Annotated in this window: 50 protein-coding genes, 3 pseudogenes and 1 riboswitch (1 of these 54 cut by a window edge); of the genes and pseudogenes, 23 read left to right on the plus strand and 30 right to left on the minus strand. The window is 72.8% G+C overall.

Annotated features, from left to right (window positions below):
- Window positions 1-107: 107 nt before the first annotated feature.
- The 4 genes from fxsA to ACFYYB_RS23665 all read right to left on the minus strand — a co-directional run bounded on the left by fxsA (window position 108) and on the right by ACFYYB_RS23665 (window position 4,149).
- Complete coding sequence (gene fxsA, locus ACFYYB_RS23650; RefSeq protein ID WP_389437277.1) at window positions 108-701, minus strand: FxsA family membrane protein; 594 nt, start codon at window positions 699-701, stop codon at window positions 108-110.
- Between the two features lie 92 nt (window positions 702-793).
- Entirely contained in the window at window positions 794-1,576 is a 783-nt protein-coding gene (locus ACFYYB_RS23655) for a polyprenol monophosphomannose synthase (RefSeq protein ID WP_389437278.1), read from the minus strand.
- Between the two features lie 337 nt (window positions 1,577-1,913).
- Window positions 1,914-3,563: an amidohydrolase gene (locus ACFYYB_RS23660; protein WP_389437279.1), complete on the minus strand. Its 1,650-nt coding sequence runs from the start codon at window positions 3,561-3,563 to the stop codon at window positions 1,914-1,916.
- A 145-nt stretch (window positions 3,564-3,708) separates the two neighbouring features.
- On the minus strand, window positions 3,709-4,149 hold the full coding sequence (locus tag ACFYYB_RS23665; protein WP_327309536.1) for an Lrp/AsnC family transcriptional regulator: 441 nt from the start codon (window positions 4,147-4,149) through the stop codon (window positions 3,709-3,711).
- 218 nt (window positions 4,150-4,367) lie between these two features.
- On the opposite strand from ACFYYB_RS23665, the gene ACFYYB_RS23670 reads away from it, so the two are divergent.
- Entirely contained in the window at window positions 4,368-4,814 is a 447-nt protein-coding gene (locus tag ACFYYB_RS23670; RefSeq protein ID WP_389437280.1) for a hypothetical protein, read from the plus strand.
- A 27-nt stretch (window positions 4,815-4,841) separates the two neighbouring features.
- Here the strand turns inward: ACFYYB_RS23670 and ACFYYB_RS23675 are convergent, their stop codons facing one another.
- The 4 genes and pseudogenes from ACFYYB_RS23675 to ACFYYB_RS23690 all read right to left on the minus strand — a co-directional run.
- Window positions 4,842-5,945, minus strand: a complete 1,104-nt coding sequence (locus ACFYYB_RS23675) for a phosphotransferase family protein (RefSeq protein WP_389437281.1) — start codon at window positions 5,943-5,945, stop codon at window positions 4,842-4,844.
- An 86-nt stretch (window positions 5,946-6,031) separates the two neighbouring features.
- On the minus strand, window positions 6,032-7,165 hold the full coding sequence (locus tag ACFYYB_RS23680) for a hypothetical protein (RefSeq protein WP_389437282.1): 1,134 nt from the start codon (window positions 7,163-7,165) through the stop codon (window positions 6,032-6,034).
- Between the two features lie 190 nt (window positions 7,166-7,355).
- Window positions 7,356-7,784, minus strand: a pseudogene (locus ACFYYB_RS23685) (TetR/AcrR family transcriptional regulator C-terminal domain-containing protein); the annotation flags it as partial.
- Window positions 7,785-8,069: 285 nt separating this feature from the next.
- Window positions 8,070-8,288, minus strand: a pseudogene (locus ACFYYB_RS23690) (TetR/AcrR family transcriptional regulator); the annotation flags it as partial.
- Window positions 8,289-8,437: 149 nt separating this feature from the next.
- Between ACFYYB_RS23690 and ACFYYB_RS23695 the strand changes: the two are divergent.
- Both ACFYYB_RS23695 and ACFYYB_RS23700 read left to right on the plus strand, forming a co-directional pair.
- The gene (locus ACFYYB_RS23695) at window positions 8,438-10,165 is read left to right on the plus strand and encodes a CocE/NonD family hydrolase (RefSeq protein WP_389437283.1); all 1,728 of its coding nucleotides are present in this window, start codon (window positions 8,438-8,440) and stop codon (window positions 10,163-10,165) included.
- A 141-nt stretch (window positions 10,166-10,306) separates the two neighbouring features.
- Complete coding sequence (locus tag ACFYYB_RS23700) at window positions 10,307-11,176, plus strand: GyrI-like domain-containing protein (protein WP_389437284.1); 870 nt, start codon at window positions 10,307-10,309, stop codon at window positions 11,174-11,176.
- A gap of 358 nt (window positions 11,177-11,534) precedes the next feature.
- On the opposite strand, the gene ACFYYB_RS23705 is transcribed toward ACFYYB_RS23700, so the two are convergent.
- The 3 genes and pseudogenes from ACFYYB_RS23705 to ACFYYB_RS23715 form a co-directional block, all read right to left on the minus strand.
- Window positions 11,535-11,867 (minus strand): GNAT family N-acetyltransferase, encoded by a 333-nt coding sequence (locus ACFYYB_RS23705; RefSeq protein ID WP_389437877.1) that lies wholly within the window; start codon window positions 11,865-11,867, stop codon window positions 11,535-11,537.
- 62 nt (window positions 11,868-11,929) lie between these two features.
- Window positions 11,930-13,099: an acyl-CoA dehydrogenase family protein gene (locus ACFYYB_RS23710; RefSeq protein ID WP_389437285.1), complete on the minus strand. Its 1,170-nt coding sequence runs from the start codon at window positions 13,097-13,099 to the stop codon at window positions 11,930-11,932.
- Between the two features lie 488 nt (window positions 13,100-13,587).
- Window positions 13,588-14,109, minus strand: a pseudogene (locus ACFYYB_RS23715) (TetR/AcrR family transcriptional regulator); the annotation flags it as partial.
- A gap of 188 nt (window positions 14,110-14,297) precedes the next feature.
- Here ACFYYB_RS23715 and ACFYYB_RS23720 point away from each other — a divergent pair.
- From ACFYYB_RS23720 to ACFYYB_RS23730, 3 genes are read left to right on the plus strand one after another with little or no spacing between them, the layout of a single operon-like run.
- The gene (locus ACFYYB_RS23720) at window positions 14,298-14,846 is read left to right on the plus strand and encodes a DUF6230 family protein (RefSeq protein ID WP_389437879.1); all 549 of its coding nucleotides are present in this window, start codon (window positions 14,298-14,300) and stop codon (window positions 14,844-14,846) included.
- Window positions 14,837-15,799, plus strand: coding sequence for a DUF6114 domain-containing protein (locus ACFYYB_RS23725; RefSeq protein WP_389437286.1), 963 nt, complete (start codon window positions 14,837-14,839; stop codon window positions 15,797-15,799). Before ACFYYB_RS23720 ends, ACFYYB_RS23725 begins: the two co-directional genes overlap by 10 nt.
- Window positions 15,796-16,752 (plus strand): hypothetical protein, encoded by a 957-nt coding sequence (locus ACFYYB_RS23730; protein WP_389437287.1) that lies wholly within the window; start codon window positions 15,796-15,798, stop codon window positions 16,750-16,752. The genes ACFYYB_RS23725 and ACFYYB_RS23730 overlap by 4 nt, the downstream gene beginning before the upstream one ends.
- Here the strand turns inward: ACFYYB_RS23730 and ACFYYB_RS23735 are convergent.
- The 3 genes from ACFYYB_RS23735 to ACFYYB_RS23745 form a co-directional block, all read right to left on the minus strand.
- The gene (locus ACFYYB_RS23735) at window positions 16,727-16,885 is read right to left on the minus strand and encodes an SCO1431 family membrane protein (protein WP_243341628.1); all 159 of its coding nucleotides are present in this window, start codon (window positions 16,883-16,885) and stop codon (window positions 16,727-16,729) included. The genes ACFYYB_RS23730 and ACFYYB_RS23735 overlap by 26 nt on opposite strands.
- Window positions 16,886-17,008: 123 nt before the next feature.
- Window positions 17,009-17,434 (minus strand): SPW repeat protein, encoded by a 426-nt coding sequence (locus ACFYYB_RS23740; protein WP_382969758.1) that lies wholly within the window; start codon window positions 17,432-17,434, stop codon window positions 17,009-17,011.
- A gap of 84 nt (window positions 17,435-17,518) precedes the next feature.
- On the minus strand, window positions 17,519-18,931 hold the full coding sequence (locus ACFYYB_RS23745) for a peptidase C39 family protein (protein WP_389437288.1): 1,413 nt from the start codon (window positions 18,929-18,931) through the stop codon (window positions 17,519-17,521).
- A gap of 208 nt (window positions 18,932-19,139) precedes the next feature.
- Between ACFYYB_RS23745 and ACFYYB_RS23750 the strand changes: the two genes are divergently transcribed.
- The 3 genes from ACFYYB_RS23750 to ACFYYB_RS23760 all read left to right on the plus strand — a co-directional run bounded on the left by ACFYYB_RS23750 (window position 19,140) and on the right by ACFYYB_RS23760 (window position 23,442).
- Window positions 19,140-20,402 (plus strand): serine hydrolase domain-containing protein, encoded by a 1,263-nt coding sequence (locus ACFYYB_RS23750; RefSeq protein WP_389437289.1) that lies wholly within the window; start codon window positions 19,140-19,142, stop codon window positions 20,400-20,402.
- Between the two features lie 33 nt (window positions 20,403-20,435).
- Window positions 20,436-21,089 carry a uridine kinase gene (locus tag ACFYYB_RS23755; protein WP_389437290.1) on the plus strand — a complete coding sequence of 218 codons (654 nt, stop codon included), beginning with the start codon at window positions 20,436-20,438 and terminating at the stop codon, window positions 21,087-21,089.
- Window positions 21,090-21,489: 400 nt separating this feature from the next.
- Complete coding sequence (locus tag ACFYYB_RS23760) at window positions 21,490-23,442, plus strand: AAA family ATPase (protein ID WP_389437291.1); 1,953 nt, start codon at window positions 21,490-21,492, stop codon at window positions 23,440-23,442.
- Window positions 23,443-23,525: 83 nt separating this feature from the next.
- On the opposite strand, the gene ACFYYB_RS23765 is transcribed toward ACFYYB_RS23760, so the two are convergent.
- The 10 genes from ACFYYB_RS23765 to ribD all read right to left on the minus strand — a co-directional run bounded on the left by ACFYYB_RS23765 (window position 23,526) and on the right by ribD (window position 32,326).
- Complete coding sequence (locus ACFYYB_RS23765; protein ID WP_389437292.1) at window positions 23,526-24,605, minus strand: hemolysin family protein; 1,080 nt, start codon at window positions 24,603-24,605, stop codon at window positions 23,526-23,528.
- Window positions 24,602-26,026: a hemolysin family protein gene (locus ACFYYB_RS23770; RefSeq protein ID WP_389437293.1), complete on the minus strand. Its 1,425-nt coding sequence runs from the start codon at window positions 26,024-26,026 to the stop codon at window positions 24,602-24,604. The genes ACFYYB_RS23765 and ACFYYB_RS23770 overlap by 4 nt, the downstream gene beginning before the upstream one ends.
- A 203-nt stretch (window positions 26,027-26,229) precedes the next feature.
- Complete coding sequence (locus ACFYYB_RS23775) at window positions 26,230-26,694, minus strand: PH domain-containing protein (protein WP_389437294.1); 465 nt, start codon at window positions 26,692-26,694, stop codon at window positions 26,230-26,232.
- Window positions 26,695-26,752: 58 nt separating this feature from the next.
- Window positions 26,753-27,601, minus strand: coding sequence for an ATP phosphoribosyltransferase (hisG, locus tag ACFYYB_RS23780; RefSeq protein WP_389437295.1), 849 nt, complete (start codon window positions 27,599-27,601; stop codon window positions 26,753-26,755).
- 121 nt (window positions 27,602-27,722) lie between these two features.
- Entirely contained in the window at window positions 27,723-28,001 is a 279-nt protein-coding gene (locus tag ACFYYB_RS23785) for a phosphoribosyl-ATP diphosphatase (protein WP_327251701.1), read from the minus strand.
- Between the two features lie 32 nt (window positions 28,002-28,033).
- Entirely contained in the window at window positions 28,034-28,522 is a 489-nt protein-coding gene (gene ribH / locus ACFYYB_RS23790) for a 6,7-dimethyl-8-ribityllumazine synthase (protein ID WP_150520523.1), read from the minus strand.
- Between the two features lie 56 nt (window positions 28,523-28,578).
- Window positions 28,579-29,886, minus strand: a complete 1,308-nt coding sequence (locus ACFYYB_RS23795) for a bifunctional 3,4-dihydroxy-2-butanone-4-phosphate synthase/GTP cyclohydrolase II (RefSeq protein WP_389437296.1) — start codon at window positions 29,884-29,886, stop codon at window positions 28,579-28,581.
- Window positions 29,883-30,539 (minus strand): nicotinamide riboside transporter PnuC, encoded by a 657-nt coding sequence (locus ACFYYB_RS23800; RefSeq protein ID WP_389437297.1) that lies wholly within the window; start codon window positions 30,537-30,539, stop codon window positions 29,883-29,885. The genes ACFYYB_RS23795 and ACFYYB_RS23800 overlap by 4 nt, the downstream gene beginning before the upstream one ends.
- A complete protein-coding gene (locus ACFYYB_RS23805) occupies window positions 30,536-31,159 on the minus strand; it encodes a riboflavin synthase (protein WP_389437298.1) in 624 nt (207 codons plus the stop codon). Before ACFYYB_RS23805 ends, ACFYYB_RS23800 begins: the two co-directional genes overlap by 4 nt.
- Window positions 31,160-32,326: a bifunctional diaminohydroxyphosphoribosylaminopyrimidine deaminase/5-amino-6-(5-phosphoribosylamino)uracil reductase RibD gene (gene ribD / locus ACFYYB_RS23810; RefSeq protein WP_389437299.1), complete on the minus strand. Its 1,167-nt coding sequence runs from the start codon at window positions 32,324-32,326 to the stop codon at window positions 31,160-31,162.
- Between the two features lie 151 nt (window positions 32,327-32,477).
- Window positions 32,478-32,608, minus strand: a riboswitch (FMN riboswitch).
- Between the two features lie 343 nt (window positions 32,609-32,951).
- On the opposite strand from ribD, the gene ACFYYB_RS23815 reads away from it, so the two are divergent.
- Window positions 32,952-35,333, plus strand: a complete 2,382-nt coding sequence (locus ACFYYB_RS23815) for a chitinase C-terminal domain-containing protein (protein WP_389437300.1) — start codon at window positions 32,952-32,954, stop codon at window positions 35,331-35,333.
- Window positions 35,334-35,481: 148 nt separating this feature from the next.
- On the opposite strand, the gene ACFYYB_RS23820 is transcribed toward ACFYYB_RS23815, so the two are convergent.
- Window positions 35,482-36,660, minus strand: coding sequence for an ROK family transcriptional regulator (locus ACFYYB_RS23820; RefSeq protein WP_389437301.1), 1,179 nt, complete (start codon window positions 36,658-36,660; stop codon window positions 35,482-35,484).
- Between the two features lie 54 nt (window positions 36,661-36,714).
- Between ACFYYB_RS23820 and ACFYYB_RS23825 the strand changes: the two genes are divergently transcribed.
- The 3 genes from ACFYYB_RS23825 to ACFYYB_RS23835 all read left to right on the plus strand — a co-directional run bounded on the left by ACFYYB_RS23825 (window position 36,715) and on the right by ACFYYB_RS23835 (window position 40,153).
- Window positions 36,715-37,932 carry an MFS transporter gene (locus ACFYYB_RS23825; RefSeq protein ID WP_389437302.1) on the plus strand — a complete coding sequence of 406 codons (1,218 nt, stop codon included), beginning with the start codon at window positions 36,715-36,717 and terminating at the stop codon, window positions 37,930-37,932.
- An 81-nt stretch (window positions 37,933-38,013) separates the two neighbouring features.
- Window positions 38,014-39,426: a uracil-xanthine permease family protein gene (locus ACFYYB_RS23830; protein ID WP_389437303.1), complete on the plus strand. Its 1,413-nt coding sequence runs from the start codon at window positions 38,014-38,016 to the stop codon at window positions 39,424-39,426.
- A gap of 76 nt (window positions 39,427-39,502) precedes the next feature.
- A complete protein-coding gene (locus ACFYYB_RS23835; protein WP_327307781.1) occupies window positions 39,503-40,153 on the plus strand; it encodes a DUF5995 family protein in 651 nt (216 codons plus the stop codon).
- A gap of 337 nt (window positions 40,154-40,490) precedes the next feature.
- On the opposite strand, the gene ACFYYB_RS23840 is transcribed toward ACFYYB_RS23835, so the two are convergent.
- The 3 genes from ACFYYB_RS23840 to ACFYYB_RS23850 form a co-directional block, all read right to left on the minus strand.
- Window positions 40,491-42,188, minus strand: coding sequence for an NAD(P)/FAD-dependent oxidoreductase (locus tag ACFYYB_RS23840; protein ID WP_327307780.1), 1,698 nt, complete (start codon window positions 42,186-42,188; stop codon window positions 40,491-40,493).
- A 76-nt stretch (window positions 42,189-42,264) separates the two neighbouring features.
- On the minus strand, window positions 42,265-43,065 hold the full coding sequence (locus ACFYYB_RS23845; RefSeq protein WP_389437304.1) for a carbon-nitrogen hydrolase family protein: 801 nt from the start codon (window positions 43,063-43,065) through the stop codon (window positions 42,265-42,267).
- A 177-nt stretch (window positions 43,066-43,242) separates the two neighbouring features.
- Entirely contained in the window at window positions 43,243-43,650 is a 408-nt protein-coding gene (locus ACFYYB_RS23850; RefSeq protein ID WP_389437305.1) for a hypothetical protein, read from the minus strand.
- 361 nt (window positions 43,651-44,011) lie between these two features.
- On the opposite strand from ACFYYB_RS23850, the gene ACFYYB_RS23855 reads away from it, so the two are divergent.
- The 6 genes from ACFYYB_RS23855 (at window position 44,012) to ACFYYB_RS23880 (ending at window position 49,399) form a co-directional block, all read left to right on the plus strand.
- Complete coding sequence (locus tag ACFYYB_RS23855) at window positions 44,012-44,719, plus strand: GNAT family N-acetyltransferase (RefSeq protein ID WP_389437306.1); 708 nt, start codon at window positions 44,012-44,014, stop codon at window positions 44,717-44,719.
- A gap of 93 nt (window positions 44,720-44,812) precedes the next feature.
- Complete coding sequence (locus tag ACFYYB_RS23860; RefSeq protein ID WP_389437307.1) at window positions 44,813-44,923, plus strand: putative leader peptide; 111 nt, start codon at window positions 44,813-44,815, stop codon at window positions 44,921-44,923.
- 61 nt (window positions 44,924-44,984) lie between these two features.
- Window positions 44,985-46,169, plus strand: a complete 1,185-nt coding sequence (locus tag ACFYYB_RS23865) for an LLM class flavin-dependent oxidoreductase (RefSeq protein WP_389437308.1) — start codon at window positions 44,985-44,987, stop codon at window positions 46,167-46,169.
- A gap of 26 nt (window positions 46,170-46,195) precedes the next feature.
- On the plus strand, window positions 46,196-47,563 hold the full coding sequence (locus ACFYYB_RS23870; RefSeq protein ID WP_389437309.1) for an NtaA/DmoA family FMN-dependent monooxygenase: 1,368 nt from the start codon (window positions 46,196-46,198) through the stop codon (window positions 47,561-47,563).
- Between the two features lie 72 nt (window positions 47,564-47,635).
- A complete protein-coding gene (locus ACFYYB_RS23875) occupies window positions 47,636-48,781 on the plus strand; it encodes an LLM class flavin-dependent oxidoreductase (protein ID WP_389437310.1) in 1,146 nt (381 codons plus the stop codon).
- A gap of 177 nt (window positions 48,782-48,958) precedes the next feature.
- Window positions 48,959-49,399, plus strand: a complete 441-nt coding sequence (locus ACFYYB_RS23880; RefSeq protein ID WP_389437311.1) for a WhiB family transcriptional regulator — start codon at window positions 48,959-48,961, stop codon at window positions 49,397-49,399.
- On the opposite strand, the gene ACFYYB_RS23885 is transcribed toward ACFYYB_RS23880, so the two are convergent.
- Window positions 49,377-49,832: an Lrp/AsnC family transcriptional regulator gene (locus ACFYYB_RS23885; RefSeq protein ID WP_243334460.1), complete on the minus strand. Its 456-nt coding sequence runs from the start codon at window positions 49,830-49,832 to the stop codon at window positions 49,377-49,379. The genes ACFYYB_RS23880 and ACFYYB_RS23885 overlap by 23 nt on opposite strands.
- A gap of 10 nt (window positions 49,833-49,842) precedes the next feature.
- On the minus strand, window positions 49,843-51,312 hold the full coding sequence (locus tag ACFYYB_RS23890) for an amino acid transporter (RefSeq protein ID WP_389437312.1): 1,470 nt from the start codon (window positions 51,310-51,312) through the stop codon (window positions 49,843-49,845).
- A gap of 308 nt (window positions 51,313-51,620) precedes the next feature.
- Between ACFYYB_RS23890 and ACFYYB_RS23895 the strand changes: the two genes are divergently transcribed.
- From ACFYYB_RS23895 to ACFYYB_RS23910, 4 genes are all read left to right on the plus strand, one after another.
- Window positions 51,621-52,745, plus strand: a complete 1,125-nt coding sequence (locus ACFYYB_RS23895; protein ID WP_389437313.1) for an LLM class flavin-dependent oxidoreductase — start codon at window positions 51,621-51,623, stop codon at window positions 52,743-52,745.
- A complete protein-coding gene (locus tag ACFYYB_RS23900; RefSeq protein WP_389437314.1) occupies window positions 52,742-53,587 on the plus strand; it encodes an SDR family NAD(P)-dependent oxidoreductase in 846 nt (281 codons plus the stop codon). The genes ACFYYB_RS23895 and ACFYYB_RS23900 overlap by 4 nt, the downstream gene beginning before the upstream one ends.
- The gene (locus ACFYYB_RS23905) at window positions 53,584-54,648 is read left to right on the plus strand and encodes a GDSL-type esterase/lipase family protein (RefSeq protein WP_389437315.1); all 1,065 of its coding nucleotides are present in this window, start codon (window positions 53,584-53,586) and stop codon (window positions 54,646-54,648) included. The genes ACFYYB_RS23900 and ACFYYB_RS23905 overlap by 4 nt, the downstream gene beginning before the upstream one ends.
- A 139-nt stretch (window positions 54,649-54,787) precedes the next feature.
- On the plus strand, window positions 54,788-54,993 hold the start of the coding sequence (locus ACFYYB_RS23910; protein WP_389437881.1) for an SCO0930 family lipoprotein. It continues 742 nt past the right edge of the window; the window shows 206 of its 948 coding nt (coding positions 1-206); its start codon is at window positions 54,788-54,790; its stop codon lies off the right edge, out of view.

Consider the following 54,993-nt stretch of genomic DNA (forward strand, 5'->3'; position numbering starts at 1 on the left):
CCAAGGCCGCGTCACAGCCGCACCCCCCCGCGGCGCTTTAACACCGCCCGACGGGGGGGGCCCCCCCCCGGGGTGTGGGGGGGGCCCCTCCGCTTCGTGCTGTCGTCTCAGGGGGTCAGCGGCGGCCGGTTGCCCTGGTCGGGCCGCTGCGGGGCGTCCTCGCGGATGACCTCGCCGTGGATGACCTCGCCCGGGACGACCTTGCCGTCCGGGTAATGGATCCGGGCCTGCTGGAAGGCGTCGCCGAAGGAACCGGCCGGCGCGGAGGCCATCTTCCGCTCGAGGGAGACGGCGGCCCTGCGGCCGATCCAGGCGCGGACCGGCGGGAGCAGGAGCAGCAGACCGGCCGCGTCGGAGATCAGGCCCGGCATCATCAGGAGCAGACCGGCCAGCATGGTCAGGCCGTTGCCCGTGCCGGGCTTGCCCGGCTGCGGCGCAGTCGGCTGACGGCCCTCCTGGGCCTGCTGGAAGGTCTCCGTCAGGTTCTTGAAGGCGCGTCGCCCGGCCCGCTTGATGACCACCGCACCCAGCACCAGGCCGCCCGCGAGCAGCAGGGCGACACCGCCGGCGCCGACTGCTCCGGCGACCTGGCCGAGCAGCCAGATCTCCAGGACCAGCCAGGCCGCGATGGCCAGGGGGAGGTACGTACGGGCGGGCGAACGCCGCCGGGGGGCCGTAGAGGTCGGAACTCCGGTCGTCATATCCCCAGTGTGCCTGGGGCGGCGTAAAGACGTCCTCAGCCGGAGGTACCGGACATCCCCTAGGGGTGGCGCGCACCACCCCCGGAGCGGGCCTACTTGCCCCGGGGCTTGCCCGTCAGCTTGTCCGAGAGCTTGCCGGCGTGCTCCTTGAGGCCCCACTGGGTGACCCTCCAGAGGGCCTCCACCACGATGTCCTTGCTCATCTTGCTGTCGCCGAACTCGCGCTCGACGAAGGTGATGGGCACCTCGACGACGCGGAAGCCCTTCTGCACGGCCCGCCGGGCCAGGTCGACCTGGAAGCAGTAGCCCGCCGAGGCCACGTCGGCCAGGCCCAGGCCCTCGAGGGTCTCCCGGCGGAAGGCGCGGTAGCCGCCGGTCACGTCGCGGATCGGGACGCCCAGCATCAGCCGGGAGTACGTGGACCCGCCCCGGGAGAGGAACTCGCGGCTCTTGGGCCAGTTGACCACCCGGCCGCCCGGCACCCAGCGCGAGCCCAGCACCAGGTCGGCGCCCTCCAGGGCGGTGAGCAGCCGGGGCAGCTCCTCGGGCTGGTGGGAGCCGTCGGCGTCCATCTCGATGATGACGCCGTAGCCGTTCTCCAGGCCCCAGGTGAAGCCGGCCAGGTAGGCGGCCCCGAGGCCCTCCTTGCCCTTGCGGTGCAGGACGTGGACCTGGTCGTCCGACGCCGCCAGCTCGTCGGCGAGCTTTCCGGTGCCGTCGGGACTGTTGTCGTCCGCGACCAGGACGTGCGCCGCGGGCACAGCCGCGCGGACGCGGCCGACGATCAGCCCGATGTTCTCCGCCTCGTTATAGGTCGGAATGATCACCAAGGCCGTGCCGAGCGGTCCGTAGCTTCGCTGTCCGCCGTCGCTCACTGATTCCCCTTTTGCGTTCTCGTACATCCAGTACGTCGTGTCGCAGAGGATGATTTTAGAACAGCGATCGGGGCCCGCGGTCCTTCGGGCCGGACCGGCTCCCGCTGGCTGCGGGCCGCCTGACCGTTGTCTACTGGACCGCGGGGCCCCGATCTGAGGCCACCGGCCCCCAATTCTCTTGCGGAGCAGGGGGGACACCCTTGCGGCGAAACCTTCCCTCGCCCCCGAGGCGCGGGCGCGGCTGAGCGATCGGCTCCGTCCGGTTCGGACGTCCGGTGGTGGACCCGGCCGAACCTATCCGGGTCCGGCCGCCCTCGCCGAACCACGGCCACCCTCATCACCCCTGTGGCCGTACGAATACCTCCCGGCCGCCGACCACGGTCGCCAGGCAGACCGGCAGCTCCCCGCCGGGGGTCAGGTCCGGCAGTCCGGGGGTCCCGGAGCGGGGGTCCGTGGACCAGCGGGCGACCCGGTCGTCGGGGGCCTGGACGACCAGTTCGGCCGTGTCCCACACCGCGTAGTCGGCCGGGGCGCCGGGGACGAGGATGCCCGCGTCGTCGCGGCCCAGGGCCCGCCAGCCGCCGCGCGTGTGGGCGGCGAAGGCCGCCCGTGCGGAGATGCGGTGGGCCGGAGTGCGGTGGAAGGCGGCCGCCCGGACGGTGCCCCAGGGATCGAGCGGGGTGACCGGGGCGTCGGAGCCGAAGGCCAGCGGGACTCCGGCCTTGAGCATGGCCGCGTACGGGTTGAGGGTGCGGGCGCGCTCGGCTCCGAGCCGGTCGGCGTACATGCCCTGCTCACCGCCCCACAGCGCGTCGAAGGCGGGCTGCACGGAGGCCGTGAGGCCGAGCTCCGCGAAGGCGGCGATGGTGGCCGGGGTCATCATCTCGGCGTGCTCGACGCGGTGCCGGGCGGCGCGGACGCGGTCCAGGCCGACCTTGTCGGCGGCTGCCCGGACCCCGGTGACCACCGCGGTGATCGCGGCGTCCCCGATGGCGTGGAAGCCCGCCTGGAGGCCCGCCTCGGTGCAGGCGGCGACGTGCTCGGCGACGGCCCGCGCGTCGAGGTAGTCCGTGCCGGTGTGCTCCGCGTCGGCGTACGGGGCGTGCAGGCAGGCGGTGTGCGAGCCGAGGGCCCCGTCGACGAAGAGGTCGCCGGCCGCCCCTACGGCGCCGAGTTCCTTGACGAGGGCGAGGTCCCGGTCGGCCCAGTAGCCGAAGACCCGCGGGCCCGGGTGGGTCCGCGCGAGCTCCAGGAGGGCGGTGAAGTCCTCCGGGGAGGAGATCTCCGGTCCGCCGCACTCGTGGACGGAGCCGATGCCGAGGGACGCGGCCCGGTCGAGGGCGGCCCGCTGGGCCTCGGCGCGCTGGGCCGGGGTGAGGGCCCCGAGCGCGGCGCGGCGTACGGCGTGGTGGGCGTCACGGGTCAGCGGTTCGTCGGCGGCCCCGCGGACCTCGGGCACGAGCCCGAGCATGGCCGTGGTGACCACGGCGGAGTGCGCGTCGATGCGGCTGAGGTAGAGCGGGCGGCCCCCGGTGGCCTCGTCGAGCTCCCGCCTGCGCGGTGTGCGGCGCTCGGGCCAGCGGGCGGCGTCCCAGCCGTGGCCGAGGAGCACCCGGTCGCCGGGGCGGGCCTCGGCGTACGCGCGCACGCGCTGGAGGGCTTCGGCGAGGGAGGCGGCCGTGGACAGGTCCAGGCCGGTCAGGGCGAGGCCCGCGGAGGTGGTGTGCACGTGGGCGTCGGTGAAGGCGGGGGTGACGAGCGCCCCGCCGAGGTCGACGACCTCGTCCACGCCCTGCGCGAAGGCGTCGGCGGCGCCCTCGGAGCCGACCCAGGCGATGTGGCCGCGCTCGACGACCATCGCGGTGGCGAAGGGATCGGCGGGGCTGTGGACCTCTCCGCCGCGGAGGAGGACCGTGCGGGGGCCTCCGGCGGTGGGGGTGGGGTCTCCGGCGGCTGTGGCGGAGTCGGCGGTGGTGCGGTCTGTCATGCCGACAGTCTGGCGGGTGCGGTTCGCCTCGCGGAACACGGGCCCTGGGTGGGGGCCCTGCGGGGCGAGGTCCCCCTGCCCGCCCTTCTGCCGTTCCCCGGGGGCCGGCCCCCGGACCCCCGCTCCTCGAACGCCGAAGGGGCCGCTACACCCGGGGCGGGCGGGCCTCGTACGGGGTGGAGAGGACCACCGTGGTGCGGGTGGAGACGTGGGCCAGGGCGCGCAGGCGGCTCAGGAGGTCTTCGAGCTCCAGGGGGGTGGCCACGCGGACCTTGAGGATGTAGTTCTCGTCGCCCGCGACGCTGTGGCAGGCCTCGATCTCGGGAACCCCGGACAGCCGGTCCGCGATGTCGTCGGGTGCGCTCGGGTCGAAGGGCTTGACCGAGATGAAGGCCGTGAGGGGAAGACCGACGGCCTCGGGGTCGACGACCGCCGCGTAACCGCGGATGACCCCGCGCTGCTCCAGCCGGCGTACTCGCTGATGGACCGCCGACGTGGACAGTCCGGTGGCCTTGCCCAGGTCCGTGTAGCTCATCCGCCCGTCGCGTACGAGCAGATCCACGATCTGGCGGTCCAGCTCCTCCATTGCGCTCATAGCCGCACAACTTACGGCCCCGAACCCTTCAGGCCCAGCCGTGTCCACGGATTGAGGTGGCACCTGCGGCGGGCATGTGACCAAGGCCACAGGGGTAAGCGGGCGTACGGCGGCCGGATGTGGTTACTCGTGCCGCGCGACGGGAAGTGCTTGGGGTGGCCGTGGCCGAAGAACCTGCCCGCCCGGCCCACCCAAGGGGGAGTACATCCATGCTGAACACCAAGCGCGCCGGTCGCACCGAACCGGAGCCCCTGGAAATCGTCGAGGGCGGATACGCCGACGACGACGACTACCTCGAATACGGCGAGAGCTTCGAGATCCACCACGCGACCTGCCCCGACTGCGGCCAGCCGATCGCCCTCGTCGCGGACGAGGAGTTCCTGCCGGAGCACGCCCTCTGCCTGAGCCCGTGGAACCCCTTCGGGCTCACGGTGTGCGCGGGCACCGGGCGGCCCGCCTCCGACGCGCTGCCCACCCTCGGCTTCGGCGACGGCGAGGTCACGGAGCTGGAGCCCGTCGTCCACCTTGCGCTGCCGCAGGGGCTGGACTGGCGGACGCAGCCCTTCTCGCACGTCGGCGGCCCCGGCTCGCGGCCCGTGCGGATGCCGGCGCCCGCGGTGATGCCGCAGATGCGCCAGCACGCGCAGGCCGCCTGAGCACGGGCCGAGCGGGTACCGGGGCGCCTACCAGTACGTTCCCTGCACCATGGCGGTGAGGCTGGCATGGTGCAGGATCAGGCTGTCGGGATCGGCCGGGATCTCCACCTCTCCGAAGTGCGCCTGCCGGTAGGCGATGCGCAGCATCACGATCCCGTGCCGCAGGGCGGCGTAGAGCGTGTGGAACTCCATGTCCCGCGGCGTGTGCCCGGTGAGTTCGGCGTACCGGCGTTCGATGTCCTCGCGGCGCAGGAACTCCGGCAGGCCCGGCTGGCCGAAACCGACCGTCAGGTCCTGGAAGAACCGGTGCAGGTAGACGGTCCAGCCGAGGTCCACCTCGCGCGGGGCGCAGGCCGCCATCTCCCAGTCGAGGACGGCCACGGGTTCGAAGCCGTCGGCCTCGAAGATGACGTTGCCGATGCGCGCGTCGCCCCAGTTGAGGACGGCCGGGCCGCCCTCGTCGGCCGGCCACAGCTCTTCCAGGCGGGCGAACGCCCGCTCAAGGAGCGGTGATCGGGACTTTCCCTCAACCACCCAGTCGTAGTAGGCGCGTTGGGACTCGACGTGGCGGCGCAACGGGCTGCCGTCGCCCTCCGGGAGGAGGAACGTCGCCTCCTCGGCCGGGAACTGGTCGTGCAGCCGGGCGAGCAGCGCGACGCTCGCCTCCTGGAGCGCGGCACGCTGCGCGTCGGTCGCGGCGTGCAGCCAGTTCCCCTCGTAGGTGTAGGGCATCACGTCGGGCGGTACGCGCCCTTCGGCGCGGGCCATCACGAAGAACGGGGCTCCGAGCGGGCCGGGGTCCTCTTCCAGCCACTGCACGCGCGGGACCGGCAGGTCGGTGTGGGCGGCGACCAGGCTCATGACCCGGTGCTGGCGGGGCATGTCGTACGTCGGGAAGACGGTGTAGGCGGCCGGGTCGGCGGCGAGGCGCAGCGCGCAGGCGTGGATCGGGGCGTCCGGGTGCTCTATGTCGAAGAGCAGGGTCTCGCTGGACATGCCGTTGGAGCCGGGGACGGAGATGTTGGTGACCTTGGCGCCGGGCAGCTCGGTGTCGAGCCAGGCGGCGAGGCGCCGGCCCAGCTCCTCGGGTTCGCGGGTGGAGGTACGGGGGCGCGGTGCCGGTCCTGCCATGGGAAACCCCTTCTCTGGATTGGCCGTTGAGGCGTGCGGCTTGAGGTGCGCGGTGCGCGGTGCGAGGTGTGCGGTTCCGGGCCGGGCTACGGGGCGACCGAGCTGTAGTCGGCGAAGCCGCTGGGGTCGTGGCGGCCGAAGCTGCCGTGCTCGAAGATGCCGTAGCCGGTGCGGCCTTCGAGGGTGAAGCGGGCCGAGTGGTCGGTGACTCCGAAGGCGGCCATGGGATGGGCGGCGGGGTCGGAGAGGTCGTAGGTGCGGCGGTCGGTCCAGGCGCGGCCCTGCCAGGTGCCGTGCTGCCAGTCGGAGGCGGGCGGGTAGCCGGCGCCGACGGCGAGCGGGGAGGAGTTCAGGATCTCCACTCCGAGTTCGAGGGGTTTGCGGCCGGCCGGGTCGGTGAGGTGGACGACGGCGCTCTCGGGGTGGCGGCTGCCGGGGCGGTAGCGGATGTCGGTGTGCGGCCAGCCGAGCTGGACGTCGTGGCGGCCGCTGCTCTCGGGGAAGACCTGGACGGCCTCGCTGAGGGCCCGGTGGCCGTCGGCGTCCTCCTGCGCGATGACCATCAGGAAGCGGTCCTCGAACCGGACGGGGATCCAGAGCCAGTGGAACCCTTCGGGGCGGTGCTCCTCGGCGGCGCGGCCGCCCTCCTCGCCGGGGATGGGGCGCACGCCCCAGCTCCGGTCGCGGGTGCCGGTCCAGTCGGCGTCGAGGGTGAACTCCTCCCCCTTGGCGCGGATGGTGCCGGCGACGCTGCCGGCCTGGACGAAGCGGCGGCCTTCGAGGATGAGGCGGTCGCCCCGGCGCTGGGTGTGGTGCGGCTCCCACACGGCGGGGAACTCCGCGGTCCAGGTGATCTCGTACGAGAGCCCGTCGGGGTCCTCGGGGTCGGCGGCGCAGGAGAGACTGATCCGCCGGAGGGGTTCGTCGACGGTGATGCGGAGCGGGCCGACGGAGAGGTTCATGCGGTCGTCGGTGAGGGCGTCGGAGGCGCGGACCGCGAGGAGTTCGTCGCCGACCCGGAGGGTGGCGTAGGCGTCTATGACCCCGGCGTTGGGGTAGACCCCGAGGCCGAGGATCAGGACGGCGCGACCCGCGTGGTCGAAGACGTGGAAGATGCAGCGGTCGTAGGCGTTGCGGTCTCCGGTGACGAGGTGCTTCATCGACAACGGGGCCTGGTGGATGGGGTATTCGTCGAGCGGTACGGGCCGGTCGGCGGGCATGGCGAACCTCCGTGGACGGGTGCGGGGGGTGACACCTGGGCGGAAATGACGGTACGTCAGATCACGGGCCGGAGAACAGGGTTGTGGCACGAACTGGCAGGGAGACACATCGTGCGGGGACCCGGCGGGGCCGGGCCGAGGACACCCCTCCCGCTCCGGGAACGCCGGGGCCCGCCGCGGCGGAGCGGAATCAGTCGGTGTTCAGGCCGTCGATCAGGCGGTTCAGGAAGCGGGCGAAGGTGGCTTCCGGCGCGAGGGGGCGTCCGGGGGCGGCGAGGGCCTCGGCGAGTTCCGGGTGCCGGCCGTCCGCGGCGACGGCGCCGAGGTAGCGGGCTTCGGCCGCGAGCCGGTCGGGGGACCGCAGGGCCGCGGCCCCCGCGATCTCATGGGCGACGTGCCCGGCCACGAATGCGGTGAGCTGGGCGAACACCTCCAGCTTCGCCGCACCGTCCAGTCCGGTGGGCCGCAGGGCGGCGAGCGCGCGTTCCAGGAAGGCCAGGGTGTTGGGGCCGGGCACGCGGCGGCCGGTCAGGGCGGCGGGCAGCCAGGGGTGGCGCAGCATGTGGGCGCGCTGGAGGTGCGCGATGGCCTTCAGCTCCATGCGCCAGTCGCCGGCGGGCCCGGCCCCGGGCGGCGCGACCCCGGGCAGCGCATCCCCGGCCGGCCCGTCTCCCGTCGGCACATCCCCGGCTGGCGCGTCCCCGGCCGAGCTGCCCCCGGTCGGCGCGTCCCTGGGCGGCGCACCCCCGGCCGGCCCGTCTCCCGTCGGCGCATCTCCGGCCGAGCTGCCCCCGGCCGGCGCGTCCCCGGGCGGCGCATCACCGGTCGACCTGCCCCCGGTCGACCTGCCCCCGGTCGGCCCGTCTCCGGTCGGCGCGTCCCCGGCGAGGAAATCCCCGGTCAGCAGTTCGGCGGTGACGTGGTCAACCATCAGCTCCAGCAGCGTCTCCTTGTCGGGGGCGTAGCTGTAGAGCGACATGGCGCCCGCGCCGACCTCGGCCGCGACCCTGCGGATGGTGACCGCTTCGAGGCCCTCCGCGTCCGCCAAGGCGACGGCCGCCGCCGTGATCACCTCTCGGCTGAAGGAGGGCTTGCGGCCCCTGCGGGGCTTCGCGGAGCCCAGCCAGAGCTGCTCGGGGTCGACGCCCGGCGTGCCGGTCTCTCCTGTACGGGGCACTGCCCGCACCCCCTCCCTTGATCGAGCCGGCCCTTACGGTCCCATCCAAGCATGGGCTATTCTCGTACAGTGTACGGATAGCGAGGAGGGGAACCATGACAACTCAGACGCACGGTCCTGTGACGAGGACGGCCTGGACACCGCCTTCCGGGAAGCCGCCGCTGGCCTCACGGCTCATGAGGGCGACCTGGAAGGGCCTGCCGGCCAGGCGGCACGCCGTCGGGTGGGAGCCGGGGCTGGCGGTGCCGGCCGCCGATGGCAGCCCGCTGATCACGGACCACTACTTCCCCCGCGCCGAGGGCGACTTCCCCACCCTCCTGGTCCGCTCTCCGTACGGCAGGGGCCTGCCGTGGTCCCCCATGTACGGCGTGCTCTTCGCCGAGCAGGGTTTCCACGTGGTGCTGCAGAGCTGTCGCGGTACCGGTGGTTCCGGCGGCGAGTTCGACCTGTGGCGCAACGAGGCGGCCGACGGCCGGGCCACCGTGTCCTGGCTGCGCGAGCAGCCCTGGTTCGACGGAACGCTGGGGACCGTCGGCCCCAGCTACCTGGGATACGTGCAGTGGGCCCTCGCCGAGGACCCGCCACCGGAGCTGAAGGCGATGGTGGTGCAGGTGGGGCTGCACGATCCGCACGCCCTGTTCCACGCGGACGGCGCCCTCCGCCTGGAGAACGCCCTCGCCGTCGGCGTCGGCATGACCTACCAGCACCGGGGGATGGCACCGTTCCTGAAGGCGACCCTGCGCCTGCAGCGGCGCCTGCGCGAGGTCACCACCGCACAGCCGCTGCGCGGGGCGCACGCGTCCGCCCTCGGGGGCGACGTGCCCTGGCTGAACGAGGTGATGTCCCACCCGGACGCCGAGGACGCGTACTGGGACGGTGCGTCGTTGGCGGCGGTGGCGCGGCGGCTGACGGTGCCGACCGCTCTGATCACCGGATGGCACGACGTGCTGGGCGACCAGACCTTCGAGCAGTACCGCCGGCTCCGTGAGGCCGACTGCGAGACCGCCCTGCTCGTCGGCCCCTGGACCCATACGTCAGCGCTGCAGCAGGGGTGGCCCGAGGTGTTCGCCGAGAGCCTCGCCTGGCTGCGCGCACACCTGTGCGCCGACTCCTCGGCGCTGCGTCCCACGAGGGTGCGCGTGCACGTCGGCGGCGAAGGCGGCGGCGAGGGCGAGGGCGGCTGGCGGGACCTCGAGGCCTGGCCGCCGGCCGCGGACGTCGGTCCGTTGTTTCCCACCGCGCAAGGGCATCTGATCCGGCAGGCCACCGCGGAATCCGCCCCCCTGGTCTCGTTCCGCTACGACCCGGCCGACCCCACCCCTTCGGTCGGCGGCCCGCTGCTCTCCCGTACGGCCGGTGCCCGCGACAACGGCACCCTGGAGATCCGGGACGACGTACTGACCTTCACCGGCCCGCCGCTGACCGAGCCCCTGGACGTACTCGGCCCGGTCTCCGCACGGCTGAGCGTCTCCACGGACACCGGCCACGCCGACGTCTTCACCCGCCTGTGCGACGTGGACGCGCAAGGCCGCTCGATCAACGTCTGCGACGGGCTGGGCCGGCTCCGGACGGACGGGCAGGAGCCCTCGCGGATCACCGTGCCGATGAGCTCCACCGCCCACCGCTTCGCCGCCGGGCACCGCGTCCGCTGGCAGATCAGCGGGGGCGCCCATCCGCGCTACGCCCGCAACCCCGGGACCGGGGAGTCCCCGTTGGACGCCACCGCCTTCGCGCCGGTGCGCATCACGCTGCACGCGGACTCGGCGCTGACGCTCGCCGTACTTCCCGGTGGTTCCGGGCCCGGAACCACCGGGAACGGCTGACGAGCCGGCCGCCGTGCGGCACGTACGGGCCCTCCGTGCCGCACGGCCCGTAAGGCGATCGGCGGCACGATCGGATCGGATCGCAACGGTCGGGTCCCGGCGGGGTGCGACCGGGCAGGGTGGAGATCGAAAGGAGGCCTCGTGATCTCGGCACTCAACCAGCTCGTCGCTCTCGTCGAGGAACACCTCGCGGAGGAACTCGACGTCCACGGACTGGCCGCGGAGCTCGGCACGACCGAGTACCACCTGCGCCGGATGTTCTCGTCCTTGGCCGGCATGCCGCTGTCGGAGTACGTGCGCCGGCGCCGCATGACCGTCGCCGCCGCCGACGTCGTGCGGGGCGAAGCCGATCTGCTGGGCATCGCCGTCCGGTACGGATACGGCTCGACCGAGGCGTTCGGACGCGCGTTCCGCGCGGTTCACGGCGCCGGTCCCCGTGACGTGCGCCGCGACGGAGGCCCCCTGCGCACACAGCCACGGCTCAGGATCCGCCTGACCGTCGAAGGGAGCATCCCCATGGACACCCGCCTCATCGACCGCCCCGCGTTCCGGCTGGTCGGACACGCCGTCCGGGTTCCGCTCGTCCACCAGGGCGTCAACCCGCACATCCAGCGGCACATCACCGCGCTGCCGCCGGAGGAGCACCTCCGGCTGAAGGCCCTCGGTGACGCCGAACCGGCGGGCCTGCTGCAGGTCTCCGACGACGTCGACCCCGACGGCACGGAGGGGAGCGAGCTGACCTACCTGCACGGGGTCGCCCTGTCCCGGGAGACGGCGGCGCCCGACGACCTGGACGCCATCGAGGTGCCGGCCGGCACGTGGGCGGTGTTCCGCACCGCCGGGCCCCATCCGCAGGCCCTGCAGACGACCTGGGCGGCGACCGCGACCGAGTGGTTCCCCTCCAACCCGTGGCTCCTGCGGCCCGGCCCCTCGATCGTCACGATCCTCGAACGCGCCGGCGATTTCAGCACCGCGACCTGCGAGCTGTGGCTGCCCGTCGAACCGGCGTGACGGATCGCGCGATCCCGGCTCCGGCGGGGAGGCGGAGGGAGCGGGAGGGGACCCGGAGCGGACCTCGGAGGGGAAAGATCGAACGGATGGGCGGGGTTACCCGTGGCTCCGGTGGCGCGTTGGCCCGGTATGACCACGATGGAGACTTCCACGCCGAAGGTGGGGCGCCGGCGGCGGGCGCCTGCCGCAGGGTACGAAGAATCGGTTCGGCAGGCCCCCGACCCGCCCATCTACCGTGCGCTGCTCACCCGGTGGGAGGAGGACGGCCGGACCGTGCCGGGGCAGCGCGACCCGGAGTGGTCCCGGATCGCCTCCTCCCCCATCTGGCCGACCGGCCCCCTCTTCGGCGGCTGACCGCTCACAGGGCGAGCAGACCCGCCTCCGTCGGGCGGAAACCGCACCGGGCGTAGAACGCGCCGAGGTGCGGCTCGTGGTCCACGTGCAACCACTGCGCGCCCGCGCCCCGCGCCTCCTCGGCGGCCGCCCTGACCAGGCGCACCCCGAGCCCTTGGCGGCGCTCGTCCGGGTGCACCGTGGTGTCGAGGACGAAGGCGTGCGCGCCCCCGTCCCAGGCCACGTTGACGTAGCCGACGAGCCGCCCGCCGCCGCGCGCCGCGATCCAGGTCAGGCTGCGGGCCAGGACCGGCGCGAAGGACGTGTCCCGATGCCCCGGCCAGGACGCGGAGAACAGTTCGTTCAGCTCGGCGTCGGACAGGGCCTCCCGCGCGGTCAGCTCCGCCCCGGGCCCGCCGGTCAGCGGGATTCCGGGCCCGCGAGGTGACGGGCGATCACCATGCGCTGGATCTGGTTCGTGCCCTCCACGATCTGGAGGACCTTCGCTTCGCGCATCAGCCGCTCGACCGGGAAGTCCGCCGTGTAGCCGTAGCCGCCCAGGACCTGGACCGCGTCCGTGGTGACGGCCATCGCCGCGTCGGTGCAGAAGAGCTTGGCCATCGCCGCCTGGCGGGAGAAGGGCTTGCCCGCGTCCCGCAGCCGCGCCGCCGCCAGGTACAGCGCGCGGCCCGCCTCGATCTTCGTCGCCATGTCGGCCAGCATGAACCGCAGGCCCTGGAAGTCCGCGATGGGGTGTCCGAACTGCTTGCGGTCCAGCGCGTAGGCCAGGGCCTCGTCCAGGGCGGCCTGGGCCACGCCGATCGCACAGGCGGCGATGCCGAGGCGGCCCGCGTCCAGGGCGGCCAGGGCGATGGTGAAGCCCTGGCCCTCCTCGCCGATGCGGCGCGAGTCGGGGACCCGTACCCCGTCGAAGTGCAACTGGGCGGTGGGCGAGCCCTTCATGCCCATCTTCTTCTCGGGGACCGCCGCCGTGAGGCCCTGTGCGTCGCCCGGGACCAGGAAGGCCGTGATGCCCTTCGGACCGTCCACGCCCGTGCGGGCCAGGACCGTGTAGAAGTCGGCGACGCCGCCGTGCGTGATCCAGGCCTTGGTGCCGCTGATCAGCCAGTCCTCGCCGTCGCGGACCGCCTTGGTGGTCAGGGAGGCCGCGTCGGAGCCCGAGGACGGCTCGGAGAGGCAGTACGCGCCGAGCAGTCCGCCGCCGAGCATGGCGGGCAGGTGGGCGCCCTTCTGCTCCTTGGTTCCGTAACCGGCCAGGCCGTGACAGGCCAGCGAGTGCACGCTGACACCGAGCCCGACGGTGAGGCGGGCCGCGGCCAGCTCCTCCAGCACCTGGAGGTAGACCTCGTACGGCTGGTCGCCGCCGCCGAACTCGCCGGCGTACGGAAGCCCGAGCAGTCCGGCCTCGGAGAGCAGCGCGAAGACCTCACGGGGGAAGCGGCCGGTGTCCTCCTCCTCGGCGGCCCGGGGGCGGATCTCCCGCTGCGCGATCTCGCGCACGAGCGCGAGCAGGTCTCGGGACTCCTCGGTGGGCAGCGATCGGTCCACCTGCGGCGCGCGGTCGGTCATGGCGGCGCTCTCCTCACGTTCAAGCACGGGGCGGCGCGTGAGGGTGGTACGCGTCGCCGGGTCTCGGGGCTCACAACCGATGGTGCCCTCCCGGATCGCGGGAAGGTCCTGTTCAAGGGGCTGCGGCGGTTGAGTATGCCCGATCAGGGGCTTCCCGTCACGGGCGGAAGATCCTCCTCGGGGACGGGCGGGGCCGGGCATTCCGGGACGAACTCCTCGATCACCGTCAGGGTCGCGCGCAGCGTGCGCACCAGCAGGGCTCCGACCTCGGCCCGGTCGGGGTGCCCCGGGTCGCCGGGAGCCCCGGGCCCGCGGCCCTCCCGGGCCTGCGGCGGGACCTGGGCGGGGATCCGCGGCAGGTCCTGGACCTGAGGAGGCACCTGGGCCGGGTCCTGCGGCGGGACCTGGGCCGGGACCTCGCCGCGGGCTTGGTCCGGCACCTCGTCAGTGCCCCGCACCGGAGCCGCCGCAGGAGCCCCCGCCGCGGCGTCCGCCGGGCCGATCCAGTCGAGGGTGCTGCCCTCGACGCCCGCGAGCCAGCCGACCAGTGCCAGCCGGGCGACCGGCGGGATCTCGCGGCGGCCGTACGCGCCTTCGGCGATGGTCGCGATGAGTTCCTCGCGGACGGCGTCGCGGATGGCGAGGACCTCGGAGTCCGAGCCGACGCCGCCGGTGACGATGGTGCGGTAGGCGGCCTGGTGGTGCTCGGCGTAGTACAGGTAGCCGTCGATGGTGGAGCGCACCCGCTGCGCGTTGGGCAGTTCGCTCTCGCCCGCGGCGCGGGCCACGAGCTCGGCCACCGAGTCCTCGACGATGGCCAGGTAGTAGCCGCGTTTGCTCTTGAAGTAGTAGTAGATGAGCCCCTTGGCCACGCCCGCGTGCTTGGCGATGTCGTCCATGGAGAGCGCGTCGTACGAGGTGTCGGCGAACAACTTGCGGCCGATCGCCATGAGTTCGGCTCGCCGAACCTGCGAACGTCCGGTCGTTCCCCGCTGTTGACTATTATTCAAATTCAGCCCTAGCCTCGAACTGCCACAGGATGCCCGCAGTATGGCAGACCCCCTGGCACCCCCCTTTGCACTCCCCCTGCGCACCGGACGACGTACGGGAGGACCACATCATGGGCACCAGCAGGACCGACACGGCCAGGAACGCGCCCGAGGGCCGGGCCAATTGGAAGAAGACCGCCGCCGTCGCGATGCCCGCGGTCGTCGCGGTCGGAGCGATGGCGATGGTCATGGCGCAGGGCGCGCTCGCCGCCTCCTTCGCCGTCTCGGGGACCAGTTTCCAGGTCTCCTCGTCCAAGCTGAGCAGCAAGGGCCTGTCCTCCTACGTGCAGACGGACCGCTCCGTCGACGGCAAGGGGCATCCCGTCGCACTGCTCGGCATCGGCGAGGCCACCCTCACCGACATCTGCCAGGCCGCCGAGGTGGACACCCCGGTCGGCAAGGTGATCTTCAAGCTGACCGCCGGCGGCCCGGCGGGCAACGTCACCGCCAGCAATCTCGTCATCGACGGCGAGGACCTGGCCGGCGACGCCGTCTTCGGGACGGCCCAGATCGGCCGCGACGCCTCCACCCTCGACCAGGTCGGCGGGATCAAGGGCGAGGCCGGCAAGTTCGGTCTCCAGGCCGGGGACATCGAGGTCGTGGACGTGAAGTCGCACGCCTGGTCGGCGACCGGCGGCAACTTCCGCCTCAAGGGCCTGAAGCTGAACGTCAGCCTGGACGGCACGAAGTGCTTCTAGGCCTGCGCGGGCCCGCGGGGCCGGGCGGCGGGTGGCTGGAACGCCGCCTCCCGCTGCCCGGCCCCCGGCGGCGGCTGCGCACCTGGCGCCGCACCCGCCCCTTCTGGGGCGGGCTGCTGGTGATCCTGGGCGGGACCGAGCTGCTGCTGGTCCCGCTCTCCCCGCTCACCGTGCTGGTCAGCCTGGGCCTCGGCGGGATCGCGGCCATCGGGATCGGCCTCGCGCTGATCGCCGCCGGCCTGTTCCTGTGGCTGCTGCCGCAGACCCGGGCCTACGTCTCGATCCACGCGCTGCTGCTCTCGGTGGTGTCCTTCGTGGCGACCAACCTCGGGGGCTTCCTCGTCGGGATGCTGCTCGGCATCGCGGGCAGCGCGCTGGCCTTCGGCTGGACTCCGGTGCCCGGTCCGGAGGCGGGCGGGGAGGGACCGTACGTACCGAGCCTGGACGGCAGCGGACCGCGCACGCTGGCCGCCGCGCTGCCGGTGGTGCTGCTCGCCTCGCTGGTGGCGGGCACCGGGGAGGCGAGGGCCGCCACGGCCGGTCCGCCGATGGCCGCGCGCACTCCCCCGACCGTGACCACCTCGCTCTTCGCCCCGCAGGGGTTCGCCTTCGCGGGGGTCACGCACGTGCCCACGGCGAACGGCCCGCTGAAGGTGCTGGTGCTGCGAATGCGGGCCGCCACGCTCACCGACTACGAGCTGCGCACCCGCGACGGCGGCGAGGAGTACGGGCTCGCCGCCAAGAGGCTCGACCTGAGCGGCGAGGTGACCTTGTACCTGACGAGGTTCAGCGGGTGCATCGAGGGCCTGCTGTGCGTGACCTTCAGCCCGGACGGGCTGCCCGCTCCCCCGGTCATCCCGCCGTTCGTCTTCATGACCAGGGTGAGCGCCGAGCAGGCGCTCGTCACCTCCGACGTGATCAGGACCGACGATCTGCGGCTGGTGGCCTCGTGATCCCGGTACAGGCCGCGCCGCTGTGGGCGTACGGCATCGGCGCCACCTTCGCGTTGGCCGCCGGGCGCCAGCTCCAGTGGTGGGAGCGGTCGGTCCGGGGCGAGGGCGTCCGTACGAGGAGCCGCGCGGCCAATCCCTACCTGGCCCTCACCCTGCTCTACGCGGCCCTGCTGCCCGCCCCCACGGGGGCGTACCTGCTCTGGCAGAACCCGGCCTGGTCGACCATGCACGTGGCCCGCGACCACGACGGGGTGTGGGCCGGCTTCGCCCTCTTCTACGGGGCTTCGGTGGTGATCGGCGCGCTGCTCGGGTTCCTGGTGGCGCGGCTGTTCGTGCTGGTCGGGGCCGGGTACTGGGGGTACCTCCAGGCGGTGGCCGGGTACTTCCTGCTGTTCTTCACCCTGATCCACGGGTGGGACGGCAGAGGGTACGAGCGGCTGCTGAGCGCCGATCCGCGGGCCTTGGCCGACTGGTCCGGGGAGGGTGTCGTGAACGGCGTGCTGGCCTTCGCGACCACGGGCACCTTCCTGGCCGTGGTGATCTTCGGGACGGCCGTCATCGGCACGATGCTGCTCGCCGAGATCGGCTGGCTGGTGGAGGGCTGGCGGCTGCCGGGCGCCGCGGCGGACCTCAAGGTGCCGAGGGTGATCGCGGTGGCGATCGCCGGGGCCGGGGTCTACGGGCTGCCGTTCGCGGGGGCGGTGGGCGCGAGCGTCCTCGTCCGGCTGCTGGGGTGGTGGGCCGGGACCGGGGCGTTCGCCCTGCTGGCCGGGGTGGTGCTGCTGCCGGCGCGGTCGCCCGTGCGGGCGCTGTACGGGCTGGTGGGCATTCCGGACGGGCACTGGCGGGTGGAGCCGGAGCCGGAGGCGCAAGCCGAAGCGGAAGCCGGGGTGGAGGACGGGGCTGCGGCGGCCGCCGGGGCGAAGGTCAGAAGAACCAGCCGACCTGGGTGACGAACATGGCCACGACCACGACCAGGGTCCAGCCGAGCACGTGCTCCAGCCAGGAGGAGGAATCGTCCTCCGGTCCGCCGGTGCGGACCAGGTTGCGGGCGCGGGCGGTCAGGGCGGCGCTGTGTGCGGTCATGCCTCCAATGTGACAGCGGGGGCGGCCCTCGCGGTAGAGACGATGGTCACGGGTGGCATGTCTCACGCCCCCGGCCGCGTGCTGCGGACCGGGGGCGTGAAGGGTGTGCGCGCGTGTGCCGGATCAGGTGGTGCGGTCGCGGCCCGCCATGCCCGCCATGGCCAGGGCCAGGCACAGGGCGATACCGCCGGCGAGGACGTTGCTCCACACCGTGCGGGTGGTGCTGACGTCGCCGGAGATGACGAAGGGCGCGACGATCGTCCAGGCGGCGAGACCGACTGCCGTCCAGGCCATGGCGTGGGTGCGCTCATAAGCGGAGCCGAGTCCGCTCATGCACAGGCAGTACGCCAGGCCCGCGATCAGGTTGTTGATCGCCAGCGAGCTGAGCCCGCTGAATCCGGCGATCCACGGCGAGGCGGCGATGTAGAGGCCCGTCATCAGGGCCAGCGCCTCGACGATCTGGGCACTCGGAGTGCTGGTGACCCGCTCGAACCGCGAGCGCATCTCAGCGAGGTCGGGGTGGTGTTCGATTCTCGGTTGCGTGGTCATGGCGGGCTGCCTCCTATGAGAAGCTCCTATTGCCCTTTTGCCCTTTATGTTGCGCTTACAAGCCTTTCGTGGCAACGCGAAATCTCAGAGCACCCCGACCGCCCGCAGCGCGAGGACCTGAGCCGGGTTCGGCCGGATCGGACCGTAGAGGTAGCAGACGCCTCCGGTGCCGGAGACGACCTTGCCGGCCGCGTTGTGGCGCTTGGTCCGCAGCCAGTTGTTCTCGAACTGCCTCCGCCGGTAGACGCGGCGCACGGCGGTGTTGTCGGCCGAGTTCGGGTCGTTGGCGATCACGTCGCCCGAGGCGGTGAAGCCGATGACGGTCATCAGGTGGCCGGCCGTGCCGTAGCCCGCGCCCGTGAGCTCCTCGGCTGTGAAGGACTGCGAGGTGATGACCGGAACGCCGGCCCGGACCAGGGTCTCCAGGTCGGCCAGCGAGCCGAGGCGGGTGACGACCCCCGCGAGCTGGCGGTAGGTGGCGGCGTAGGCGGCGTTGAAGGGCCAGTTCCCGCAGCCCTTGTACGCGGCGTCGTAGGTGGAGCGGGCGGCGTGGCAGACCTGCGGGTCCGCGTAGCCCTTCTTGACCCAGGCCACGGACGTGGCGCTGGCCCTGCGGCCCCAGAACTCGATGATCATCTGCGAGGAGGTGGGGCTGCACCAGGCCTCGCCGCCGTTGTCGTACTCGGGGTACTGGCCGGCGTGCGTCTCCTGCGAGTACCTCGGCACCTTCAGCTCGTGGGCCCCGCCGGAGGCGGTGGTCGCCGGGACCGAGAACCGGTCCGGGACGTCCGAGACCATGGCGCCGGCCAGCCACACCGTGGGGCCGCGGCTCGCGCCGGGCTTGCGGTACAGGGTCAGGCGCAGCCGCCAGTCCTTGATCCGCAGCCCGCTCGCGGGGGCGTCCACGGCGAGGGTGTCGGTCCAGACGGTGGACTTGCCGTCGGTCTGCCCGTCCACGGAGGTGCGCCGGATGTCCCCGTCACCGGCGGCCCAGCGGCCCATCACGTACCAGGGGGTGGCGGCGCCGTCGGTGTAGGTGCCGCGCAGCTCGATCTGGATCCAGGTGCCGGCCGGGGTGCGGGCGTTCCAGGAGGCGATGGCCTCGGTGGCGGGCACGGTGGAGGTGTGGACCGGGGAGGTCCAGGTGGCGTACTCCCAGGTGCTCTTCTTGCCGGTGTGCGGGTCGGCGTACTCCCTGCGGCCCGTCGGGGTCTTGATCTCCAGGCCGGGGCGGGCGCCGCCGATGGCGGTGGTGCCCTGGTGGAGGCCGGCGGTCCAGTGGGCGTACGCGTACCAGAACCGGTTGTCCACCGTCTTGCGGGCGGCTCCGGCGGCGCCCCCCTCCGGGGCCGGGGCCGAGGTGTCCTGACCCGGCCCCTCGGGGGCGGGCTTCGGCTCCGCCGCGGCGGCTCGGCCGCCACCGCCGGGGACGGTGGCCGCGGTCGCGGCCGCGAGGACCACGGCCAGCAGGGCGCGACGGGGTGTGGGTGCGGTCATCGGCGTGGCCCCCAGGGGTCGGTGCGGCGGGTCGGCTCCCGCCCACCCTTCCAGTTCCCGCCCACGGGACCGTGAAGCCGGGCCGCCGTGTCGGGGTGACGCCCTGCGGGGGCCGGCACACCCGCGGCGGCCGGGGCTGCGGGTGGGGTGGCGCGTTCCTAGGATGGAGGGAGAGGTCTCGGGGAGCCGGGTTCTGGGGTGATGCGTCATGCGCAGCTTCCGGGCCGTCACGACGACGGCCGCCGCTTCCCTGTTGCTGACCGCGCTGTGCGCGGGTACCGCGCCCGCCGCCGTAGCCCCGGGGCGTGTCTCGGACGTCGACGCGGCCACCGCCGCACGCCTCGACGAAGCGATCACCGCGGCCATGCGCAAGGCGGACATCCCCGGGGTGGGCATCGGCCTGTGGTTCGAGGGCGGCGGCTCCTACGAGCGCGCCTTCGGCTCCGCCGACACCCGCACGGGCACACCCATGACGACCGACCTCCACACTCGGATCGGCAGCGTCACGAAGACCTTCACGATCACCGCCGTCCTCCAGCTCGCCGACCAGGGCAAGCTCCGTCTCGACGCCCCCGTGCTCCCGTACCTCCGCGGGCCCCTCGCCACGGAACTGGGGCGGGTGGCCGGTGCCGACGAGGTCACCGTCCGCCAGCTCGCCGAGATGCGCAGCGGGCTCTTCGACTACACCTCGGACACCGCCTGGCTGGCCGAACTGCAAGCCGATCCGACCCGTGCCTGGACCCCTCGGGAGCTCCTGGGCGTCGCGTTCGCGCACCCCATGGACTTCGGCGCGGGTGCCAAGTGGGAGTACAGCAACACCAACACCGTGCTGCTCGGCGCGCTGGTGGAGCAGCTCAGCGGCCGGAGCCTCGCCGACTACCTGCGCGAGCACGTGCTCGACCCGGTCGGGCTGGCGGACACCGCGCTTCCGAAGGGCGCCGAGATCCCGAGCCCGTACGCCCACGGCTACACGACGTTCTCGCCCGGCGGGAAGCGCGTCGACGCCTCCTCGTGGAACCCCTCGTGGGCCTGGGCCGCCGGGGCCATGACCTCCACCCTGGACGATCTGCACACCTGGGTACCGGCCCTGACCGGCGGCCGTACCGCGGCCGGAGGTCCGCTGCTGCGGCCGGACACCCAGGCCGAGCGCATGCGGGCCCTGCCCACCGGATACCCCGGCGTGGGCTACGGCCTCGGGATCGCCGAGGTGAACGGCTGGGTCGGGCACAACGGTGAACTCCCGGGCTACGAGACGATCGCCGCCGGGCTCCCGCGGGACGGGGCGGTGCTCGTCGTCATCGTCAACTCGGACGAAGACGACGCGGACCGGGACAGCGGGAGCCTGAGCACCCTGATCGGCAGGACCGTCACCGAGATCGCCACGCCGGACCACGTGTGGTCGCTGCCGGCCGCCGCACAGCCCGCCGCGACGCCGGACGCCACGCCCGGTGCCCCGGCCTCCGGCGGCTGAGGGCGCGGGCGGCCGAGGCCATACGCTGGGGCCGTGGAGACTCAGCCGTCGCTTTCGCCCCTTCCCTCGCTTCGCCCGCTCGCGCGCGAGATCGCCGCGCTGCCGCCCTCCCTCGGACCCGTCCGCCTCGTCGGGATCGACGGGCACGCCGGGTCCGGGAAGACCACCTTCGCCCGGGCGCTCGCCGAGGAGCTGGGTGGGGTTCCCGTGCTGCGGCTGGACGATGTGGCCACCCATGAGGAGCTGTTCGACTGGGTGGAGCGGCTGCGCGCGCAGGTGCTGGAACCGCTCGCCGCGGGGCGGGCCGCGCACTGGGCTCCGTACGACTGGGTCGAGCGGCGGTTCGGTCCGGAGCGGGTGCTGGAGCCCGGTCCGGTGCTGCTGGTCGAGGGGGTCGGTGCCGGACGGCGCGCCCTGCGCCCGCACCTGGCGCGGCTGCTGTGGATGGAGACCCCGCGTGCGAAGTCCTGGGGGCGCGGGCGCGACCGGGACGGGCGCGAACTGTCCGACTTCTGGGACGGATGGGAGCGCGCGGAGCTCGCGCACTTCTCGGATGACCCTTCGCGCCCCTTCGCGGACACCCTGGTACGGCAGAGCAGTACGGGATACGAGTGGACTTCCGGGGCGGCCGGGGCGGCGGAAACCGGCGTGGTTGTGACCGAGGGTGACGGGGTACCCCAGGCCTGAAGGGCCGGGGGACGGGTCCCTCCGCGGGTGCTTCCCGGCTCCTTGACCCCGGGGCCGGGACGGCCTTACGTTCTGAAGAGGCGGCCCTCACCGGCCGCCGTGGACGCGAAGCCCCCGATTGTTCCCCCGTGATCGGGGGCTTCGTGTCGTCACCGATCCCCCTCGAAGTACCGCCCGGCACTCCTTCGTCGCGGCGTCGCACGGGGCACATCCCGGTGAAATCATCACCGTGCGTCACCCTGGACGACTCGGATGCGCACCCGGCAGGTCTTCGACGCGCCCTACGTAAGGTGCGTAACCGCAGGTACGATGCACCCCTGATTTCATCGGCGCAGGGACAACTCGCGTATGCGTCGCGGGGGTTGCTGGGCACCACGGGGGCACGCTTGTGGGGGATGTGATGGACTTCGCCGCGCACGGCAGCAGCGCGCACGCCCCGGCCGAACTCGCCTGGCTGCGAGGAGTGGACGCCTGCACGATGGGCGCCTACCCGCAGGCCGAGGAGGAGTTCCGGGCGGCCGTACGACTCGATCCCGCCATGGCCGACGCCTGGCTCGGGCTGCACGCGCTCCGCGTCGACACCACGAACGCGTTATTGCGCATGTACGCCCACCGGGACCGGTTCGGGGAGCAGCGGGCCCGCCACCGGCGGACGCTGAACTCCTGGTACTGGCTGGGCTGGTGGGTGCAGCCGGTCCTGGAGACCCGGCGGGACCTGCTACTGGCGCACGCCTCGCACTGGCTGGACGGACGTCACGTCCCCGAGCTGGACCAGGCCCTGGCGGCCCTGCCGCCCGTGGACACCGACCCGCAGGTGCGCTTCCTGCACGCCTGCCGGGCCTACCTGGTCAAGGACTGGGAGCAGCTGGTCCGCTCCACCGAATCGCTGGTCGACGATCCGCTCCTGGGCATCGAGGCGGGCCTGTTCGGCGGGATGGCCCGGGTCCGGCTCGAGATGTACGGGCAGGCCGAGCCGCTGCTGTCGGCCTCGCTGATGCGCTGCCGCAGCGAGCAGCCCCAGCGCAAGGAGCTGCGGTACTGGCTGGCGCGGGCGCACGAGGGGACCGGGCGCAGCGCCGCGGCCCTGCCGCTGTACCGGGCGGTGCACCGGGTGGACCCGGCGTTCATGGACACGGCGGCCCGGCTGACGGCGATCGAGGACAGCGAGGACGCCGACGGCCTGGCCGGGTACGCGAGCGGCGCCGGCTACGAGGCCCTCGGCGGGCACGGACCGGCCCCGTCGGGCGGGGACTTCGCGGCGGTGGCGCTGGGCGGCGGCGGTCCGGTCCAGGGGATCGCCGCCGACGGACAGCCGGACACGGACCCCCTGTCGGCGGCCGACCCGCCGGAGCCGCGCCACGGCCCGGGGGCGCCGGGGCCCGGCGCGGGGCTGCCGGCCGGGGTACGGCACAAGGCCTCGCTGCCCGCGCAGCCGGGACCCGTGGGACTGCCGGCCGGACCGGCGGATCCGGCGGCGCTGGCCGAGGCGCTCGCGGAGCTGGAGCGGATGGTGGGCCTGGAGCCGGTCAAACGGCAGGTGAAGGCGCTCTCCGCGCAGCTGCACATGGCCAGGCTGCGGACGGGTCAGGGACTGCCGGTGCAGCCGCCGAAACGGCACTTCGTCTTCTCCGGCCCCTCGGGCACCGGCAAGACCACGGTGGCGCGGATCCTGGGCCGGGTCTTCTACGCGCTGGGCCTGCTCGGCGGCGACCACCTCGTGGAGGCCGGGCGCGCGGACCTGGTCGGCGAGTTCCTCGGGCAGACCGCCGTGAAGGCGAACGAGCTGATCGACTCGGCGATCGGCGGGGTGCTGTTCGTGGACGAGGCGTACAGCCTCTCCAACTCCGGCTACAGCAAGGGCGACGCGTACGGGGACGAGGCCCTGCAGGTGCTGCTGAAGCGGGCGGAGGACAACCGGGACCACCTGGTCGTGATCCTCGCGGGCTATCCGGCGGGGATGGACCGGCTGCTCGCCACGAATCCGGGGCTGTCCTCGCGGTTCACCACGCGGGTGGACTTCCCCAGCTACCGGCCGCTGGAACTCACGTCGATCGGCGGGGTGCTGGCCGACGCGAACGGGGACCGGTGGGACGAGGAGGCGCTGGAGGAGCTGCGCAGCATCAGCGGGCACGTGGTGGAGCAGGGGTGGATCGACGAGCTGGGCAACGGGCGGTTCCTGCGCACGCTGTACGAGAAGAGCTGCGCGTACCGGGACCTGCGGCTGTCCGGCTTCGCCGGTGACCCGTCCCGGGAGGACCTGTCCACCCTGCGGCTGGCGGACCTGATGCAGGCGTACGGGGAGGTCCTGTCGGGCCGGGGCCCCCAGGAGCGGCCGGAGCCGCCGCCCCTGTGAGTGCCCGCGGCACCCGTACCGTCACGATGACGACGACCGCCCCCTTCGCCGGACCCGTCGTGCCGAGGGTCCGGCGAAAGGCATCAGGCGGTGAGTGCCCCCTCCGTGCGGGGTTCGGCCCTTCGGGCGGGCGGAGCCGTGCGGTGGGCCGGGTCGCGGACCTCGCCGACCAGGGTCTCGAGGACGTCCTCCATGGCGACCAGGCCGAGCACGCGGCCCGACGGGTCGGCCACTTGCGCCAGGTGCGTCGCGTCGCGGCGCATCACCGTCAGGGCGTCGTCCAGCGGGAGCGTCGAGCAGACCGTGGTCATCCGGCGCCAGACCCGCTGGGGCACGGCCCGTTCCCGGTCCTCCAGGTCCAGGACGTCCTTCACGTGCAGGTAGCCCATGAAGGCGCCGCTGTCGGTGCGGACGGGGAACCGGGAGTACCCGGTGCGGACCGTCAGCTGCTCGATCTGGCGCGGGGTGACGGCCGGGCCGACCGTGACCAGCCGGTCCGGGGCGAGGAGGACGTCGGTGACCGGGCGGCTGCCCAGTTCCAGCGCGTCCTCCAGGCGCTCCTGCTCGACCGGCTCCAGGAGACCGGCCTGCCGGGAGTCCTTGAGCAGGCGGCCGAGCTGGGCGGAGGTGTAGACGGCCTCGACCTCGTCCTTGGGCTCCACCTTGAAGAGCCGCAGGATCAGCGTGGCGCAGGCGCCCAGGGCCGTGGTGACCGGTCCGCAGACCCGCGCGAAGGCGACCAGGCCCGGGCTGAACCACAGGGCCGTCTTCTCGGGGGCGGCCATGGCGAGGTTTTTGGGGACCATCTCGCCGATGACCAGGTGCAGGAAGATCACCGCGGTGAGGGCCACCGCGTAGCCCAGCGGGTGGATGAGGCCCTCGGGCACGTGGGCGGCGTGGAAGACGGGCTCCAGGAGCCGGGCCACGGTGGGTTCGGCCACGGCGCCGAGGGTGAGCGAGCACATGGTGATGCCGAACTGCGCGGCGGCCATCATGCGCGGCAGGTTCTCCAGGCCGTGGAGCACCTGGCGGGCCCGCTTGGAGCCGGCCGCCAGGGGTTCGATCTGGCTGCGGCGGACGGAGACGAGCGCGAACTCGGCACCGACGAAGAAGCCGTTGGCCAGGACGAGGAGCAGGGCGAACAGGAGCTGGAGCGCGTTCACCGGCCACCCACCTGTGCCAGCTCGGCGGGGGCGGCGGGGCCCTTGCCGAGCCCGTGGAAGCCCAGCGGGTCGGAGTTCAGCCCGTCGGAGCCCGGTGCGCCGGGGCCCGCGGGGGCGGTGCGCACGAGGCGGACCCGCTCGGCGCGGTAGCGGCGGACCTGACGCACGGAGAGCTTCCAGCCGGGCAGTTCGGCGCGGTCCCCGGGGGCGGGGATGCGGCCGAGCAGGTCGGCGACGAGTCCGGCGACGGTCTCGTACGGCCCTTCGGGGACCTCCAGGCCTATCCGGCGCAGGGTCTGCACGCGGCAGCTCCCGTCGGCCTCCCAGGAGGGGCGGCCGTCCTCGGCGGGTACGGCGGCCAGTTCGGGGCTGCCGTCCTCCGCGAGGTCGTGCTCGTCGCGGACTTCGCCGACGAGCTCCTCCACGATGTCCTCCAGGGTGACGACCCCGGCGGTGCCGCCGTACTCGTCGACGACCACGGCCATGGGCTGTTCGCTGCGCAGGCGTTCCAGCAGCGGCTGCACCGGCAGGGAGCCGGGCACCAGCATCGGGGCCACGCAGATCCCGCTGACGCTGGTGCGGGCGCGCTCGGACTCGGGCACGGCGAGGGCGTCCTTGAGGTGGACGACCCCGGTGATCTCGTCGATGCGCTCGCGGTAGACGGGGAAGCGGGACAGGCCCGTGGCGCGGGTCAGGTTCAGCACGTCGGCCGCGGTGGCCGTGTGCTGCAGGGCGCTGACCTTGACCCGGGGGGTCATGACCAGCTGCGCCGTGAGTTCGCCCAGCGAAATGGTCCGTACGAAGAGGTCGGCGGTGTCCTGTTCCAGGGCGCCGGCCTGGGCCGAGTGGCGGACCAGGGAGACCAGCTCGCCGGGGGTGCGGGCGGAGGCCATCTCGTCGGTGGGCTCCACGCCGAGCGCCCGGACGAGCCGGTTGGCGACGGCGTTGAGGCCCGCGATGACCGGCCGGAACACCCGGGAGAAGACGTGCTGCGGGCCGGCCACGAAACGGGCCACCTGGAGCGGCCGGGAGACGGCCCAGTTCTTCGGGACGAGCTCGCCGACGACCATCTGGACGGCGGAGGCGAGCAGCATGCCGATGACGACGGCGGCACCGGGGACGGCGCCCTTGGGGAGGCCGGTCGCTTCGAGCGGCCCGGCCAGCAGGGCGGCGAGGGCGGGCTCGGCGAGCATGCCGACCACGAGGGAGGTGATGGTGATGCCGAGCTGGGTGCCGGAGAGCTGGAAGGACAGCTCCCGAAGGGCTGCGACGACCGTGCGGGCACGGCGGTCGCCCTCGGCCGCGGCGCGTTCGGCCTCGGGTCTCTCGACGGTGACGAGGCCGAATTCGGCTGCCACGAAGAAACCGTTGGCGAGGATCAGGGCGAATGCCGCCACGAGTAGGAGTAGCGGGATGGTCATGCCGCCGCCTCCGGGGGGAGGGCGGCGCGTGTACTACCGGACGATCCGTCCATTGCTGGAGGGAGTCACTCCTCAGGTCGATGGTGCCCACGGGCCACGGGGTCCCGGGGCGTGTGGGAGGGCGCGCGTGTGCGCGCCCCGCCCACCAGGTTAGTCATTGGGACCGCCGCCGCAATGGGACGCAGCGACGAGGTCGGCCGGGCTCAGTCGTTCTTCGAGACGGTTCCGTGGGCTTCGGCCAGGGCGCGCAGGGCGCGGGCGTCGGCGATCGCCTGGGCCTTGGCGACCCCCGGCTGGATGCCGAGGGCGGGCAGGCTGGTGCCGTCGTTCAGGTCGAGGAACACCCACGCGTCGCCGGGGCGGAGGTTGACGCGCAGGATCTGCGCCCACTCCAGGCGGCGGGTGGTGGTGAGGTTGACGACCGTGACCCCGGTCTCGTCGGCGACCACCTTGGGGCGGCTGAGCAGGACGAGGACGGAGGAGAGCAGGGCCGCGGTGAAGACGAAGGCGATCCGCTCACCGGGGTGCAGGGTTTCCAGGATCAGCGCGATCGCCGAGATCGTGACGAACATGGCGGCGCCCACGCCCAGCAGGACGGCCCGCGTGCGGGTCGGCCGGAAGGTGACCGGCAGGGCGGGCGGTGCGGACTGGGCGGTGGCGTCGGCCATGTGCGTCAGGTGCCTTCGGGTGGTGCCGGGTGGCTGATCGGGGAAACCGCGCGGGCCGTCAGAGGCGGCAGGCGTGGATCGAGGTCGTGAGGATCGCGCGGGCGCCGAGCTCGTACAGGTCGTCCATGATCCGCTGGGCCTCCTTGGCGGGGACCATGGCGCGGACGGCGACCCAGCCCTCGTTGTGCAGCGGGGAGACGGTCGGCGACTCCAGGCCCGGGGTGAGGGCGACCGCGCGCTCCAAGTGCTCGGCGCGGCAGTCGTAGTCCATCATCACGTAGCTGCGGGCGACCAGGACGCCCTGGAGGCGGCGCAGGAACTGCTGGGCCCGGGGGTCCTCCGGGTCGGTGCCGTTGCCGCGGATGACGACGGCCTCGGAGATCATGATCGGCTCGCCGATGACCTCCAGACCGGCGTTGCGCAGGCTGGTGCCGGTCTCGACGACGTCGGCGATGATCTGGGCGACGCCGAGCTGGATGGCGGTCTCGACCGCGCCGTCGAGGTGGACGACGGAGGCCTCGATGCCCTGGTCGGCGAGGTGCTTCGCGACGATTCCCTCGTACGAGGTCGCGATGGTCATCCCGTGGAAGTCCTCGGGGCCCTTCGCGGTGCCGGGGATGGTGGCGTAGCGGAAGGTGGAGCGGCCGAAGTTCAGCGGCAGGATCTCCTCGGCGCTGGCGCCGGAGTCGAGCAGCAGGTCGCGGCCGGTGATGCCGATGTCGAGCTTGCCGGAGGACACGTAGATCGCGATGTCCTTGGGGCGGAGGTAGAAGAACTCCACCTCGTTCTCGGGGTCGACGACCACGAGCTCCTTGGACTCCTTGCGCATCCGGTAGCCGGCCTCATGGAGCATCGCCGACGCCGGTCCGGAGAGAGAACCCTTGTTGGGGACGGCGATGCGCAGCATGGGGGCTTCCTTTGGTGCGTAGGTGCGAAAGGGTGTGCTGGTACGGGTACGGACGCGCGGACGCCCCGGCACGGTGGCCGGGGCTCGCGCGGAACTGCTGTGGCCTGAGAGCCGGTGCGGCCTAGAGGTGCGCGTAGACGTCTTCGAGGGAGATCCCGCGCGCCACCATCATCACCTGGACGTGGTAGAGCAGCTGGGAGATCTCCTCGGCGGCGGCTTCCTTGCCCTCGTACTCGGCGGCCATCCAGACTTCGGCGGCCTCCTCGACGACCTTCTTGCCGATGGCATGGACACCCTTGCCGACCAGCTCTGCGGTACGGGAGGTGCTCGGGTCGCCGTTGGCCTTGAGCTGGAGCTCGGTGAAGAGCTCTTCGAAGCTCTTGGGGGTTTTGTTCGCCATGATGGTCCTCAGAATACGGGGTCCGTAGCCGCCTACTGGCGCCAGGGTTCGCTGACGGTCCGCAGGGTCATGGCGGTGGAGACGGCGGCGGTGACCGCTTCGTGCCCCTTGTCCTCGTTCGACCCCTCGAGCCCGGCGCGGTCCAGCGCCTGCTCGTCGTTGTCGCAGGTCAGTACGCCGAAGCCGACGGGGACTCCGGTGTCGATCGACACCTGTACCAGGCCCTGGGTGACGCCCTGGCAGACGTAGTCGAAGTGCGGGGTGCCGCCGCGGATGACCACGCCGAGGGCGACGATGGCATCGTAACCGCGACCGGCCAGTACCTTCGCCACGACCGGGAGCTCGAAGCTGCCCGGAACCCGCAGCAGGGTGGGCTCGTCGATCCCCAGCTCGTGCAGGGCCCGCAGGGCACCGTCCACCAGGCCGTCCATGACCTTCTCGTGCCACTGGGCCGCGATCACGGCGACGCGCAGGTCTCCGCAGTTCTTCACGCTCAGTTCGGGTGCGCCCTTGCCGCTCACAGCTCTGCTCCTCGTTGCGATTCGTGTGGTGTTCTGAAACTTCGGGGGTGTTGCTGTTACTGGTTGCCGCAGGCGGACGTGGTCACGGCCCCGTCCAGCCAGGGCAGGTCGTGCCCCATCCGGTCACGCTTGGTGCGCAGGTAGCGCAGGTTGTGCTCGCCCGCCTCCATGGGCATCGGCTCCCGGTCGGAAACCTTGATGCCGTGGCTGATGAGGGCCGCCGACTTCTCGGGGTTGTTGGTCAGCAGCCGGACGCTGTGGACGCCGAGGTCGGCGAGCATCTGCGCGCCGGCGCCGTAGTCGCGGGCGTCGGCCGGCAGGCCCAGTTCCAGGTTGGCGTCGAGGGTGTCGCGGCCGCGCTCCTGGAGCTCGTACGCGCGCAGCTTGGACAGCAGACCGATGCCCCGGCCCTCGTGGCCGCGCAGGTACACGATCACACCGCGGCCGGCCGCCTGGACCCGCTCCATGGCGGTGTGCAGCTGGGGGCCGCAGTCGCAGCGCTGCGACTGGAAGATGTCCCCGGTCAGGCATTCGGAGTGCATGCGGACCAGCACGTCCTCGCCGTCGCCGATCTCGCCGTGGACGAGGGCGACGTGCTCGACGCCGTCGACGGTGGAGCGGAACCCGTACGCGGTGAAGTGGCCGAAGGAGGTCGGCAGGCTGACCTGGGCCTCGCGGCGCACGGTCGGCTCGGCGGAGCGGCGGTAGGCGATCAGGTCCTCGATGGAGATGATCGTCAGGCCGTGCTTGCGGGCGAAGGGGATCAGCTCGGGCAGCCGCAGCATCACCCCGTCCTCGCCGGCGATCTCCACGATGGCGCCGGCCGGGCGCAGGCCCGCGAGGCGGGCGAGGTCGACGGCGGCCTCGGTGTGGCCGTTGCGGACCAGTACGCCGCCGGGCTTGGCGCGCAGCGGGAACACGTGCCCGGGGCGCACGAAGTCCTCGGGACCCGAGACCCCGTCGGCCAGCAGCCGCAGGGTAGTGGCGCGGTCGGCGGCCGAGATGCCGGTGGTGACGCCGTGGGCACCGCTCGCGTCGACGGAGACGGTGAAGGCGGTCTGCATCGACTCGGTGTTGTGCTGGACCATCTGCGGGAGTTCGAGCCGCTCCAGCTCGTCGCCCTCCAGAGGGGCGCAGATCAGGCCGCGGCACTCGCTCATCATGAACGCGATGATCTCGGGGGTGGCCTTCTCGGCCGCGATGACGAGGTCGCCCTCGTTCTCGCGGTCCTCGTCGTCGACGACGACCACCGGACGGCCGGCCGCGATGTCGCGGATGGCCTGCTCGACGGGGTCGAGCCGGAACGTCTCCAGCTCGACGTCGGGCACGGGCATCAGGACGGGGTTCGGGTTCGAGGAGGTCATGCCGTTGCTCCTTCCAGAGCCGGGGCGGTGGTGGTGGTGCGCGAGCGCTGGTACCAGTCGTAGGCGCCCCAGACGACGAGGGCGAAGTAGACGACGTAGACGAGGCCGGAGAAGGCCAGTCCGCTGTTGAAGGCGAGGGGGACGCCGACCAGGTCGACGAGGAGCCAGGCGAACCAGAACTCGACCAGGCCGCGGGCCTGGGCGACCATCGCGACGATGGTGCCGACGAAGATGTAGGCGTCGGCCCACGGGCTCCACGACAGGCTCGGGTAGAGGGTGAACAGTCCGCCGACGGCCAGGGTCCCGGCGGCCGCGCCGGCCAGCAGCAGCCCGCGCTCCTTCCAGGTGGCGGTGCGGACGGCGATGGAGCCGTCCTGGGCGTCCTGCTTGCCGCGCTGCCAGGCGCGCCAGCCCCACGCGGCCACGCCGATGACGAGGAGCTGCTTGCCGACCCCACCGGCGAGGTGGGCGGAGGCGTAGGCGCCGACGAGGATCAGGCCGGAGAGGAGCTGGGCGGGCCAGGTCCATATGGAGCGCCGCCAGCCGAGCGCGAGGGCTCCGAGGCCGATCAGGTTGCCGATCATGTCGGACCAGATGACCTTCTGGTCGAAGATCTCGAAGGCCTCGGTGTTGAGCCAGGTCAGGGCGCTCACTGCGATTCCCTCGTGGTGTGCAGCGGGTCGACGCCGGCGGCGAGCAGCCGCTCCACGTACTTGGCCAGGACATCGACCTCGAGGTTGACCGGGTCGCCGGGCTTCTTGATGCCCAGGGTGGTCAGGTCGAGGGTGGTGGGGATGAGGCTGATGGTGAACCAGTCGGCGGCGGCCTCGACCACGGTGAGGCTGACGCCGTCGACCGTGATGGAGCCCTTCTCGACCACGTAGCGGGAGAGGTTCTCCGGGAGGGCGATCTTGACGATCTCCCAGTGCTCGGAGGGGGTCCGGTCGAGGATCGCGCCGGTTCCGTCCACGTGCCCCTGCACCAGGTGGCCGCCGAGCCGTCCGCCGAGCGCCATCGGGCGCTCCAGGTTGACCCGGGAGCCGTGGGTCAGGGCGCCGAGGCTGGAGCGGTTCAGGGTCTCCTGCATGACGTCGGCGGTGAACTCGCCGTCACCGGTCTCCACGACCGTCAGGCAGACGCCGTTCACTGCGATGGAGTCCCCGTGCTTGGCGTCCTCGGTGACGACCGGGCCGCGCAGGCGGAAGCGGGAGGCTTCCGCGAGTTCCTCGACGGCGACGACCTCGCCCAGTTCTTCGACGATTCCGGTGAACACTCAGTGCTCCTTGAGGGATGTGAGGACGGTGGGGACGGACGGGGCCGACGCGGGGACGGCGGTGACGCGGATGTCCGTGCCGATGCGGACGGTTTCGGTGATCCGGAGCCGGAGCGCGTCGGCGAGGGTGCCGATGCCGGCGTCGGCGAGGGCGAGCGGGCCCGCGCCGAGGAGGACGGGGGCGAGGTAGCCGACGACCTTGTCGACGGCCCCGGCGGCGACGAAGGCGCCGGCCAGGGTGGGTCCGCCCTCGAGGAGGACGGAGCGGATGCCGCGCCCGTACAGCTCGCGCAGCAGGGCGTCCACGGAGATCCCGTACTTGTCGTACGGGAGCCGGGCCAGCTCCACTCCGGCGAGGTGGCGGGTGTCGGCATCCTCGGCGACGGCGATCAGGGTGGGCGCGGCCTCGTCCAGCACCCGGGCGGTGGGCCGGATGGTGGCGTGGGTGTCCAGGACCACGCGCAGGGGCTGGTCGGCGGCGGTGAAGCCGTCGATCCCCCGTACCGCGAGGTGCGGGTCGTCGGCGCGCAGGGTGCCGGAGCCCACGACGACGGCGTCGGACTCGGCGCGCAGCCGGTGGACGTCGGCGCGGGACTCGGGGGAGCTGATCCACTGGCTGGTGCCGTCGGCGGCCGCGATGCGGCCGTCGAGGGTCGCGGCGTACTTCCACAGGATGTACGGACGGCCCAGGCGTACGGAGGTCAGCCAGGCGGCGTTGCCCGCTTCGGCCTCCTCGGCGAGCAGCCCGGCCGCGGTGTCGATCCCGGCCGCGCGCAGGGTGGCTCCGCCGCCGCTGGCCTGCGGGTTCGGGTCGGAGACCGCGTAGACCACGCGGGTGATCCCGGCCGCGATCAGGGCCTGTGCGCAGGGCCCCGTACGGCCGGTGTGGTTGCAGGGTTCGAGGGTGACGTAGGCGGTGCCGCCACGGGCCGCCGGGCCTGCCGCGTTCAGGGCGTGGACCTCGGCGTGCGGGCCGCCGGCCCGCTCGTGCCAGCCTTCGCCCACGACGGCGCCCGAGGCGTCGGTGATGACGCAGCCGACGACGGGGTTGGGGCTGGTGGAGCCGAGTCCGCGGGCGGCGAGCTCGATGGCTCGGCGCATGGCGCGGGTGCCCGCGTCGGGTGCTGCGTGCGCGGCGTGTGTCGCCACCGGGTCCTCCTGCCTCATCGGGCACGGACTCCGGGGCCTGTCGGGATACGACAGATGAAGCGGGTAGCACACGCGGGGACGCCGAGGCCGGAAGAACGATCCATTCGACGGCACGTCCCGAGGGGTGTGCCGATGGACCGCCGACGGCGGCGTACCGGTGACTGGCCCGCCGCGCACTGCCTCCCATCCGGACTTTAACCGTCGGTCCAGGAATTTCACCTGGTCAACCGGCCGCTGGCTGCGGACGGGTCGCGGACTATAACCGCCGGTTCGGAATTACACCGACCCCGGAGTGCGCTGCTACTGGTACTGAAGCCAGTGTGCCACGAGTGATCGGCGGCCATGCGGGTGAGTCACTGTGGCCTGGGTCACACATTCACTCACGCTCCGGTGCGCGGATTGCGCCGTTCGGCCGATCCCCTTCTCCCGCACACGGACGCGAGACCCCTTTGACGGAACCCGCTCCGCGCCTTGCCGGATCGCGCACTTTGGTCCAGACCTATTGACGGGTTGGTCTAGTCCTCTTAACGTTCCCTTCATCTTCCCCGGGAGACAGCCCGTCAGATGTGCGCACGTCACGGGCCAACACGCACCACGTTTCAGCCTGTTGTGTCCTGCCATCCTCCCCTCCCCAGGAGGCACAATGCTGTCCCCCACCAAGACGCGGGCCATGCTCCTGACGTCCGGCGCCGCAATCGCCGGTCTGCTGGTAGCGGGGCTCTCGGCGGGCGTCTCGCACGCCGCCGACAACGAGTCCTGTCGCCCCGACGGTCTGTACAAGACCGCGGGCGTGGACGTCCCGTACTGCTCGGTCTACGACACCGAGGGCCGCGAGAAGATGGGCGCCGACCACCAGCGCCGCGTCATCGGCTACTTCACGGGCTGGCGCACGGGCAAGGACGGCACCCCCGCCTACCTGCCCAGCAACATCCCGTGGTCCAAGGTCACCCACCTGAACTACGCCTTCGCCCACGTCGACGGCAGCAACAAGATCTCGGTCGGCGCGGACAACGCGAACAACTCCGCCACCGGGATGACCTGGCCGGGCGTCGCGGGTGCCGAGATGGACCCCGCCCTCCCTTACAAGGGCAATTTCAATCTTCTGAACAAATTCAAGAAGCAGAACCCGAACGTCAAGACGCTGATCTCGGTCGGCGGCTGGGCGGAGACCGGCGGCTACTTCGGCGACGACGGCAACCGCGTCGCGTCGGGCGGCTTCTACTCGATGGCGACCAACGCCGACGGCTCGGTCAACCAGGCCGGCATCAACACCTTCGCGGACTCCTCCGTCGAGTTCATCCGCAAGTACGGGTTCAACGGCGTCGACATCGACTACGAGTACCCGACCACGATGAAGGACGCGGGCAACCCGCTCGACTGGCAGCTGTCCAACGCCCGCCGGGCCGGACTGGTCCAGGGCTACGACGCCCTGATGAAGTCCCTGCGCGAGAAGCTCGACCGGGCCGGCGCCGCCGACGGCAAGCACTACCTGCTGACCGTCGCCGCCCCCTCCTCCGGCTACCTGCTGCGGGGCATGGAGACCTTCCAGATGCAGAAGTATCTGGACTACGTCAACATCATGTCCTACGACCTGCACGGCGCCTGGAACGAGTACGTCGGCCCCAACGCCTCGCTCTTCGACGACGGCAAGGACGCCGAGCTGGCGGCCGCCAACGTCTACGGCAGCTCCCAGTACGGCGGCATCGGCTACCTCAACACCGACTGGGCCTACCACTACTTCCGCGGCTCCATGCCGGCCGGCCGCATCAACATCGGCCTGCCCTACTACACCCGCGGCTTCAAGAACGTCCAGGGCGGCACCGACGGCCTGTGGGGCAAGGCGGCGGCGACCACCTGCCCGGCCGGCGCGGGTCTGACCAAGTGCGGTGACGGCGCGGTCGGCATCGACAACCTGTGGCACGACAAGGACACCAACGGGGTCGAGTCCCCGGCCGGTTCCAACCCGATGTGGCACGCCAAGAACCTCGAAAAGGGCATCGTCGGCGACTACGTCACCAAGTACGGCTTCCCCGCGAACACCACGCTGACCGGCACCTACGTCCGCAAGTACGACGCGAACCTGGTCGCCCCGTGGCTGTGGAACGCGCAGAAGAAGGTCTTCCTCTCCACGGAGGACGAGCAGTCGGTGGCGGCCAAGGCCGACTACGTGGTCAACCGCGGCATCGGCGGCACCATGGTCTGGGAGATGGCCGGCGACTACGGCTGGAACGCCGCCAAGGGCCAGTACGAGATCGGCGACACGCTGACCTCCGTGATGTACGACAAGTTCAAGGCGGCCTCCCCGTACGGCGCCAAGAAGTCCAACACCGCGCTGCCGACGCAGGCCGTGGACATCAAGACGGAGTTCAACGAGTTCAAGCTCGGCGACTCCAACTACCCGATCACCCCGAAGCTCAAGATCACCAACAACACGAACGCGACGCTTCCGGGCGGCACGGAGTTCCAGTTCGACTACTCGACGGCGGCTCCGGCCAACGCCTCCGACCAGTCGGGCTTCGGCACCAAGGTGATCAAGAGCGACCACACCGGCGGCAACGCCGGCGGTCTGAAGGGCGACTTCCACCGGGTCTCGCTGAAGCTCCCGGCGTGGCAGACGCTCGCCCCGGGCGCCTCGGTCGACCTGGCCTTCAACTACTACCTGCCGGTGTCCACGCCCTCCAACTGGACCGTGAACATCTCCGGCACGACGTACGCCCTCGCCGGTGACCTGGCGCGCGGCACCACGGTGGTCCAGCCGGGCAGCACCACGCCGCCCACGACCCCGCCGACCACGCCGCCCACCACCCCGCCGACGACTCCCCCGACCACGCCGCCGACCACCCCGCCCACGACTCCTCCGGGCGGCACGTGCACCAACCCCGCGTACGTGGCGGGCACGGTCTACAACAGCGGCAACGTCGTCTCGCACCAGGGCCGCAACTGGAAGGCCCAGTGGTGGACGCAGAACGAGACGCCCGGCACCACGGGCGAGTGGGGCGTCTGGAAGGACCAGGGCGCCTGCTGACTCCCCGCGCGGTGGCCGCATAGGTGACCGCGCAGGTGAAGGAACGTGAGGACCCGGTGGCCCGGCGGCCACCGGGTCCTCGCGTTTCCAGGACCGGTTGGCGATCTTCCCGGGTTCGTGCGCGGCGGTAGCCCCCGGGTCGCGAGGGTCAGGCCGTGAAGAGGACGGACTGCGCCGATTCGCGGGCCGCGAGCCGCGCGCCCGTGAGCACCGCCGTGTCGCCGAGCGCGCCGGCCCGGACCTCGGTCGGGACCGGGCTCAGGGCGGTGAGGCGGCGGGCGACCCGGGCCGCCAGGCCGGGTCCGCCCGCGCGGCCGAGTTCCCCGCCGAGCACGACGCAGCCGGGGTCCAGGATCGCGGCGACGGCCGCCGCCCCGAGCGCCAGCCGCTCGGCCAGGGCGTCGAGGAACTCCGGTCCGGCCGCGCCCGCGACGGCCTCCTCGACCGGCCCGTCGTAGCCGTGGGCGGCGGCGAGGGCGGTCACCCCGGCCCGCCCGGCCAGCTGATGGAAGCCGCCGTCGCAGTTCGAGGCCGACGGGAGGCCGCCCGTCCCGGGCACCGGCAGGAACCCGATCTCCCCCGCCCCGCCGGAGGCGCCCCGGCGCAGCCGCCCGTCCAGGACCACGGCGGCGCCGACCCCTTCGCCGAGCCAGAGCAGCACGAAGGAGTCCAGGTCCCGGGCGGCTCCGACGCGCTGTTCGGCCAGGGCCGCCAGGTTGGTCTCGTTCTCCACCACGACCACCGCCGGCAATCGCCGCTGCACCGCCGCCACCAGGTCCCGGTGCCAGGCGGGCAGGCCGGCGGTGTCGCGGAGCTCGCCGGTGCCCGGGGCCACCAGGCCCGGCGCTCCGATCACCACCGTGTGGAGCCGGTCGGCGCCCGCCTCGCGGACGAGCTCCTGGAGCCGGTCCACCGCTTCGTCCACCGCGCCGGCCGGCAGGGCCGCCTGCGCCAGTGGCCGGCCGAGGAGGTCGGCGACGACCGCCTCGACGCTGTCCGTCCTTACGTCGAGCGCGGCGAGGTGGGCCCGCCGCGCGACGATCCCGTAGAGCTTGGCGTTGGGTCCGCGCCGCTGTTCGCCGGATTCCCCGACGACCTCGATCAGTCCGGCTCCGGTGAGGCGTTCCACCAGGTCGGCGACGGAGGGGCGGGACAGCCCGGTCAGCTCCTTCAGCTGGGGCGCCGTCAGGGGGCCCTCCTCCTGGAGGAGTTCGAGGGCGAGCCGGTCGTTGATGGCCCGGGCCGTGCTCGGCGACGCGGGGGACGGTGCGTGGGACGCGGCGCGGGTGAGGGCGGTCAGGGCCTTGGCAGGAGTCACGTCGCCCATCCTAGGAGTTCCGGGGGCTAACTATCAGGCAGGGTCCCTGATAGTTTACGTGTCATGACCGGGGAAACCGACCTCAGCCCGGCGCGACTGCGCCATGCCCGCTTCGCCATCGCCGGCGTCTTCTGCGCTCACGGCGCCGTCACCGGCTCCTTCGCGACCCGCATCCCCTGGATCCAGGACCACGCGCAGCTCAGCGCGGGCACCCTGGGTCTGGCCCTCGCCTTCCCCGCGCTCGGCGCGGCGTTCACGATGCCGCTGGCGGGCCGCATCAACCACCGCTTCGGCGCGCGCACCGCCCTGCGGATGCTGCTGAGCCTGTGGACGCTCGCCCTCATCCTCCCGAGCCTCGCCCCGAACCTGTGGACGCTCTGCTTCGTGCTCTTCGTCTACGGGGCCACCGCCGGCATGTCGGACGTGGCGATGAACGCGCTGGGCGTGGAGACCGAGAACCGGCTGAAGCGCTCGATCATGTCCTCGCTGCACGGCATGTGGAGCGTGGGCGCCCTGATCGGCTCGGCCGCCGGCACGGTCGCCGCACACGCCGGCGCCGATGCCCGCCTGCACCACCTGGTCGCCGCGCTCGCCCTGACCCTGTTCGGCCTGATCGCCGTACGGGGCGTCCTGGACCTGCGGACCGACACCACCGGGGAGGAGGCGCCGCCGCACTTCGCGCTGCCCCCCAAGTCCGCGCTGTTCATCGGCGCGATCGGTTTCTGCGCGGTCTTCGCGGAGGGCGCGAGCCTGGACTGGTCCGCGGTGTACCTGCGGGACGTGCTGCACACGGACGCCGGTCTCGCCGCCGCCTCGACCACCGCCTTCGCGCTGACGATGGCGCTGGCCCGGCTGGCCGGGGACAAGGTCGTGGACCGCTTCGGGGCCGTGCGCACGGTCCGCGCGGGCGGCGCGCTGGCCACCGCGGGCGGGCTGCTCGTGGTCACGGTCCGCCACCCGGCCGCGGCCCTGACCGGCTTCGGGCTGATCGGGCTCGGCATCGCCGTGGTGGTCCCGCTGGCCTTCGCGGCGGCCGCGCGCAGCGGACCGGCCCCGGCGCAGGCCATCGCCGGTGTCGCGACGATCACGTACACCTCGGGGCTGATCGCCCCCTCGGCGATCGGCGCGGTGGCCGACGCGACCTCGCTCGTGGTGTCGTTCGGGCTGGTCACCCTGCTGTCGTTCGCCCTGATCCTGGGGGCGACCGTACTGCGGCAGCGGCCGGTGGCGGCGGAGGTCCCGATCGCCAACCGGGACGAACCTGCACCTATCCGGCCGTAATATATCGCCTGGTCACCTACGGACTCGTAGCGTGACCACGCTCCCGACGAACGACGCGGTACGAACGAAAAGCGGTGGAACATGGGCCTCGGCGTGCGCTGGACCCTGCACGGAGACGGGCGGACCCCCGCCCCCGGCGCGGTGGTGCGGCCGGACGAGCGGCTGTCGTGGCCGCGGACCGCCGGGCTGGGTGCCCAGCACGTCGTGGCGATGTTCGGAGCCAGCTTCGTGGCGCCGGTCCTGATGGGGCTGGACCCGAACCTCGCCATCATGATGTCCGGTGTCGCCACCGTCATCTTCCTGCTGGCGACCCGCGGCCGGGTCCCCTCGTACCTGGGCTGCTCGCTCTCCTTCGTGGGGGTCGCCGCGGCGATCCGGGCGAGCGGCGGGGACAGCGCGGTCGTCACGGGCGCGGTCTTCGTGGTCGGCGCGGCGCTGTTCCTGGCGGGGCTGGCGGTCCAGCGGTTCGGGGCCCGGATCATCCACGCGGCGATGCCGCCGGTGGTGACGGGCGCGGTCGTGATGCTGATCGGCTTCAACCTGGCGCCCGTGACGGCGTCCACGTACTGGCCCCAGGACCAGTGGACGGCCCTGCTGACGATGGCCTTCACCGGACTGGCCGTGGTCTGCCTGCGGGGCTTCTGGTCGCGGATCGCGATCTTCCTCGGCCTGGTCTTCGGATACGGCATCTCCTGGATCTTCGACCTCGTCTTCGGGAAGATCCACTCGCCGGTGGGCGGTCCCGAGGCGGTGGACCACTGGAGGCTCGACCTCTCGGGGGTCGGCAAGGCCGACTGGGTCGGGCTGCCGACCTTCCACGCGCCGCACTTCGAGTGGTCGGCGATCCTGATCGCGCTGCCGGTGGTCATCGCGCTGATCGCGGAGAACGCCGGACACATCAAGGCCGTCGGCGAGATGACCGGCGACTCGCTCGACGACAAGCTCGGCACGGCCATCGCGGCCGACGGCGCCGCCTCGATGCTCTCCACGGCGGTCGGCGGCCCGCCGAACACCACGTACTCCGAGAACATCGGCGTCATGGCGGCCACCCGCGTCTACTCCACGGCGGCCTACTGGGCCGCGGCCGGCTTCGCCCTCCTCTTCGGCCTGTGCCCCAAGTTCGGCGCGGTCGTCGCCGCGATCCCCGGCGGGGTGCTGGGCGGGATCACCGTGATCCTGTACGGCATGATCGGCCTGCTCGGCGCGCAGATCTGGATCAACGGCCGGGTGGACCTGCGCAATCCGCTGAACCTGGTGCCGGCCGCGGCGGGCATCATCATCGGCGTCGGCGGGGTCGAGCTGAACATCACCGACAGCTTCGAGCTGGGCGGGATCGCGCTCGGCACGATCGTCGTGATCACGGGCTACCACGCGCTGCGGTACTTCGCCCCGCCGCACCTGAAGCGGCAGGAACCGCTGCTGGACGCGGGCACCTCGGGGTACGACGCCACCGCGGAGGGGCCCTCCGGAGAGCCCGGCGACAAGCGGGGTTGACGGAGTTTCGCCCGAACCGGCGAAGCGTACGGCCAAGTTCCCCTGATCCCGGCCCGCGGCTGCGACGCTGCGTCCCATGGTCCCCATGGAAGCGGTGCTGGCGCGGATGCGCGCCCTGGACGAGCGGCTCCCCGAGCGGGACGGCGTCGCCGTCTTCAACCGGGTGTACCTCACGGTGACGCAGACCCTGCACGAGGGGATCGCGCACGGCGCCTTCCCCTCGCCCCGCCGGGCGGAAGCCCTCAGCGTCCGCTTCGCCGAGCGCTACCTGACGGCGGTGGAGGCCGAGCGGGCCCCGGCGTGCTGGCGGCCGCTCCTCCAGTACCGCCGCCACCCCGGGATCCGGCCGCTCCAGCACGCGCTGGCCGGGATCAACGCGCACATCGGCCACGACCTGGCGCTGGCGGTGGTCGCCACCTGCCGCTCGCTCGACTGCGAGCCCGCGGCGCTCGAAGCGGACTTCGACCGGGTCGGCGACACCCTGGTCTCCCTGGAGGAGCACATCCGGGAGGACCTGATGCCGGGCCCGGACCTGCTGGAGATCGCGGACCCCCTGACGCACCTCCTCGGCGCCTGGAGCCTGGAGCGGGCCCGAGCGGGAGCCTGGGCCTCGGCCCGCCTGCTCTGGTCCCTGCGCCGCTCCCCCGACCTGGCGGAGGAGTTCACCGAGTCCCTCGACGCGGGCGTCGGCCTGGTGGGCCGCTGCCTGCTGACGCCCACGGGGTGAAACCCCGGGGCGCGGAGCCGTCCTGCGGGGTCGGTGCGGCTGCCGGGTGCCCGCCCCCGGACCCCCGCTCCTCCAACGCCGGAGGGGCTGGATCTTCGTCGGCGTCGGCCGCATCCAGCCTCGCCGGCGTTCGAGGCGCGGGGTCCGGGCATCGCGGGGTCCGGGCATGAGGACGGGCCGCCGCCCGCGCTCGCGCGCGCGGGTGGCGGCCCGCGTCAGGGGGCCCGGCGACGGGGGCGGCACCCCCGCCCAGCCGCCGCCGGACGGAGTCCGGCGCAGCGCCGCGAAGCCCAGGAGGCCCGCCAGGGCCGAGTGGTGCGAGCGGCGCGTTGAAAGATCAGTCCTCCGGGAGTTCGACCGGGGCTATCTCGTCGTAGACGTCGCCCGGGCCGGGGTTGGTGGAGTCCGTGGAGCCGCCGAGGTGGTGCATGACGCCCCAGACGGCGTTGAGGGCCGTCTGGACCGCGCCCTCCGCCCAGCCCGCCGTCCAGGAGATGTCGTCGCCCGCGAGGAAGATGCCGCGCTTGTCCTCGGGGAGGCGGTCCTGCATGAAGTGGGTGAACAGGCGGCGCTGGTAGCGGTAGTGGCCCGGCAGGTTGGCCTTGAACGCGCCCATGAAGTAGGGCTCGTTCTCCCAGGACACGGTCACCGGGTTGCCGATGATGTGGCGGCGGATGTCGACCTTGGGGTAGATCTCGCCGAGGGACTTCAGCATGACCTCCATCCGCTCGTTCGCGGACAGCGGCAGCCACTTCAGGCTGTCGTCGCACCAGGTGTAGGACAGGCAGATGACGGCCGGCTTGTCGGGGCCGTTGTCCAGCAGGTACGTGCCGCGCGTCATGCGGTCGGTCAGGGTCATCGACATGACGTCGCGGCCCGTTTCCTCGTCCTTGTCGAGCCAGAAGGGGCGGTCGACCGGGATGAAGAGCTTGGAGCTCTCCATGTAGTGGGTGCGCTCGATCGCCGTCCAGTGGTCGATCGGGAAGAGCGTGTCGTCGCACGCGATCTTCGACAGCAGCATCCAGGACTGGGCCGTGAAGATCGCGGCGCGGTACGTGCGGATGTCGCCCGAGGCGTCCGTGACCGTGATGCGGTTGCCCGCCGTGCGGTGCAGGCGGGTGACCGCCGGGCGCGGGGTGCCCCCGTGCAGGGAGGAGAGCGAGGTGCCCTGCGCCCAGTGCACGATCTTCTCGGGCTCGCGGTCCCACATGCGCAGCGGGAGCTGCTGCGAGCCGCCCACGATGCCGCGGTGGTGGTCGTCGGCCTCGGTGTAGACGACGCGCAGGATCTCCAGGATGGAGTTCGGGAAGTCGGTGTCCCAGCCGCCCGTGCCGAAACCGACCTGGCCGAAGATCTCGCGCTTGCGGAAGGACTTGAAGGCCTCGGACTTGCAGAGGAACCCGTAGAAGGTCTCGTCGTCGAGCTTCTCGACGAGCTTCGCCCAGATCTCCCGGATGCGCGGGACGTCCCGCTCGCGCATCGCGGTGTTCATGTCGGAGAAGTCCGCGCCCTCGTCCAGGCAGGCGTTCCACGCGGCGGACACGTCGCGGTAGACCTGCGGGAGGTCGGCGATCGTCTCGGCGTAGTGGGTCTCGCCCTTGAGGTCGACCACCGTCGAGGGGGTGGCCTCGGCGAGCGGGTTCGGGAAGGGCTCGGTGATCAGGCCGACGAGGTCGATGTAGTGCTGGAGGGCCGTGGAGGACGGCGGGAAGCGCATGGCGCCCATCTCCGCGGTCAGCTCCTCGGTGCCCGCTCCCTCGAAGCCCACCGTGCGCAGTCGGCCGCCGATCTGGTCGGCCTCGTAGACGACGGGCTTGAGGCCCATCTTCATCAGCTCGTAGGCGGAGATGATGCCCGACAGCCCGCCGCCGATGACGGCGACCTCGGTGCCGTGCTCGGTCGCCGGGACCTGCCCGAGGCCCGCCGGGTGGGCGAGGAAGTCGTCGTACGCGTAGGGGAAGTCCGGGCCGAACATCGTGATCGGCAGCTGTCCGTCGCTGTGCGGGACGGCGGTGGTGGGCACCGTGGACGTCATGGGGTACGACTCCTAGCGGGGTGGGGCAGGGGGGAAGGGCAAGCCGGAGGGGGCGGCGGCGGGCGCGGGGCCTCGGTCAGACGAGCGAGGCGTACAGCCCGGGGCGGCGGTCTCGCAGGTACGGGTTGGTCTCGCGCGAGACGCGCAGCAGCTCGGGGTCGGCCTCGCCGAACACCAGCTCCTCGCCGCGCCCGGCCCTGGTCCGGGTGGTCCCGTCCGGGCCGGCCAGGCAGCTGAGCCCGACGAACTCGAACTCGCCTTCCGGGCCGGTGCGGTTGACGTACGCGATGTACATCTGGTTCTCGAAGGCCCGTACGGGGACCAGCTGTTCGGCGACGAACTGGAACGGGTGCATCTGCGCGGTCGGCACCAGGAGGAGGTCGGTGCCGGCGAGGGCGTGCGCCCGGACGTTCTCGGGGAACTCCACGTCGTAGCAGATCATGACGCCGACGCGCAGGCCCCCGAGGTCCGCCTGGACCACCGGGGTGTCGCCCGGGGTGAAGGCCGCCTGCTCGAACCCGCCGAAGAGGTGGGTCTTGCGGTAGTTCGCGAGCCGCTCCCCGTCGGGGCCGACGAGCTGCGCCGCGTTGTAGACGGCGTCGCCGTCCCGCTCGGGGTAGCCGTAGAGCACGGCCAGCCCGTGCCGGCGGGCGATCTCGCCGATGGCGCGGGCGGACATGCCGTCGGCCGGTTCGGCGAGCCGGGCGATGTCCTCGATCTCCAGCGCGTAGCCGGTCAGGAACATCTCCGAGGTCACGAGGAGCCCGGCCCCCGCCTGTGCGGCGCGTGCCGCGGCCTCGTCGAGCGCCTTCAGGTTGTCGGCGGTGTCGCCGAGCCGTCCGGAACTCTGGAGGAGGGCGGTGCGCAACGGGGGCATGGGCGGACCTCTGTGGCAGGAGGGGTGGGGGTCCCTCAACGGTACGTTCGTGCGTTCGACCGCGACAAGGCGCGACCGTTGCGCGCCGCGCATCGATTCGTTGCGCATCGGCGGGAGAAAGCGGCGATTCGTTGCGCGAGGGCTCCGCGAACGGTCCGAAAGGCCTTTTCGGGGGGTCTACCGGCCCGGATGGAAGGCCGGGTGCACGCTCAGCCTGCGCAGGTCTTCCAGGATGTCGGGAGCGTGGTTGGAGACCACCCGGCCGCTCCAGCCGTCACAGAGCGCGGGGACGGTGAGCGTCCCGTCGTGGTCGTGCCCGGCGGCCTCGTAGGCGCGGCGCAGCGCCTCGTGCCCGGCGGGGTCGGAGCCGGGCCGCAGCACGGTCAGGGCGACCGTGTCCCGCAGGCCCAGGTCGGCGAAGGCGGCGGTGACGCCGAGGCAGCTCGGACAGTCGTCGGCGGCCACGTAGAGCCGGTACCGGTGCGGCTCCGGCGAGAAGCCGGTCCCGATCCGGCCGCGGAGGACCTCGGGCCGGCGGGGCTGGACAGGGGCCTGGACATACGTCTGGACATGGGTCTGGGGCATGGCTCTCCTCGGTCTGTCTGCGTACGTGCGTGCGTGCTCGGCGGGGCCTCAGGAGGCCGGAGCCGTGGCACTGCAGACGCGGAGGAGATCTATGTGCAGCCGGCGGGTGAGCCAGGAGCGGCGCAGCGGGGTGGCGGTGGAGGAGGGTGTGGCGAGCTGGTCCACCGGGTCCCCTTCCTGTCCGCTGCCCCCATTAGGCTGGCGTTCGCAGTCTCGTGGCACCGCCAGGGGCCGTCAAGACCGCCCGCACGAGTTGCTTCGCGAGTGCCGTACACGTGTCGGACGAGTGTCGGACGGGCCGTACGAGTGCTCTACGCGTGCCGTACGCGTGCACGCTCCCGATGGAAGGAAGCTCCCGCCCATGTCCCGCGAGTCCCGGCCCGACGCAGTCCTCGACAATCCCGTCTGGGCCGCGCTGGACGGCCCGCACCAGGGCTTCGCCGAGGCGGGTCCCGCCGGGCTCGCCGCCCGGTACGCGGCCGGCGTATCGCCGTTCGCCGCGCTCCACGACCCGGAGGATCCGCGGGCCTGGGCGGATCTGGCCGAGCTCACCGGACCCGGCCGGGAGGTCTGGGTGACCGGGCTGCCGACCCCGCCCACCGGCTGGGAGACCGTGATGTCGATACCGGGCGTGCAGCTCGACGGCCGGGCGGTCCGCGGCAAGGAGGAGCCGGAGGCGGTCCTGCTGGGGCCCGCCGACGTGCCCGAGATGCTGGAGCTGGTCGAGCTGACCCGGCCCGGCCCGTTCGGTGAGCGCACCGTCGAGCTGGGTACGTACCTCGGGATCCGCCGGGGCGGCCGGCTCGTCGCGATGGCGGGCGAGCGGATGCGGCCGCCGGGCTGGTCGGAGATCAGCGCGGTGTGCACGCACCCCGGTCACCGTGGCGAGGGGCTCGCCGGACGGCTGGTCCGCGCGGTCGCGGCCGCCGTGGAGGAGCGCGGGGACACCCCGTTCCTGCACGCCGCGGCGCAGAACACCCACGCCGTGGGGCTGTACCTCTCGATGGGCTTCGCCCTGCGCCGCGAGCCGGTCTTCATCGGGCTTCGCACGCCCGACACGAAGCGTTAACACGGATTGACATTCCACCCGTTGTGGCCCGGTCTCCCCTGATCTAGCGTCGGAGAGACGACCGGAACACGAGGTGGAAGGGGGTGGCAGGGCATGGCCGTACGAACCGCCGGCGCCGCCCTCACCCCGCGCCGCTCCGTCCACCTGCACTCCCGCGCGCACATCGACCTCCTGCGCGTCGCCGGTTGCCTCTGTCGTTCCTGATCAGCGTTCCGCGATCCGATTCCTTCTTCGCCGCGCCGTCCGATCAGGAGGCAGTTCCGTCATGCCCGTGCACCCTTCCCCCTCCTCCCCCTCCCCCGCGCTCCACCTCGCCGTCGCCCTCGACGGTGCGGGCTGGCATCCCGCCGCCTGGCGCGAACCGGAGGCCGGAGCCGACCGGTTGTTCACCGCCGGCTACTGGGCCGCGCTCGTCGCCGAGGCGGAGGCCGGGCTGCTGGACTTCGTCACCTTCGAGGACTCGCTGAGCCTGCAGTCCACCGATCCGGCGGGGCCCGACGGCCGCACCGACCTGGTGCGGGGCCGGCTCGACGCGGTGCTCGTCGCCGCCCGGGTGGCGCCGCTCAGCCGGCACATCGGGCTGGTGCCGAGCGTGGTGGCCACCCACACGGAGCCCTTCCACGTCTCCAAGGCGCTCGCCACCCTGGACTACGTGAGCCGCGGGCGCGCCGGGCTGCGCATCCAGATCTCCGAACGCCCGGACGAGGTGGGCCACTTCGGGCGCCGTACGACGCCCCTGGACCCGACCGAGCTGTACGCGGAAGCCGCCGACCACGTCGAGGTGGTGCGGCGGCTGTGGGACAGCTGGGAGGACGACGCCGAGATCCGGGACGCGGCCACCGGCAGGTTCATCGACCGCGCCAAGCTGCACTACATCGACTTCGAGGGCCCCCGTTTCAGCGTGAAGGGCCCCTCCATCACTCCCCGGCCGCCCCAGGGCCTGCCCCCGGTCAGCGCGCTGGCCTCCGACGCCGCCGTGTATCCCTTCCTCGCCCGGTCGGCCGACATCGGCTACGTGACGGCCCACGACGCCGGCGAGGTCCGCGCAGCCGTCGCCGCGCTCCCCACCACCCCGCACCTGTTCGGCGAGCTGACGGTCTTCCTCGACGAGCGGCAGGCCACGGCGGAGCGACGGCTCCAGCGGCTGGACGCCGTGCACGGGGCCGCGTACACGAGCGACGCCCGCGTGTTCGCGGGGACTCCGGCGGACCTGGCCGACCTGCTGCTGGAGTGGCGGGAGGCCGGGCTGACCGGCTTCCGGCTGCGGCCGGGGGTGCTCGCGCACGACCTGCCGGCGATCACCCGCGGCCTGGTCCCCGAGCTCCAGCGGCGCGGGGCGTTCCGGCAGGCCTACGAGGCCTCCTCGCTCCGCGGCCTGCTGGGGCTGGCACGCCCGGCGAACCGGTACGCCGCCTCCTCCGTCTCCCCCGCCTCTTCTCCCGCCGCCTGATCCCCCAGGAAGGACCGACAGCAGCCATGAGCAAGCCGCTCAAGCAGATCCATCTCGCAGCGCACTTCCCCGGGGTCAACAGCACCACCGTGTGGAGCGACCCGGCCGCCGGGAGCCAGATCGACTTCGATTCCTTCGTCCATTTCGCGCGGACCGCCGAGCGCGCGAAGTTCGACTTCCTCTTCCTCGCCGAGGGTCTGCGCCTGCGCGAACAGGGCGGCGAGATCTACGACTTGGACGTGGTGGGCCGCCCGGACACCTTCACCGTGCTGGCGGCGCTCGCCGCCGTCACCGAGCACCTCGGGCTGACCGGCACCATCAACTCCACCTTCAACGAACCGTACGAGGTGGCCCGCCAGTTCGCCTCCCTCGACCACCTGTCGGGGGGCCGCGCGGCCTGGAACGTGGTCACCTCCTGGGACGCCTTCACCGGCGAGAACTTCCGGCGCGGCGGCTTCCTGCCGCGCGAGGAACGCTACGAGCGGGCAAAGGAGTTCCTCGGCACCGCCCACGAGCTCTTCGACTCCTGGGACGGCGGCGAGATCCTCGCCGACCCGGTCTCCGGGGAGTTCCTGCGCGACGCGGGCCCCGGCGCCTTCGCCCACGAGGGCAAGCAGTTCGACATCTCCGGGCACTTCAACGTGCCGCGCAGCCCCCAGGGGCGGCCGGTGATCTTCCAGGCGGGCGATTCGGACGAGGGCCGGGAGTTCGCGGCGGCCGGCGCCGACGCCATCTTCGGGCGGTACGGCACGCTGGAGGAGGGCCGCGCCTTCTACGCGGACGTCAAGGGGCGCCTCGCCCGGTACGGACGCACCCCCGACGAGCTGAAGATCCTGCCCGCGGCGACCTTCGTCCTCGGCGACACCGACGCCGAGGCACGGGAACTGGCCCACGAGGTGCGGCTCCAGCAGGTCAGCGGGGCGACCGCGATCAAGCACCTGGAGCACGTGTGGAACCGGGACCTGTCGGGCTACGACCCGGACGGGCCGCTGCCGGACGTCGATCCGGAGCCCGGGGAGAACACCATCGCGCTGGGGCGGGCGAGCGTGCGCATGCACCGGGACCCGGTGGCCGTCGCGCGGGAGTGGCGGGAGCTGGCCGCCGCCGAGGGCCTGTCGATCCGGGAGCTGGTGATACGGACGACCGCCCGGCAGTCCTTCGTCGGCTCGCCCCTCACCGTCGCCCAGGCCATCGACGGCCTGGTCCAGGCGGACGCGGCCGACGGTTTCATCCTGGTCCCGCACCTGACGCCCGGCGGGCTCGACGCCTTCGCGGACACCGTCGTCCCGCTGCTCCAGGAGCGCGGGGTGTTCCGCCGGGAGTACACGGGCCCGACGCTGCGCGACCACCTCGGGCTGGCCGCGCCGCGCACGCTCGCGCCGGTCCGCGGCTGAAGCGCGCCGACCAGCGACACGTCCGGGCCCGCGGGCCCGTTTCCGAAGCCGTCACAGAGAAGGGGCCACACCATGCCCGGTATCCCGCTCGGGGTCCTCGACCTCATCCCGATTCCCTCCGGCTCCACGGCGGCCGAGGCCCTGCGCTCCACCGTCGACCTGGCCCGGCAGGCCGAGCGGTTCGGCTACGCGCGCTACTGGTTCGCCGAGCACCACCTGAACAGGGGTGTCGCGGGGACCTCGCCCGCCGTCGTGCTGGCGCTGACCGCCTCGGCCACCTCCACGATCCGGATCGGCTCGGGCGCGGTCCAGCTCGGGCACCGCACGGCCCTGTCCACGGTCGAGGAGTTCGGCCTGCTGGACGCCGTGCACCCCGGGCGGATCGACCTCGGTCTGGGCCGCTCGGCGGGCGGTCCGCCCGCGCGCCGGGCCGGCGCCGAGCCGCCGGTGGCGTACACCACGGCGAACGGGCTGCGCATACCGAAGCCGTTCTCCTTCGCCCACCTGCGCGATCACCCGCGCATCGCGCTCCACACCCGGCTGCTGCAGCTGCCGGGTGCCACGCCGCAGGAGTACACCGAGCAAGTGGGCGACGTACTGGCCCTGTTGCGCGGGGAGTACCGAACGCCGGAGGGCGTGGAGGGGCACGCCGTGCCCGGCGAGGGCGCCGAGGTACAGGTGTGGATCCTGGGCAGCAGCGCGGGGGTGAGCGCGGAGACGGCCGGGGCGGGCGGGCTGCGGTTCACGGCGAACTACCACGTGAGCCCGGCGAGCGTGCTGGAGGCGGCCGAGGCCTACCGGGCGGCCTTCAAGCCCTCGGCGGAGCCGGGCGGGCTGGACCGGCCGTACCTGAGCGTGTCCGCCGACGTGGTGGTCGCTCCGGACGACGACGAGGCCCGGGAACTGGCCACCGGGTACGCGCCCTGGGTGCACGGCATCAGGACGGGCGACGGCGCGATCCCCTTCCCCACGCCCGAGGAGGCCCGCGCGCTGACCCGGGACTGGTCGGCGGCCGACCACGAGCTGGTGGCGGACCGGGTGGAGACCCAGTTCGCCGGCTCCCCGGCCACCGTCGCCGACGCGCTGGAGCGGCTGTGGGAGGCGACCGGCGCGGACGAGCTGCTGATCACCACGATCACGCACGGGCACGCCGACCGGGTGCGCTCGTACCGGCTGCTGGCCGGGGAGTGGGCCCGCCGGGGGCATCTGCACTGGTAGGGGCGGACCCGTACGGGACCTGGGCGGGCGGGGGGGGGCCGCGGGGGTGCGGGATCGGGGCATGCCGGGGCCGGGAGGATGCGGGGTCGGGCATGCGGCCGGCGGAGGTTTGGTGCCGTGCGGAGCGGTCACACGCGCAGGAGACCATCCGGCGACCGCAGCGCGAAAGGAACCGTCATGCCCCACAGGGCCGCCACGACCACTGCGACCACCGCGCCCCCCGCGCCCCCGACTCCCCGGATATCGGCCGGTGCCGACCAGCCCGGTCCGGGCTCCCACCACTGGCAGTGGCAGCTGCGCGCCGCCTGCCGCGCACTCGGCTCGAACCGGTTCTTCCACCCCGCGGGCGAGCGGGGCGAAGACCGGGAGGAGCGCGACGCCGCGGCGAAGCGGGTCTGCGCCGACTGCCCGGTGCGCGCGGCGTGCCTGGAGCACGCCCTGCGCACGCGGGAGCCGTACGGAGTGTGGGGCGGCCTGACCGAGGAGGAGCGCCGCACGCTGCTCGTCCGCTCCCGCAGGACCGGCAGGAGTCCGGCCGCCCTCGCGGCCGCGGCGGCCACCGCACCGGAGGGACGGACCGGGCGGAGCGGACCCGCTACGCGGGCGCGCCGGAAGTGAAGCGGCGCAGCAGCGGGGAGAGGACGAGCACGGACTTGGTGCGCTCCACGAAGGGCTCGCCCGCGATCCGCTCCAGGACCCGCTCGAAGTGCCTCATGTCGGAGGCGAAGATCTGGACGAGGGCGTCCGCGTCGCCGGTGACGGTCGACGCGGACACCACCTCGGGGTAGCGCTCCAGGCCCCGCCGGATGTCGTCCGGCGAGGTGTTGTGGCGGCAGTACATCTCGATGAAGCCCTCGGTCTCCCAGCCCATCGAGGCGGGGTCCACGCGGACGGTGAAGCCGGTGATGGCTCCTTCGGCGCGCAGCCGGTCCACGCGCCGCTTCACGGCGGGGGCGGAGAGTCCGACCTCGGAGCCGATGTCCGCGAAGGAGCGGCGGGCGTCCTTGGCCAGGGCGTGCACGATGCGTTCGTCGAGATCGTTCAGTCGCACTGCGCGTGGATCACTTCTCTGCTGCGGCCGGTTCTACAGCGGCCAGACGGGAGCGGCGGATGCCGTACTGGAAGTAGATCACGAGCCCGACGGCCATCCAGCCACCGAAGACCATCCAGGTGGCGGTGTCCAGGCTGAACATCATGTAGGCGCAGGCGAGCAGGCCCAGGATCGGCGTGACCGGGAAGAGCGCCACCTTGAAGGTGCGCGGCATGTCCGGGCGGGTCTTGCGCAGGATCACGACGGCGACGTTGACGAGGCCGAAGGCGAAGAGGGTGCCGATGCTGGTGGCGTCCGCCAGCTTGCCGAGCGGGATGAAGGCCGCGAGCGTTCCACAGAAGAGGGAGACGATGACCACGTTGGCGCGGGGGGCGCCGCTCTTCGCGTCGACCCGGGCGAAGACCTTGGGGACGAGGCCGTCGCGGGACATGGCGAAGAGGATGCGGGTCTGGCCGTAGAGGACGGCGAAGACGACGGAGGCGATGGCCACGACGGCGCCGGCGGCCAGGACGACACCCCAGAAGGTGTGGCCGGAGACGTCGGTCATGATCTGGGCGAGAGCGGCCTCGGTGCCCTCGAAGTCCTGCCACGGCATGGCGCCGACGGCGACGAAGGCGACGAGGACGTAGAGCACGGTGACGATCAGCAGCGAGAGCATGATCGCGCGGGGCAGGTCGCGCTTGGGGTTCTTCGCCTCTTCACCGGCGGTGGAGGCGGCATCGAAGCCGATGTACGAGAAGAAGAGCGTGGCGGCGCCGGCGCTGATGCCGGTGATGCCGAGGGGCGCCAGCGGCGCGTAGTTGCCGGCCTTGATGCCCATGAAGCCGATGCCGATGAAGAGCAGCAGGGTGACGATCTTCACGCCGACCATGATCGAGTTGATCCGGGCGCTCTCCTTGGCGCCGCGCATCAGGAAGACCATGGCGAGCAGGACGACGACCAGCGCCGGCAGGTTGATGAAGCCGCCGTCACCCAGCGGGGCCGAGACGGCATCGGGGATGGTGACGCCTATGGTCCCGTCGAGGAGCTCGTTGAGGTACTCGCCCCAGCCGACGGCGACCGCCGCGACGGAGACCCCGTACTCCAGGACCAGGCACCAGCCGCAGACCCAGGCCACGAGCTCGCCCATGGTGGCGTACGAGTACGAGTACGAGGATCCGGAGACCGGTACCGATCCGGCCAGCTCCGCGTAGGAGAGGGCCGAGAACAGGGCGGTCAGGCCGGCGATGACGAAGGAGATCGTGACGGCGGGGCCGGCCTTGGGGGCCGCGGTGCCGAGGACGACGAAGATGCCGGTGCCGAGCGTCGCACCGATGCTGATCATCGTCAGCTGCCACATGGTGAGCGAGCGGCGCAGGGACCCGCCCTCGCCCTGGCCGCCCTCGGCGACCAGCTGCTCCACCGGCTTGCGGCGCAGCAGGGGGTGGACCGCCTTGGGGCGCTCGGGGGTGAGCGGTGGCGCCTGGCCGTGGTCGAGCACGAGGGGACTCCTTTGTCACTGCGGGTGGGGTTTCAGGCGTCGACCGCAGCGGTCCGGAGCAGGAGCAGGCCGAGAGGGCCTGGGCATGGGGGACCGCGAGCAGGCGGTCCACGCCACTCCACGTACAGCGAGTGAGCCTACGAGCTGAGTGATACCGCCCGTAATGCACCATCCTTGCACATAGGCGACTGATCGTTGCGCGGATCTGTCCTGGATGGTCCTTTGTTGCGCGGGGATGATCGATCACTGCGCGGCCGACCTCGACCGGCATTCTTGACACTTCGTCAGATCTGCCGCAGCGTGCCGCCATGGACCTGGACGTGCTCTACGAGATCGACGTGCCGCGGCCCTGGCGGGGAGCCCACCCGCACGGCCAGCGGGCCGCTGAGCAGCGCGCTTACCGGGAGGCGGTGGAACAGATCCGGCTCGCCGACCGGATGGGCTTCCGTACCGTCTGGGCGGTCGAACACCACTTCCGCGAGGGCCGCTCGCACTGCCCGGCCCCCGAGGTTCTCCTCGGGCACCTGGCCGGGCTGACCGAGCAGATCCGGCTGGGCTTCGGCGTGACCCTGACCCCCTTCGCCTTCACCCCGCCGCAGCGCATCGCGGAGAAGGTCGCCACCGTCGACGTGCTCTCCGGCGGCCGGGTGGAATGGGGCACCGGCCGGTCCACGCCCATGGAACAGGCGGCCTTCGGGGTGGACCGGGAGAAGTCCCGCGAGGACTGGCGCGAGGCCATCGAAATCGTGACCGGAATGTGGCGCGAGGAGTACTTCGCGTACGAGTCGGAGCGCTTCCGCTTCCCGCGCCGCATGGTCACCCCCAAGCCCGTGCAGGATCCGCACCCGCCCGCCTGGATGGCGGCCACCTCCCCCGGCTCCGCGGAGGTCGCGGGCGCGCACGGCCTCGGGCTGCTCTCCTTCTCGATCATGCAGCCGCTGGAGGCCATGGCCGCGCAGGTGGCCGCCTACCGGGCCGCGGCCGCCGCCCCGAGCCCCCTCACCGACGTCACCACGGACCGGGTCGCCGCCTACACCCTGGTCCACGCGACCGGGCCGCGCGCCGAGCCGGGCCCCCGGGTCTGGGAGTCGGTCGCCTGGTGGTACTCCAACCTGGCGCGGTTCACCCTGGACTGGGAGCTGCCGCACCTGAACCCCGAGGAGCGGGAGCGCACCTTCCCGCTGCTCACGCCGATCCTCGAAGGCAACGTTCCCGTAAGGGAGTTCAGCGACGGGGACATGATCCTCATCGGGGACGCGGAGACGATCGTCGCCAAGGCCAAGCGGTACGCGGACCTCGGCGTCGACCAGCTCATCTGCTACGTCCAGTGGGGATACCTGGAGCACCGGGAGATCCTGCGGACCCTGGAGATCCTGGGCAAGGAAGTCATCCCGGAACTGGCCCGCCACACGCCCCGGAAGGCCTCCGCGTGAGCGGCGGCCCCGAGTCGTCCGCCGATGCCGCCTCCGTCCCCGACACCTCCCCCGTCCCCGACTACGCCGCCCTGCACCGCCTCGACGGCCGCGCCCTCGTCCTGCTCGGCGCCGGCAACGGCATCGGCCGCCAGACCGCGCACGCGCTGGCCGCGGGCGGGGCCCGCGTGCTGTGCGTGGACGTGGACGAGGAGCGGGCCAGGGCGGTCGCCGCCGAGACCGGGGGCGTCCCGTACGCCGCCGACGTCACGCGGCGCGAGGCGGTGCGGGAGCTCTTCGCCGCGGCGCCGGAGCTGCTCGGCGGCCGCCCGGTCGGCGGGGTCGTCGACATCGTCGGCATGGCCCGGTACGCCGCGCTGCCCGAGCTGGACGACGAGGGCTGGGACTGGCACTTCGACCTGGTGCTGCGGCACGCCTGGCTGGCCGTCCAGTACGGCGGCGAGGCCGTCGCGGCGGCCGGCGGCGGACCGCTGGTCTTCGTCGCCTCCGTCTCCGGGCTCACCGCGGCCCCGCTGCACGCCGCGTACGGGGCCGCGAAGGCCGGCCTGATGTCCTTGGTGCGCTCGGCGGCGGTAGAGCTGGGCCCGCGCGGGGTACGCGTCAACGCGGTGGCACCGGGGGTGGTGTGGACCCCGCGGGTCGCCGCCCTGCTGGGTTCCGAGGGACGCCGGCTCAACGCGGAGAACGCTCCGCTGGGCCGGGTCGCGGAGACCCGGGACATCGCGGCCGCGCTGTACTTCCTGGCTTCGCCGCAGTCCTCGTACATGACGGGCCAGACGCTGGTGGTGGACGGCGGCGTCGGCGTGAAGTTCCCTTACCCGACGGTCGGAGGCGCACGATGAGCACACGGGAAGCCGGACCGGACGCGGGCACGGGGGTGTCCTCGGCCGCGCACGCCGATGCGGACGCCGGACCCTGGCTGGACCCCGCCCCCTTCCTGCGCGGTGTGGCCTGGCTGGACGGGGGCCGCCCCGTGCGGGCCGACCCGGCCGACACCATGCGGCTGCCCTGGGACACCGGCGAACGGGCCACCCTGCCCATCGGGGTGCGCCTGGAGTTCACCGCGCCCGGCGCCCGGGCGGTGGAGATCCACTACCGGGCGACCGTGCCCGGCCCCACCGACGCGCTGCGCGACCTCGCGCACGGGTTCGCCCTGTGGGACCGGCACGGGGTGGTCGGCGAGCTGTACACCGAGCCGGCGGCGGAAGCCGTGGTACGCCTCGAACTCCCCGGCAGCTCGGGCCCGTTCACCATCCACCCGCCCGAGACCCAGTCCCCGCTGATCCTCGGCCTGCGCGGGATGGGCGGCCCCCTCGCCCCCGCGCCGCCCGCCACCCGCTGGGTGGTGCACGGCGACTCCATCACCGAGGGCTGGTGGTCCACCCGGCCCGCGCACGGCTGGCCCTCGGTGGCCGGGCGGGCGCTCGGCTGGGACACCGTCAACCTCGGCTACGCGGGCGCCGCGCGCGGGGAACTGGCCTGCGCCGAGCAGATCGCCGGACTCCCCGCCGACGTCCTCACCCTCGCCTTCGGCACCAACTGCTGGTCCCGCGTGCCCTTTTCGGCACCCCTGCTGTACGAGACCACCCGCGCGTTCCTCGAACTGGTCCGCCAGGGCCACCCCCGGACCCCGCTGCTCCTCCTCTCCCCCGTGCTGCGCCCCGACGCGGAGCGCACGCCGAACAAGCTGGGCGCCACCCTGGGCGCCCTGCGCGACGCGATGGAGCGGGCCACCCGGGAGCGGATCGCCGCCGGGGACGAGCGGCTGGTGCTGCTGCCGGGGCGGGAGGTGCTGGGCCCCGAGCATTTGGCGGACGGTCTGCACCCCAACGACGCGGGACACCGCACGCTCGGCCTCGCTGTGGCCACGGCCATGAAGCGGGCCGGGTTCGGCGCGGGGTGAGTGAAACAGCCCACATCGGAGGAATTGAACAGAACGGCTCCGACAGGTCGTGTCCTGCACACAGTTGCCGCCGCTCCACTCCGCTCCGGCGGACGGACGCGGCGGCGCAGGCAGGGACACACACGTGGGAGAGATCAAGATGGGCATCAAGCGCGGAACCACCCTGGCGGCCGTGGCGGTCGTCGTCGCACTCACCGCGACCGCGTGCGGCGGGAGCGACTCGGCGGGCGACACCGCCAAGCCGGCCGGAGCGGTCGCCGCTCCCTCCCAGGCCCCCTCCTCGGGCGACGGCTACGGCTCCGGGTCCGACGCGGCCGCACCTGTCGGGGACGCCAAGCCGGGCGG

Source organism: Streptomyces sp. NPDC002886 (assembly GCF_042888445.1).
Lineage (GTDB): Bacteria > Actinomycetota > Actinomycetes > Streptomycetales > Streptomycetaceae > Streptomyces.

Excerpts from the sequence above, each read along its gene's own strand:
- ACFYYB_RS23895 (WP_389437313.1), top strand. The coding sequence starts at position 51,621 with ATGGACCTGGACGTGCTCTACGAGATCGACGTGCCGCGGCCCTGGCGG.
- ACFYYB_RS23905 (WP_389437315.1), top strand. The coding sequence starts at position 53,584 with ATGAGCACACGGGAAGCCGGACCGGACGCGGGCACGGGGGTGTCCTCG.
- ACFYYB_RS23745 (WP_389437288.1), bottom strand. The coding sequence starts at position 18,931 with ATGACCGCACCCACACCCCGTCGCGCCCTGCTGGCCGTGGTCCTCGCG.
- ACFYYB_RS23840 (WP_327307780.1), bottom strand. The coding sequence starts at position 42,188 with ATGACGTCCACGGTGCCCACCACCGCCGTCCCGCACAGCGACGGACAG.
- ACFYYB_RS23830 (WP_389437303.1), top strand. The coding sequence starts at position 38,014 with ATGGGCCTCGGCGTGCGCTGGACCCTGCACGGAGACGGGCGGACCCCC.
- ACFYYB_RS23860 (WP_389437307.1), top strand. The coding sequence starts at position 44,813 with ATGGCCGTACGAACCGCCGGCGCCGCCCTCACCCCGCGCCGCTCCGTC.
- ACFYYB_RS23670 (WP_389437280.1), top strand. The coding sequence starts at position 4,368 with ATGCTGAACACCAAGCGCGCCGGTCGCACCGAACCGGAGCCCCTGGAA.
- ACFYYB_RS23710 (WP_389437285.1), bottom strand. The coding sequence starts at position 13,099 with ATGACCGACCGCGCGCCGCAGGTGGACCGATCGCTGCCCACCGAGGAG.
- ACFYYB_RS23850 (WP_389437305.1), bottom strand. The coding sequence starts at position 43,650 with ATGCCCCAGACCCATGTCCAGACGTATGTCCAGGCCCCTGTCCAGCCC.
- ACFYYB_RS23820 (WP_389437301.1), bottom strand. The coding sequence starts at position 36,660 with ATGGGCGACGTGACTCCTGCCAAGGCCCTGACCGCCCTCACCCGCGCC.
- ACFYYB_RS23665 (WP_327309536.1), bottom strand. The coding sequence starts at position 4,149 with ATGGAGGAGCTGGACCGCCAGATCGTGGATCTGCTCGTACGCGACGGG.
- ribD (WP_389437299.1), bottom strand. The coding sequence starts at position 32,326 with ATGAGGCAGGAGGACCCGGTGGCGACACACGCCGCGCACGCAGCACCC.
- ACFYYB_RS23795 (WP_389437296.1), bottom strand. The coding sequence starts at position 29,886 with ATGACCTCCTCGAACCCGAACCCCGTCCTGATGCCCGTGCCCGACGTC.
- ACFYYB_RS23835 (WP_327307781.1), top strand. The coding sequence starts at position 39,503 with ATGGTCCCCATGGAAGCGGTGCTGGCGCGGATGCGCGCCCTGGACGAG.
- ACFYYB_RS23775 (WP_389437294.1), bottom strand. The coding sequence starts at position 26,694 with ATGGCCGACGCCACCGCCCAGTCCGCACCGCCCGCCCTGCCGGTCACC.
- ACFYYB_RS23855 (WP_389437306.1), top strand. The coding sequence starts at position 44,012 with ATGTCCCGCGAGTCCCGGCCCGACGCAGTCCTCGACAATCCCGTCTGG.
- ACFYYB_RS23875 (WP_389437310.1), top strand. The coding sequence starts at position 47,636 with ATGCCCGGTATCCCGCTCGGGGTCCTCGACCTCATCCCGATTCCCTCC.
- ACFYYB_RS23880 (WP_389437311.1), top strand. The coding sequence starts at position 48,959 with ATGCCCCACAGGGCCGCCACGACCACTGCGACCACCGCGCCCCCCGCG.
- ACFYYB_RS23680 (WP_389437282.1), bottom strand. The coding sequence starts at position 7,165 with ATGCCCGCCGACCGGCCCGTACCGCTCGACGAATACCCCATCCACCAG.
- ACFYYB_RS23675 (WP_389437281.1), bottom strand. The coding sequence starts at position 5,945 with ATGGCAGGACCGGCACCGCGCCCCCGTACCTCCACCCGCGAACCCGAG.
- ACFYYB_RS23760 (WP_389437291.1), top strand. The coding sequence starts at position 21,490 with ATGGACTTCGCCGCGCACGGCAGCAGCGCGCACGCCCCGGCCGAACTC.
- ACFYYB_RS23865 (WP_389437308.1), top strand. The coding sequence starts at position 44,985 with ATGCCCGTGCACCCTTCCCCCTCCTCCCCCTCCCCCGCGCTCCACCTC.
- ACFYYB_RS23825 (WP_389437302.1), top strand. The coding sequence starts at position 36,715 with ATGACCGGGGAAACCGACCTCAGCCCGGCGCGACTGCGCCATGCCCGC.
- ACFYYB_RS23770 (WP_389437293.1), bottom strand. The coding sequence starts at position 26,026 with ATGACCATCCCGCTACTCCTACTCGTGGCGGCATTCGCCCTGATCCTC.
- ACFYYB_RS23660 (WP_389437279.1), bottom strand. The coding sequence starts at position 3,563 with ATGACAGACCGCACCACCGCCGACTCCGCCACAGCCGCCGGAGACCCC.
- ACFYYB_RS23750 (WP_389437289.1), top strand. The coding sequence starts at position 19,140 with ATGCGCAGCTTCCGGGCCGTCACGACGACGGCCGCCGCTTCCCTGTTG.
- ACFYYB_RS23720 (WP_389437879.1), top strand. The coding sequence starts at position 14,298 with ATGCCCGCGGTCGTCGCGGTCGGAGCGATGGCGATGGTCATGGCGCAG.
- ACFYYB_RS23870 (WP_389437309.1), top strand. The coding sequence starts at position 46,196 with ATGAGCAAGCCGCTCAAGCAGATCCATCTCGCAGCGCACTTCCCCGGG.
- ACFYYB_RS23740 (WP_382969758.1), bottom strand. The coding sequence starts at position 17,434 with ATGACCACGCAACCGAGAATCGAACACCACCCCGACCTCGCTGAGATG.
- ACFYYB_RS23695 (WP_389437283.1), top strand. The coding sequence starts at position 8,438 with ATGACAACTCAGACGCACGGTCCTGTGACGAGGACGGCCTGGACACCG.
- hisG (WP_389437295.1), bottom strand. The coding sequence starts at position 27,601 with ATGCTGCGCATCGCCGTCCCCAACAAGGGTTCTCTCTCCGGACCGGCG.
- ACFYYB_RS23815 (WP_389437300.1), top strand. The coding sequence starts at position 32,952 with ATGCTGTCCCCCACCAAGACGCGGGCCATGCTCCTGACGTCCGGCGCC.
- ACFYYB_RS23735 (WP_243341628.1), bottom strand. The coding sequence starts at position 16,885 with ATGACCGCACACAGCGCCGCCCTGACCGCCCGCGCCCGCAACCTGGTC.
- ACFYYB_RS23845 (WP_389437304.1), bottom strand. The coding sequence starts at position 43,065 with ATGCCCCCGTTGCGCACCGCCCTCCTCCAGAGTTCCGGACGGCTCGGC.
- ACFYYB_RS23785 (WP_327251701.1), bottom strand. The coding sequence starts at position 28,001 with ATGGCGAACAAAACCCCCAAGAGCTTCGAAGAGCTCTTCACCGAGCTC.
- fxsA (WP_389437277.1), bottom strand. The coding sequence starts at position 701 with ATGACGACCGGAGTTCCGACCTCTACGGCCCCCCGGCGGCGTTCGCCC.